Genomic DNA, 55,283 nt, shown 5'->3' on the forward strand with positions numbered 1-55,283 from the left:
CGGAGTCGGCTTCATCTGGCTGGTCGTCGGCATCGCGGACTGAGCGGTGTCCGGCGGATCACGGCCGACGTCGCGGCACGGCGGACCACCCGGGGACGGCCCGGTCCCGCACCGGAAAACCCTTCAGCGCACCTCGCCGCACCGCTCCACGAACCGCCGGGCCGTCCCGGGCGTCGCAGCCCAGTGGGTGTGCAGATAGCTCGCGTGCACCCCGCCCCGGACGAAGCCCTCCACCCGGCGTTCCGGCAGGTGCATCCCCCAGGCCGGCACCGGCCCCGAGCCCGGCTCCAGCACCGTCCGGTGGAACTCGTGGCCACGCACCCGGGTCCCGGCCGCGGCGAGCGAGCTGTCCGCGATCGCCACCGCCTCCCGGTAACCGAGCGTGAGGCGCCCCGACATCCGGGCGCTCGCGTCCAGCACCCCGCACATCGGCCGGCCGTCCAGCTCGCGCGCCAGGTAGAGCAGCCCCGCGCACTCCGCCGCCACCGGCGCCCCGTTCTCCGCGAGGGCGGTGACCGCCCGGCGCAGCGGTTCGTTGGCCGACAGCTCGGGGGCGTACACCTCGGGGAAACCGCCCCCGACGACCAGCCCGGCCGTGCCCTCCGGGAGCTTCTCGTCGTGGAGGGGGTCGAAGGGGACGACCTCGGCGCCCGCGGCCGTGAGCAGCTCGGTGTGTTCGGCGTACGCGAACGTGAACGCGGCCCCGCCCGCCACGGCCACCACCGGCCGCTTCCCGGAGAGCTCGTACCGCTCCGGCTCCCAGGCCCCGACGGACAGCGGGGGAGCGGTCCGGGCCAGTGCCAGCAACGCGTCCATGTCGCAGCCGGCCCGCACGCGTTCGCCCATCGCCGCCACCGCGTCCACGGCGTCCGTGCGTCGTTCGGCCACCGGCACCAGCCCCAGGTGGCGCGACGGGGTCTCCACCTGCGCGGCCCGTCGCAGCACCCCGAGCACCGGCAGCCCGGACTCCTCCAGGGCGTCCCGCAGCAGCATCTCGTGCCGGTCGGAGGCCACCTTGTTCAGGATCACCCCGCCGATCCGCACCCCGGGGTCCCAGGCCGCGAAACCGTGGACCAGGGCCGCCACCGAACGCGACTGCGAGGAGGCGTCGACCACCAGCACCACCGGCGCCCGCAGCAACTTCGCCACCTGCGCCGTCGACGCCAGCTCGCCCTGGCCAGAGGCCCCGTCGAAGAGCCCCATCACGCCCTCGACGACCGCCAGGTCGCACCCCGCCGACCCGTGCGCGAAGAGCGGCGCGATCAGGCCGGTCCCGCACATGTAGGCGTCGAGGTTGCGTCCGGGCCGGCCGGTGGCCAGCGCGTGGTAGCCCGGGTCGATGTAGTCGGGGCCCACCTTGTGCGGGGAGACGGCGAGCCCGCGCGCGGCGAAGGCGGCCATCAGCCCGGTGGCCACGGTGGTCTTGCCGCTGCCGGAGGCCGGGGCGGCGATCACCAGCCGCGGCACGGAGCCCGAGGCGCCGTCGGGAACACTCACCACTCGATGCCTCGCTGGCCCTTCTGACCCGCGTCCATCGGGTGCTTCACCTTCGACATGTCGGTCACCAGGTCCGCGGCGTCCAGCAGCGCCTGCGGGGCGTTGCGGCCGGTGATCACCACGTGCTGGGTGCCGGGACGGTTCCGCAGCGTCTCCACCACGTCCTCGGTGTCGATCCAGCCCCAGTGCAGCGGGTAGGCGAACTCGTCGAGCACGTACAGCTTGTACGTCTCGGCGGCGAGGTCGCGCTTGACCTGCGCCCAGCCCTCCCGGGCCTTCTCCTCGTTCGCCGTGTTGTCCGTCTCGCCGGAGGGCCCGCGCTGGACCCACGACCAGCCCTCGCCCATCTTGTGCCAGGCGACCGTGCCGCCCTCGCCGCTGGCCCCGAGGACCTTCAGCGCGTTCTCCTCGCCGACCTTCCACTTCGCCGACTTGACGAACTGGAACACCCCGATCGGCCACCCCTGGTTCCAGGCGCGCAGCGCCAGCCCGAACGCGGCCGTCGACTTCCCCTTGCCGATCCCGGTGTGGACCAGGAGGAGCGGGCGGTTGCGGCGCTGACGGGTGGTGAGCCCGTCGTCCGGTACCGAAGTCGGCTGTCCCTGCGGCATTACGCGGCCCTCCCGGCTGCTCTGACATCCTTGACCAGCCCGGCGATCGAGTCGGCCCGCAGGTCGTCGAGCGTGACGGCGGTGCCTCCCAGATCGCGGGCGAGCTGTGCGGCGAGCCCGAGGCGTACGATCCCCGACTCGCAGTCCACCACGACGGACGCGGTCCCCTCGGCGGCGTGCAGCCTTCCCGCCCGCGCGGCCAGGGCCACCGGCTCGGGACCGCCCGTCGCCCGTCCGTCCGTCACCACCACGAGCAGCGGACGCCGCGAGGGGTCGCGCATCCGCTCCACCCGCAGCACGTCGTGCGCCTTCAGCAGACCCGCCGCCAGCGGGGTGCGCCCCCCGGTCGGCAGGGTCTCCAGCCGGGCCGCCGCAGCGTCCACCGACGAGGTCGGCGGCAGCACCAGCTCGGCGTCCCGCCCCCGGAACGTCACCAGCCCCACCTTGTCGCGCCGTTGATACGCGTCGAGCAGCAGCGACAGCACCGCGCCCTTCACCGCGCCCATCCGCTGCCGGGCCGCCATCGACCCGGAGGCGTCCACCACGAAGAGCACGAGGTTCCCCTCGCGGCCCTCCCGCGTCGCCTGCCGCAGATCGTCCCGGCGCACCACGAGACCCCGCCCGGACCGGCCGCGCGCCCGCTGGTGCGGGGCGGCGGCCTGGACCGTCGCGGCCAGGTGCAGCTTGGTCAGCGCACCCTCCGGACGCCGCGCGCCGGTCGTCCGGCCGTGCTCGGTACGCGCCCGGGACCGGCGTCCCGCCGCGCCCTCGCCGAGTCCTGGGACGCTCAGCATCTTCGTACGGAACGGCTCCGCCGCCGCGACCGGCCGCTGCTCCCCACCGGCCGGGGCGCCCGGGCCCTGCGCGGAACCCTGGCTCTCGGGGGAACCCTGGCTCTCCGGGGACGGCGAGGCCGAAGGCGCGGGCGCCGACCCGTCCTCGGGGCCGCCCCCCTGCGGCGGCACCCCGCCGCCGGGACCGCCCCCGTCGTCCGGCCCTTCGGGACCGGAGTCCGGGTCCGGATCGGGGTCGGGGTCCGGACCGGGGCCATCGTCGCCGCGCCGCCCCTCGTCCCGGCGGCCTTCCTCCTCGGCGGCCTCCCGGAGCGTGTCGTCGAGCTTCTCCTCGTCGAGCCCCGGGGCGTCGAAGGGGTTGCGGCGCCGCCGGTGCGGGAGGGCCAGCAGGGCGGCCTGCCGCACGTCGTCGGCGGTCACCTCGTCGCGGCCGGCCCAGGCGGCCAGCGCGGTCGCCGTCCGGGCCATCACGATGTCCGCGCGCATCCCGTCGACCTCGAAGGCCGCGCAGGTCGCGGCGATCCGCCGCAGCGCCCCGTCGCCGAGCACGACCCCGGGGAGCAGGGCGCGCGCCGCGGTGATCCGCTCGCGCAGCGCGCTCTCCTCGTCGGCCCACGCCGCCGCGAAGGCCGCCGGATCGTCGTCGTACGCCAGGCGCCGCCGCACGACCTCCACCCGCAGATCGGTGTCCCGGGACGCGGCCACCTCCACGGTCAGCCCGAACCGGTCCAGCAACTGCGGCCGCAGCTCGCCCTCTTCCGGGTTCATCGTGCCGACCAGCAGGAACCGCGCCGCGTGCCGTACGGAGACGCCCTCGCGCTCCACGTACGAAGCACCCATCGCCGCCGCGTCCAGCAGCAGGTCCACCAGGTGGTCGTGGAGGAGGTTGACCTCGTCCACGTAGAGGATTCCGCGGTGCGCGTCGGCCAGCAGGCCCGGCTCGAAGGCCTTCACGCCCTCGGCGAGCGCCCGTTCGATGTCGAGCGCCCCGACCAGCCGGTCCTCGGAAGCGCCGACCGGCAGCTCCACCGTCCGCGCGGGCCGCGACACACCCTGCGCCGCCGCGTGCGGGCCGTCCGGGCACGCCGGGTCGGGGGAGGCCGGATCGCAGGAGAACCGGCAGCCCGGCACCACCGCGACCGGGGGCATCAGCGCGGCGAGCGCCCGGACGGCGGTGGACTTCGCGGTGCCCTTCTCGCCGCGCACGAGCACCCCGCCGACCGCCGGGGACACCGCGTTCAGCAGCAGCCCGAGCCTCAGGTCGTCCTGACCGACGATCGCGGTGAACGGATACGGCGTGCTCACAGGGCCTCCTGGATGGTGTCGGAAACGTTCGTGCCCGTGACCGGTGCCGCTACGGGCGCCGGCACGGCAGGCGGTACGGACCCCACGTCGGCGCCCGCACCGGGCAGCGCCGGCGCGCCCGGGCCGACGAACGGCAGCCCCGCCGGGGCACCTTGCTCGATCAGCCGCCACAGGGCGTCGGTGTCCGCGTGCTCCTCGATCAGGTCGCCCAGCAGATCCAGCTGTTCCTCGCGCAGCGCGGCGAAGCCGGTGTCCGGGGCGGCCGTGAACCGCCGCCCGGCAGCCCGGGCGACTTCCGTCAGGAAGGCCCGCCGGAACGCGTCGCTCTCCAGCGACCCGTGCCAGTGCGTCCCCCACACCCCGCCCACCCGGCAGCCGTCCAGGAACGGTTCGCCGCCCCGCACGTCGGCGACGCCGTGGTGGATCTCGTACCCCTCCACCGGCTCGCCCAGCGCCGTACCGACCGGCCGGGCCAGGGTCTTCTCCCGGGCGAACCGGACGCGTACCGGCAGCAGGCCCAGCCCCTCCACGACACCGGCCCGCGACTCGACCTCGTCCTCGATCCGCTCGCCGAGCACCTGGAAACCGCCGCAGATCCCCAGCACGGGAAGGCCCTCGGCCGCCCGCCGGACCAGGGCGTCCGCGAGCCCCCGGGCGCGCAGCCACTCCAGCGCCCTCACGGTTCCCCGGGTACCGGGCACCACGACCAGGTCCGCGTCGGCCAGCTCCTCCGGCCGGTCCACGAACCGCACGATCACGCCGGGTTCGGCGGCCAGCGCGTCCACATCGGTGAAGTTGGACATCAGCGGCACCGCGCACACCGCGACCCGCAGCACGTCCTCGCCGTGCGGCGGCGCCACCACCGACTCCCGGACGGTCCCGCGCAGCGACACCCGCAGGCCGTCCTCCTCGTCGATGCCGAGACCGTGCGTGAACGGCAGTACCCCGTACGTCCGCCGCCCGGTCAGCCCCAGCAGCATGTCCAGGCCCGGCTCCAGCAACGACACGTCACCGCGGAACTTGTTGACCAGATAGCCCGCGACCAGCTCCTGGTCCTCGGCGCTCAGCAGCGCCGTCGTACCGAAGAACGAGGCGAACACCCCGCCCCGGTCGATGTCGCCGACGACCAGCACCGGGAACCGGGCGGCGCGGGCGACGCCCATGTTCACGATGTCGGTCCGCCGCAGATTGATCTCGGCCGGACTGCCCGCCCCCTCGCAGATCACGGCGTCATACGTGCCCCTCAGCTGCTCCAGGCAGTCCACGACCGTCCCGAACAGGGCCTCCTGGCGGCCCCCGTGGTAGCCGCGCGCGCTCATCTCGCCCACCGGCTTGCCCATCAGCACGACCTGGCTGGACCTGTCGCCGCCGGGCTTCAGCAGCACCGGGTTCATCAGCGCGGACGGCTCGACCCGGGCGGCCTGCGCCTGCATGGCCTGCGCCCGCCCGATCTCGGCGCCCTCCCGGGTCACGAAGGAGTTCAGCGACATGTTCTGCGCCTTGAACGGGGCGACCTTCACCCCCTGCCGCACCAGCCACCGGCAGATCCCGGCCGTGACCACGCTCTTGCCCGCGTCCGAGGTGGTCCCGGCGACGAGCAGCCCGCCACCTCTCGTCGCGTTCCCGCTGCCGCTCATGCCCGTCCCCGATCCGTGATCACGTGTGTCGCCGTCGGCCACCCCGCAGCCCGTCGTCCCGTCACCAGCCGTCCCGCGACGCAGACGGCCAGGGCCAGCACACCCACCCGGCGCGACAGCCGCACCGCGCGCTCGATGTCGCCCGCCTCCACGGCCACCGCCCGCCCCTCGGCGCCGTTCAGCACCGGCCGGTGCTCGACCCGTCCGCCGTACGCGAGGGTCCCGCCCAGCCGCACGCCGAGCGCCCCCGCGAACGCGGCCTCCACCGGGCCCGCGTTCGGGCTCGGATGGCGGCCCGCGTCCGCGCGCCAGGCCCGGACGGCCTGCCCCGGCCGCCCCCCGGCGACGACGGCCAGGGCGGCGGTGAGCCGGGCGCCGGGCCAGCCCACCACGTCGTCCAGGCGGGCCGAGGCCCACCCGAAGCGGCGGTGGCGCGGCGAGCGGTGGCCCACCATCGCGTCCAGGGTGTTCACCGCGCGGAAGCCGACGAGACCGGGGACCCCGCCCAACGCCCCCCACACCAGGGCGCCCACGACGGCGTCCGAGGTGTTCTCGGCGACCGACTCCACGACGGCGCGGGCGATCCCCGGACCGTCGAGCGCCTGCGGGTCACGGCCGCACAGATGAGGCAGCCGCTCCCGGGCCGCCTCGACGTCCCCGGCGTCCAGCGCCGCGCCGATGGTCCTGGCCTCGCGGCCCAGCGACGTCCCGCCGACGACGGACCAGGTGACGGCGGCGGTCAGCGCGACGGCCACGACCGGGCTGCGGCGTACGGCACGGGCGGCGAGCGCGGCGGCCCCCGCGGCGCCTCCGGCGCACACCAGGGTGTGCAGCGCGCCCCGGCCCCGGTGGTCCTGCCACAGGCGCCGTTCCACGGCGGCGGCGGCGCGGCCGAACCCGGCGACCGGATGACCCCGGCGAGGATCGCCCAGCAGCCGGTCGGCGACCAGCCCCGCCGTGGCGCCGTACGCGAAGACGCGGTCGGCACGCACGGCTCAGCCCGCCGCGTGTCGGAGCGGTCCCGGACCGGCTGGAACGGCTGACAGGGGAACGGGCGCACGGCGGCCGGGCATGGCGTATGTCCTCACTCAGGGTCCGCGCCCTGGTTCGACGAGACGGCGACGAGAGTGTCCTGGCTCCCGGATCGGCGGCCACCCCGGCCATCCGTCACACGCACGGCGGGGCGCCGCTCCCCGGTGACAGTGGCGGGACCGCGCCGGATTCGCACCGGCTTCCTCTGCTGTCGCCGTGAATGGCTCCGGCAGTCCACCACGCACCGCGAAGGCCCGTCAACTCGCCGTTGACCTGCGGGGCCGAGGTGTGCCCGGACACACCTCGGGCCGGACACACGCGGTGTGTCCGGCCCGACGGGGCGCGACGAGTCCTGCGGGGGAGCGGTCAGGCGACGATCAGATAGATGCCGTACGCGACCGCCGCCGCGCACAGCGCGAAGCAGGCGTACGCGCCGGTGCGTGCCGGCGCGGTCGACGATCCGGAGCCGCCGCTCAGCGCGGTCCCGGCCTTCCTGGCGAGAGAGACGACGCCGAGGCTGAAGAAGCCGACGAGCGCCACGGTGACCACGAGGCTGACACCGAAGACGGTGGCGAGAGCTGCCCAGTCGATTTTCATGGGGGCGAGTCCTTACACCGCGGCCGGACGGGCCGGGTCGGTGGTCGTCGCCGCGGCCGGTACGGACGCGGCGGGGAGGGGGGACGGGATCGTGGCGGTGAGACCGGTGACCGGGAGGCCGGCGGCCGGGACACCGGGGAGCTGCGACGGGATCGCGGCAAGGGTCGGGGCGGTGACGGCTCCGGGCTCGTCCGTCCCGGCGATGTCGGTGTGGTCGACCGGCTCGCGCCGCGACAGCCGCCAGATGGCGCCGGAGCCCGCGACGAGCAGCGCGGCCACCAGGACGATGCCCCAGGTGCCCTGCCTGGTCAGGAACTCGGCACCCGCGCCGACCAGACCCGCCGCCGGGAGCGTGAGGCCCCAGGCCACGAACATCCGGGTCGCGGTGGACCACTTCACCGTGCCGCCCTTGCGGCCGAGCCCGGCGCCCATCACCGCGCCGGAGCACGACTGCGTGGTGGAGAGCGAGAAGCCGAGGTGCGAGGAGGCCAGGATGACGGTCGCCGCGCTGGTCTGCGCGGCGAAGCCCTGCTGCGGCTGGAGGTCGGTGAGCCCGCTGCCCATGGTGCGGATGATGCGCCAGCCGCCGAAGTACGTGCCCAAGGCGATGGCCAGACCGGCCGAGCAGATCACCCAGACCGGCGGGTTCGAGCCGGGGGAAAGGACGCCCCCGGTGACCAGCGCCAGGGTGATGATGCCCATCGTCTTCTGCGCGTCGTTGGTGCCGTGGGCGAGCGAGACGAGACCGGCCGAAGCGATCTGCCCGGCCCGGTAGCCCTTGGCCGTCGACTTCAGCTGCGCCTCGTCGGTGACGTTCCGGCCGACGCGGTACGACAGCTTCGTCGCCAGCATCGAGGCCGCACCGGCCACCAGCGGAGCGGCGACGGCGGGCAGCAGGATCTTGGTGACGACGGTGCCGCCGTCCACCGAGGACCAGCCCGCGGACATCACGGCGGCACCGATGAGTCCGCCGAACAGGGCGTGGGACGAACTGGATGGCAGGCCGACCAGCCAGGTCACCAGGTTCCACAGGATGGCGCCGACGAGCGCCGCGAAGATGACCTCGGTTCTCAGGCCGTCCTCGTCGACGATCCCGCCGGAGATCGTTTTCGCGACCTCCACCGACAGGAACGCGCCGACCAGATTGAGGGTGGCGGACATCGCCACTGCTGTCTTGGGCTTCAGAGCGCCGGTCGAGATGGTGGTGGCCATCGCATTGGCGGTGTCGTGGAAACCGTTCGTGAAATCGAACACGAGCGCTGTCGCGACGACGATCGCGAGCAGCAGTGTGATGTGTTCCATTTACCCAGGCAATCGTTCGACGTCATTGGCACGTGGAACGTAAGCAACCTGAGTGAACGGAAGATGAACTGGGCGGGGCATTGTGGTGCCCCTGCCGTCAGGCCGGAGACTCCGCTTCCGGGCACGAGACGGCGGCCGAGCCTCGGAGCCGGTGGGGGAACTGCCCTCGACCAGCGTTTCCGGCCGCACGAGGAAGCCGGACAAGCCCGTACAGGCCGGTCAATGTCGTTCCGGTCACGTTCGGGCCGGCCGCCCGGTTCGCTCCCGATTCACAGGAAGGCCGTACCGGCGGTCCTCGGGGCGCGTCTTCGACCCGCTGTCTGCCGGGCGACGCCCGGCACGCACGCTCGCCGCCTTGCTCGCCGCGTTGTCGGGAACGCCCGGCACATCGAGTACCGGCGCGACCCTCCGCCGTGCGATCGCACGCCCCGGACGCCGCCGGGCCCGGCCTCCGGCGGGACGACGGCAGCTCGAAGACGCGCCCCCTAGGATCTCCTCCATGGCTGAGGAGTACGCGGAAAAGCGGCAGGACGCACGACCGGACGCCCTCTCCCGGGCCTGGGACGACCTCGTCCGCACGGCCCGCCGGACCGCGGCGGAAGGGCTCGTCGTCGGCACGTCCGGCAACGTCTCGGTACGCGTCGGCGACACCGTGCTGGTCACCCCGAGCGGCATCCCCTATGACCGGCTGGGTCCCGAGGACCTGCTCGGCGTCGACCTGGCGGGTCACCGCACCCTCGGCACTCTCACCCCCACCAGCGAGCTCCCGCTCCACCTCGCCGTCTACCGCACCACCGGCGCGCACGCCGTGGTCCACACGCACGCCGTTCACGCCACGGCCGTCTCCACGCTCGTCGACGAGATCCCGGCCGTCCACTACGCCGCCGCGATGCTCGGCGGACCGGTCCGGACCGCCGGGTACGCCCGTTACGGCACTCCCGAGCTGGCCGCGCACATGCTCGACGCCCTCCGCGACCGCACCGGCTGCCTGCTCCGCAACCACGGCACGGTCACCCACGGATCGAGCCTGGACGAGGCGTACGACCGCACCGCCCAGCTGGAATGGCTCTGCCGGGTGTGGCTCGCGGCGAGCTCCGTCCCCGGCCGCGCCCCGTCCCTGCTCTCCCGGGACCAGCTCGACGAGGCCGCCGAGGCGCTCCGGGACTACGGCCGCCGCGACTGAGACCCGCCACCGCACGCCCGGCGGCACCCGTGCCCCCACACGAGACCCGCCGCACCCCGCCGGGACACGCCCCACGACACCCCGGGCTCGGGCCCTGCCGCGACACGCCCCACGACACCCCGGGCTCGGGCCCTGCCGCGACACGCCCCGCGACACGCCGGGCCCACCGGACGGCCCATCCCGCTGGCCCCCACCACCGTCCTGCCCCAAGACTGAAGCCGTGCGCCCGGCAACAGCGACGGCAGCGGCCGTCTCCACGATCCTCGGCGCCGGCGCGGCAGCGGTCGCCGTCGGCAGATACGCCGGCGGTACCGCTCTCACGGTCCCCGCCGGTCGCCCCCTCCCGGCCGACCGCGGCCTGACCGTGCACGCGACGGCGCCCGGGCAGGTGATCCTGACCCGCTCCTTCGCCTCGCTGCGCCCCGGACTCTGGGGCCTGACGGGACGTGACGTCCACGCGGTCGTGGGCCCTGTCACCGAGGAGCCCGCGCTCTCCGCCGACACCGTCGTCCGCCGTCTCGAACGCGTCACCCACGGCTCCCTCGAGCCGGGCACCCGCGTCCGCGCCACCCCCGAGGTGCACCGGGGCGACCCCGGCACTGCCCTCGGCCTGGTCCACCACGAGGTGGAGATCCCCGGCGAGCTCGGCGCGCTGCCCGCCTGGTACGTCCCGGCCGACCGGGCCACCTGGGTCATCGCCCTGCACGGCATCGGCACCACGCGCGAGCACACCCTGAACGTGACGGGCTTCCTGAACGACCTCCGCCTCCCGGTGCTCGCCCTCGCCTACCGGAACGACGCCGGAGCCCCGCGCTCCCCGGACGGACTCGACCACCTCGGCGCGTCGGAGTGGCGCGATCTCGACGCAGCGATCCGCTACGCCCTCCGCTACGGCGCCGAGAAGGTCGTCCTGCTCGGCTGGTCCACCGGCGCCACCATGGCCCTGCACGCCTGCGTCGACTCCGCGCTCCGCGACAGCGTCGCCGGCCTGGTGCTGGACTCCCCGGTGATGGACTGGGAGACCACCCTGCGCGCCCTCGCCGCCGCCCGGGGCGTCCCGTCCTCGCTGATGCCGCTCGCCGTCCGCGCCGCCCAGGGGAGGACCGGGCTGCGGGGCACCCCGCTCCTCCAGGGCAGGCTGCCGACCGTGCTCCGCGTGCCGACGCTGATCTTCCACGGCCCCGGCGACACCCTGGCCCCCTGGGGACCCTCGCGGGAACTCGCCGCGCTCCGCCCCGACCTCGTCGCCCTGCACACCGTGCCCGACGCCCCCCACGCGTCGATGTGGAACCTGGGCCCCGCCGCCTACGAGGAAACCCTCCGCCGCTTTCTCACGCCCCTGATGTGAGCGTCCGGACCCGACGGCCCCGTCATGAGAACCGTGATGTGAGAGTTGGGGGCAAACCACCCGGTTGATGACGGCCCGGCGGGGTCGCCCGGATGAGGTGGGGCGGCCTCCGTTTGGGCTTTCGGCCCGTCAGAGGCAAGACTGCTCCCCGTGACGTCCCGTAACCCGCGCGACTCCAGGCTGCGACTTGTCCGCCCGCGATCCCTCGCCACGGCGCGCAAGGCCGTGACCACCCGCCGCACCAGGCCCGCTCCCCGCCCACCCGAGGGCACTCCGCCACGCACCGAACTGGCCCGCCAGGCCAGGGAGGTGCTCGCCGCGGACGTACGGGTCGCCCACTGGGCCGCCGACGGCATCAGCCCCGGCACGGCCTCGCTCGCCGCACCCGAACTGGACCGTGCGGCCGCCGAGCTGGGCCTCACCCCCGACCGGGTGCTGGCCGGCTGGGACCGCGCCCGGCTCGCCGGTCTCGTCGAGCTGCACGGCGACACCGTGCGCCCCGGCTGGCGCCTGCGCGCCTGGGACCGCGACGACTCCGCGGTGCTCCGCGGCTGGGTCGCGCTCTTCGACGCGTGGTCGCTCGTGCACGCCTCGCCCGAGGGCATCGAGGCGACCGCCGTCGCCGAGGCGATCGAGGCGGTGCCCCAGGTCCTGTCGCTGCTCCAGCTCTCGGCCGGGCCCGTCCCCGTGCCCGTGCTCCTCGACCTGCTCGGCCAGCGCGTCGCCGAGCTCCACGAGGAACGCTGCGAGGTGCCGTACGCCCCCGGAGCCGAGGGCGGGCCGGTCGGCACCGGTGCCCCCGCAGCGCCCTCCGACGAACTGAACGCCCTGCTGCTCGACTGGGCCCTGGAGGGCCTCGCCGCCGTCGGCGCGCTCACCCTCGAACCGGGCCACGCGACCCTCACCCCGCTCGGCAACTGGGCGGTCTGGGTCAAGCTGGAGCAGATCTGCGTCGCCGCGCAGAGCCCGGCCGGGAACATCGAGCAGCCCGCTGCCGACATGCTCCTCGGCTGCGCCTCGCTCACCCCGGGCCCGGCTCGCGCCGAGTACCGCGCCTGGCTCGCCGCCCGTACGGTCGGCAGCGCCGTCGCCGAACTGCTCGGCGTCGCCCGCGGCGAGGACGCGCTGCTGCGCGGGCTGGCCTTCGAGGCGCTGCGGGTCGTCGGCGCCCCGGCCGAGCCCGAGGTCCGCGCGGTCGTCACACACCCCTCGCTCCGCCCGTACGCCCTGCTCTGGCTCGCCGAGTACGAGGGCGCCGACCCTGACGACGCCCAGGAGGTGCTGAGCCGCGAGGAAGCCACCTGGCTCTGGGTGGACACCGCGGCGGCCGTCGCCGACCACGGCGAGACCGGACTGCTCGTGCGGCATCTGGACACCGCCGTCCAGGGCACCGTCCCGGCCCTGCTCGAAGAGGTCCGGGCGGTCGGCCACCCGCGCACCGTCCAGGTCCTGGTCGCGCTCGCCGCGGCCCACCCGGACCCCGCGCTCGCCAAGGCGATGCGCCGGGCCGCCTTCCAGGTGCACACCGGCGGCAGCCGCGCCTGACCCGCCGCGCCCCGGGCCCGCCACCCGTCGCTCAGGCGGCGCCCGGGGCGTACGTCCCGAAGCTCCACACGTTGCCCTCGGCGTCCCGCACCATGTAGTCCCGCGAGCCGTAGTCCTGGTCGGTGGGCGGCATCAGGATCTCCATCCCGTGCGCCGCCGCCCGCGCGTGGTGGCCGTCCACGGCCTCCGCCGAGTCGAGGACCACGTAGACCCCGACCGGGCCCCCGCCCGCCATGGCCCGCGCGAAGACGCCCTCGCGACCCCGGGACCCGAGCATCACCCGGCCGTTGCCCAGGGACAGCTCCGCGTGGACCACCGCACCGTCCTCGCCCTCGTACACCGCCTCCTCGGTGAACCCCAGCACCCCGGTCAGCGTCCTGATCGCCGCCCTCGCGTCGTCGTAGAGGACCGTCGGGAAGACCGTGGGTGTGCCGTGCGCCGTCTCCGTCATGGAACGTCACCCTCCGCCACTCTCCGAGCGATGTGATCCCCGTCTCATTCTGGCACCGCCCGGCGGTCCGGGCCCGCGCACGGCGGAGGAGTTGCGCACCGCCCGTAGAATGGGCCCATGGCAATTCTCCTTGTGCATTAGCGGCGTCGAGAGACCTCCGCCCTCGTCCCTCCGCCGTCCATACCGCCCTGGAGTCTTACCGTGATCACCGCTTCCGGCATCGAGCTGCGCGCCGGCGCCCGCGTCCTCATCGAAAACGCGTCCTTCCGCATCGCCAAGGGCGACCGCATCGGCCTCGTCGGCCGCAACGGCGCCGGCAAGACCACCCTCACCAAGTGCCTCGCCGGCGAGGGCACCCCGGCCGGTGGCACGATCACCTCCTCCGGCGAGGTTGGCTACCTCCCGCAGGACCCGCGCACCGGCGACCTCGACGTCCTCGCCCGGGACCGCATTCTCTCTGCCCGCGGCCTGGACGAGATCCTGCGCCGGATGCGCGAGAACGAGGAGCGGATGGCGAACGGCAAGGGCGCCACCCGCGAGAAGGCGATGAAGAAGTACGAGCGCCTGGAGACGGAGTTCCTCACCAAGGGCGGGTACGCCGCCGAGGCCGAGGCCGCCACCATCGCTGCGGCCCTCAGCCTCCCGGACCGGGTGCTCGGCCAGCCGCTGCACACCCTCTCCGGTGGTCAGCGCCGCCGCGTCGAGCTCGCCCGCATCCTCTTCTCGGACGCCGACACCCTGCTCCTCGACGAGCCCACCAACCACCTCGACGCCGACTCCATCGTCTGGCTGCGCGACTACCTCAAGTCCTACCGCGGCGGCTTCATCGTGATCTCCCACGACGTCGACCTGGTGGAGACGGTCGTCAACAAGGTCTTCTACCTGGACGCCAACCGGTCCCAGATCGACGTCTACAACATGGGCTGGAAGCTCTACCAGCAGCAGCGCGAGGCCGACGAGAAGCGCCGCAAGCGCGAGCGCCAGAACGCCGAGAAGAAGGCTGCCGCCCTCAACTCGCAGGCCGACAAGATGCGCGCCAAGGCCACCAAGACCGTCGCGGCCCAGAACATGGCCAAGCGGGCCGACCGGCTGCTCGCCGGGCTGGAAGCGGTCCGGGTCTCCGACAAGGTCGCCAAGCTGCGCTTCCCCGAGCCCTCGCCGTGCGGCAAGACCCCGCTGATGGCGGAGGGGCTCTCCAAGTCGTACGGCTCGCTGGAGATCTTCACCGACGTCGACCTCGCGATCGACAAGGGCTCCCGGGTCGTCATCCTCGGCCTCAACGGTGCCGGCAAGACCACCCTGCTGCGCCTCCTCGGGGGCGCCGAAAAGCCCGACACCGGCGAGATCATCGAGGGCCACGGCCTCAAGCTCGGCTACTACGCCCAGGAGCACGAGACCCTCGACCCGGAGCGCACGGTCCTGGAGAACATGCGCTCCGCGGCCCCGGACCTCGACCTGGTGGAGGTCCGCAAGACCCTCGGTTCGTTCCTCTTCTCCGGCGACGACGTCGACAAGCCCGCAGGGGTCCTGTCCGGTGGCGAGAAGACCCGTCTGGCCCTGGCCACGCTGGTCGTCTCCTCCGCCAACGTCCTGCTGCTCGACGAGCCCACCAACAACCTGGACCCCGCCAGCCGCGAGGAGATCCTCGGCGCGCTGCGCACGTACAAGGGCGCGGTCGTCCTCGTCACGCACGACGAGGGCGCGGTCGAGGCGCTCCAGCCCGAGCGCATCATCCTGCTCCCCGACGGGGTCGAGGACCTCTGGGGCGCCGACTACCGCGACCTGGTCGCCCTGGCCTGACCGGTCGGGCCCGCACGCCCCGGAGCGACCGTTTCGGGAGCGTCCGAGGCCGCCCCGATCGAATGATCCACCCCGAATGGATCATTCGGCCTACGCGTGATCCCTCATCTGTGCGAGACGGTCTCATCCCTCGGCGCGGCGCCCGGCAGATACCTGCCGGGCGCAGCCGTATCCGCGCTTTCCGCCCGTACGGCCCTGACCTGGGCCTTCTCTTTCGTGCTCTCCCCACCTGCCTCTGGAACCCCTCGGAATGCTTCATTCCGCTTCCATGGCGCCCTTCCCTGGTCCGGAATCGGGCTGTACGTACCTTGCCGAATGGGTGGCCAGGGCGCACGGTAGGGGTGATCATGAGAAACCAGAGCGCACTTCCCTGAGGAGGCACGGGTGGCCGAGACTCTGAAGAAGGGCAGCCGGGTTACCGGCGTCGCGCGCGACAAGCTCGCGGCAGACCTGAAGAAGAAGTACGACTCCGGGGCGAGCATCCGGGCGTTGGCCGAGGAAACCGGCCGCTCCTACGGATTCGTCCACCGGATGCTGAGTGAGTCCGGCGTGACCCTGCGGGGACGCGGCGGAGCCACACGCGGCAAGAAGGCCGCATCGGCCTGACGGTCGGCGGCGGGTTCCGGGCGCGGGCGGAAGGCCCACCGGAACCGGGGTGGACCACCCGGTCGGCCAGACGGCCGACCAGGTGGTTACTGTTCAGTCACTTATCAAGTGAAGTGCTGACAGCACCCCGATCCGGAGGCGCACGATGACCTCGCTCGACCCGCTGCTCGACAAGGACGGCGTACGACTCACCGTCGATGACGCGGTCGCCACGGTGACCCTGACCAACCCGGCCAAGCGCAACGCTCAGTCTCCCGCTCTGTGGCGGGCGTTGACGGAGGCCGGGCGGGCCGTCCCCGGACATGTACGGGTCGTGGTGCTCCGCGGCGAGGGCAAGTCCTTCTCCGCGGGCCTCGACCGGCAGGCGTTCGCTCCCGAGGGCTTCGACGGTGAGCCGTCCTTCCTCGACATGGCGCGCGGGCCCGAATCCGGGCTCGACGCGACCATCGCCGAGTACCAGGAGGCGTTCACCTGGTGGCGGCGGAACGACATCGTGTCGATCGCCGCGGTCCAGGGCCACGCCATCGGGGCGGGCTTCCAGCTCGCCCTCGCCTGCGATCTGCGGATCGCCGCCGAGGACGTGCAGTTCGCCATGCGGGAGACCAGCCTCGGGCTCGTCCCCGACCTCACGGGCACCCATCCCCTGGTACACCTCGTGGGATACGCCCGCGCGCTGGAGATATGCGCCACCGGCCGCTTCGTGTCGGCCCCGGAGGCCGAGCGCACGGGCCTCGCCAACCTCGTCGTCCCCGCCGACCAGCTCGACGCCGCGACCAAGGACCTGGCCGCCGCACTGCTGGCCGCCCCGCGCGACGCCGTGATCGAGACCAAGGCGCTGCTGCGCGGCGCCGTTTCACGCACCTACGAGGAGCAGCGCGCCGCCGAGCGCGCCGCGCAGGGCCGGCGGCTGCGCGATCTGGCGGGCCTCACCGACTGACGGCATCAGCCGGTCTCCGGGGCCTCCACCACGGCGGTGACCAGCACCGAGACCGGCGGTCCGTCCTCCAGCGCGTCCGTCACGGCGGTGCGCACCGCACGGGCCACGTCGAGCGCGCGGTGCCCACCGGCCGTCGCCACCTCGACGCGTACGTGATCGGCGGCGGCGGTCACCGGCGCGCCCAGGACCTGGGTCAGTGCGACCACGCCGGGGACCGCGGCGGCGGCCAGTCCCGCGGCCCCGTCGACCCGTCCGGCGCGGACCTCCGGCCGGGGGAAGGCCGCCCCGGCCGCCCTTTCCCCGGCCGGCCGCTCCCCGGCCGCCGAGGTGCCGGCCGGAGTCGGGCCGGCCGATGACGTCCCCTCCGGAGACGTCCCCGCGTCCAGCAGGCCCGTCACCCGCAGGTCCACCTCCGCCACGTCCAGCCCCAGCCGCCGTGACGCGGCCTCCATCAGGGCTTCCCGGAGCAGCGCGGCGGACGTGGGCAGCGGCCGGTCGGCGGTGGCGGTGAACTCCGCCTCGATCCGCAGCGGACCCGGCGGCAGCGCGCTCGGCGGCGCGGGCGGCCCCTGGGCGCGCCCCTCCCGGGCCTCTTCCCGCAGCCCTTCGCCGTACCGCTCTCCCGGCCCGGCTCCAGCCCCTCGCCCCGGGCCTTCCTCCGGACCGCCGGGAGCCGTGCCCGCCGTCGCCGCACCGATGCGCAACCGTCCGAGCACCGCGCCGGGCCCCGCCGCCGAGTCACGCAGCACCGAAGCGGCGGCGCGCTCGGCGATCCACGCTCCGTCCGCCGGACCGCCCAGAGGGAGCAACCGGCCCAGTCCCAGCCGTTCGCGCACCGAGGCCGTCCATCCATCCGCCCGCCGGGGGCCGTCCGCCGTTGTCATCGCCCCAGCGTGCCCCATCCGCAGCGCGGTCCCGGGCTGGCGCACTTAGTGTGGGCAAGGAAGTACTCCCCTGCCCCATCGAAGGGATGAGCGGCCATGAGTGAGACCACCACGCAGCGCCCCGGCCCGGACGCTTCCGGCGAAGGCAGGAGCTTGACCAAGCGCGGCGACGCCGGCGCCCGCGGGCGGACCACGATCGCGGACGGTGTCGTCGAGAAGATCGCCGGCCTGGCGGCCCGCGACGTCGACGGCGTGCACGCCATGGGCGGCGGGCTCTCCCGCAGCTTCGGCGCCATGCGGGACCGGGTGCCCGGCGGGGGTGGCAAGTCGCCCGCCCGCGGGGTGAAGGCCGAGGTCGGAGAGTCCCAGGCCGCGCTCGATCTGGAGATCGTCGTCGACTACGGCGTGGCCATCCACGAGGTGGCCCGCGACGTCCGCGAGAACGTCGTCGCCGCCGTGGAGCGGATGACCGGGCTCGAAGTGGTCGAGGTCAACATCGCGGTCAGCGACGTGAAGCTGCCCGACGAGGAGGACGACGAGGACGACGGGTCCTCCTCCCGGGTCCAGTAGCCGGGCGGCATCGTGCGCCCGGCCGCCCGTCACGCCCCGTGGCCCGGCCCACCGCCGGTCCGCCGGGTCCGTTTACCCCTGTCCGACAAGGGAGTTGAGGAGTCAGCATGAGCATGGCCGTGGTCGGCATGGTGGCCGGCATGGCGCTCGGGTTCGCCGGGTACTTCGGCGGATTCGGTGCCTTTCTGCTGGTCGCCGCACTGGGCGCGGTCGGCTTCGTCGCCGGCCGCTTCCTGGACGGCGACTGGGAACCCGGCGACTTCTTCCGGAGTCGCGAGCGCGGCGACCGGCAACGGTGACCCCGGTGACCGGCCCGGTTCCCGCGGCGGAGCGCGGCGAGACCCGGATCGCCGACCGGGTCGTCGCGAAGATCGCGGCACAGGCCGCCCGGGAGGCGATCGACGAGGTTCCCGACGACGGCTCACCGCCCAACGCCTCGGTCACCGTTCACCGGGACTCCGCGCGGGTACACGTCAGCCTGGAGCTCGGTTACCCCGGCGACATCGGCCGCCAGTGCGGAGCCGTACGCCGGCAGGTGGCCGAGCGGGTCAGGACGCTGGCGGGAATGGAGGTGCCCGAGGTGGCCGTACGAATCGAACGCCTGCACCCCGTGGAGACGGGTTCCTCGGGACAGGGGAGGATCCGGTGAGCGAGCCCTCCTACTCCGACGGCCCGGACGGCCCGGAGCACCGCACCCAGCGGCTCCCCGTCGTCGCACCGGAGCCGCTCGGCCCCGAACGGAACGCCTCCTCGTCCACGCACCGGCCCGTCCCCGCCGCGGACGAGCCGGTCCGCGGACGGGCCGGACGTTTCTGGTCGGGCCGCCGCATCCCCGCCGCCCTCCTCGCGCTCGTGGTGCTCGGCGCCTCGGGACTCTTCCTCTACGACGTGGCGGCCGTCCGCGCCGACCACCCGGCGATGCGGTGGCGGCGCTCGCTGGCGGACGGCCTCGCCGAACGCTCCCTCGACGACGTCTGGGTGCTCACCGGTGCCGGGATCGCCGCCGCGCTCGGACTGTGGCTGCTCCTCCTGGCCCTCACCCCGGGGCTGCGCTCCCTGCTGACGATGAGCCGCAGGCACCACGGGGTGCACGCGGCCCTCGACCGCACCGCGGCGGCCCTCGTCCTGCGCGACCGGGCCCAGGAGGTGTCCGGGGTGCAGTCCGTACGCGTCAGGTCGGGACGCCGCAAGGCGGCCGTCCGGGCCGTCTCGCACTTCCGGGAACTCGGTGAGGTACGGGCCGACCTGGAGTCCGCGCTCACCACCGCCATCGCCGAACTCGGCCTCGCCAAACCGCCGAAGCTCTCCGTGCGTGTCCACCGGGCCGCCAAGAAGGGATGAGCGCCATGCTCCGCACGGTCAACCGGGTCCTGCTCGCCCTCGCCGGACTGATCCTCGTCGCCGTCGGCGGCACCGTGCTCGCCACCGGCCTCGGCGCCGCGGTGCCGTCCTGGTTCCCGTGGAGCGGGAAGTCCGACGTGCTGCTCAGCGACGCCGACCGGGGCCGCTGGCGCGACGAGGGCTGGTGGTGGCCGACCGTCATCGCGATCCTCGCCGTGCTCGTCGTCCTCGCCCTGTGGTGGCTGCTCGCCCAGGTGCGGCGGGCCCGCCTCGCCACGGTGCTGGTCGACAGCGGCGACGGCGAGGGCGCCCTGCTGCGGGGCCGGGCCCTGGAGGGGGCCCTCGCCGCGGAGGCGGGCGGCCTCGACGGAGTCGCCCGCGCCCAGGTGACGCTGACCGGCCGCCGGACCGCCCCGCAGGCCCGCGTCCGCATGCGGCTGGAACCGCACGCCGTCCCGGCGGAGGCGCTCCGCGGCCTCTCCGACGAGGCGCTGGCCCACGCCCGTGCCTCGGCCGGACTGGACGAGCTGCCGGCCGAGGTGCTGCTGAAGGCCGTCAAACACCGTGCGGAACGCGTCACCTGACGGAGCGGTACCCGGCCCGGGCTCAGAACCCGTGCCGGGTACCGCCGTCCACCGGCAGCATGATGCCGGTCAGATAGGAAGCGGCGGGGGAGAGCAGGAAGGCCGCGGTCTTCCCGAACTCCTCGGGCGTGCCGTACCGGCGCAGCGGAATGCCGGCCTCGTTCGCGGCACGGGCCGCGTCCGCGTCGCCCGAGAGCGCGTCGAGTTCGCGCACCCGGTCGGTGTCGATCCGCGAGGGCAGCAGCCCGATCACCCGGATGCCGCGCGGCCCGAGCTCGTTCGCCAGGGACTTCGCGAAACCGGCCAGCCCCGGACGCAGCCCGTTGGAGATGGTCAGGCCGGGGATCGGCTCGTGGACCGATCCGGAGAGCACGAATCCGATGACCCCGCCCTCGCCGAGTTCGGCCGCCGCCGCGCGGGCCAGGCGCACCGCGCCGAGGAAGACCGACTCGAAGGCCGACTGCCACTGCTCGTCGGTGTTGCCGGCGGCGGTGCCGGGCGGCGGTCCGCCGACGCTGATCAGCACCCCGTCGAGCCGCCCGAACCGTTCCTTCGCGGTGTTCAGCATCATCCGGGCGGCCGTCGGGTCGCCGTTGTCGGCCGTGACGCCGAGGGCGTCAGGGCCGAGCCCGGCGGCGGCGGCCGTGACGCTCTTCTCGTCCCGGCCGGTGATGAGTACCTTCGCGCCGTCCGCCGCCAGGGCGGTCGCCGCGGCGTTGCCCAGCCCCCGGCTGGCCCCGGTGACGACGTAGACGCGGTCCTTCAGTCCAAGATCCATGGCCCTATCCTGCCGCCTTCTCCCCGGCCAGGGCCATAGCCGTGTTCACCAGCCCGATGTGGCTGAACGCCTGCGGATAGTTCCCGAGCTGGCGACCGGCCACCGTGTCGTACTCCTCGGCCAGCAGGCCCACGTCGTTGCGGAGTTCCAGCAGCCGCTCGAAGATCTCCTCGGCCTCGGCGGCGCGCCCGGTCCGCAGCAGCGCGTCCGCGAGCCAGAACGTGCAGACGATGAAGGCCCCCTCCTCGCCCGGCAGCCCGTCGACCGACGCCCCCTCGGTGCTGTAGCGGCGGACCAGGCCGTCGCTGCCCAGCTCCGCGCGGATCGCGTCGACCGTGCCGACGATCCGCGGGTCGTCCGGCGGCAGGAAGCCCGTGCGGACCATGAGCAGCGTCGCCGCGTCCAGCGCCTTCGACCCGTACGACTGGGTGAAGGTGTTCCGCACGGGGTCGTACCCCTTCTCGCACACCTCGGCGTGCACCGCGTCGCGCATCGCGCGCCAGCGGTCCGGGTCGCCCGGCAACGACGGGTCGGACTCCAGGGAGGTCACCGCCCGGTCCGCCGCGACCCAGGCCATCACCTTCGAGTGGACGAAGTGCTGCCGCTCGCCCCGGATCTCCCACAGGCCCTCGTCGGGCTCCCGCCAGGTGGATTCCAGGAAGCCGAGAAGGCTGAGCTGGAGGTTCCAGGCGTGCGGCTTGTCGGTCAGACCCGCGTCCCGGGCGAGGCGGAGGGAGTCGATGACCTCGCCGTACACGTCGAGCTGGAGCTGGCGGACCGCCGCGTTGCCGGTGCGGACCGGCCGGGAGCCCTCGTACCCGGCCAGCCAGGGCAGCTCCGTCTCGGGCAGCCGGCGCTCACCGGCCAGCCCGTACATGATCTGGAGGTCGGCCGGGTCGCCGGCGACGGCGCGCAGCAGCCAGTCCCGCCAGGCCGCCGCCTCCTCCAGATAGCCGGCCGCGAGCAGCGCGCCGAGGGTCAGCGTGGCGTCCCGCAGCCAGCAGTAGCGGTAGTCCCAGTTCCGTACGCCGCCGATCTCCTCGGGCAGCGAGGTGGTCGGGGCGGCCACGATCCCGCCGGTCGGCCGGTACGTCAGCGCCTTCAGCGTGATCAGCGACCGGAGCACCGCGTCCCGGTGCTTCCCCTGGTACGTGCAGGTCTCCGCCCACTTCGCCCAGTCCTTCAGGGTGTGCTTGAGCGCCTTGTACGGGTCGATCAGCTTCGGGCGCGGCGAGTGCGAGGGGTGCCACGTCAGGACGAAGGCCACCTGCTCGCCCTCGGCGACCGTGAAGGAGGAGCACGTACTGAACTGCTCCCCCCACGTCTTGACCGGCGGATCGCTGCGCAGCCAGACCGAGTCCGGCCCCGCGACGGCCACCCGGTGGCCGTGCGAGCGGCGCATCCACGGCACGATGGAGCCGAAGTCGAAGCGGAGCCGCAGCACCGAGCTCATCCCGACGCTCCCGCTGACCCCCTCGACGATCCGCATCACGTCGGGCGACTTGTCACGCATCGGCATGAAGTCGATGACCTTGACGGTGCCGGTGGGGGTCTCCCAGTACGTCTCCAGGACGAGCGAGTCACCGGCGTAGCCGCGGCGGGTGCAGGTGTCCGACGCGGCGGTGCCTTCGGGCGCGATCCGCCAGTGCCCGTTGTCCTCGTCGCCGAGCAGTGCCGCGAAGCAGGCGCCGGAGTCGAAGCGTGGCAGACAGAGCCAGTCGACGGAACCGTTTCTGCCGACCAGTGCGGCCGTCTGGAGATCGCCGATGAGGGCGTAGTCCTCGATACGTTGAGTCACGCAGTTGCGTTTTCCCGAACGGGGCTGTTGCTAAGCAGGCCGGGCCGACCGGGTGTGCACGGCCCCGGCCCCGGCGCCCGCCCGCCGCGTGCCCTACGCGTGCGCGGGCTCCGGCTCCCCGGCGCCGCCCGCGGCCCCGGCGGCCGCCTTCGCCGCCGCCTCCGCCCGGTCGGCCTTCTCGCGGCGCACCAGGACCGTCCAGCCCACCGGGACGGCGGCGGCGAACAGCCACCACTGCACGGCGTACGCCATGTGCGGGCCGATGGAGTCGTGGTCGGGCGTGGCGATCTGTTCGGGGGAGTTCCCCGCGGCCCCGGGCGCGGTCATCTCGATGTAGCCGCCGAGGACCGGGCGGGAGAGCAGCGCGGACTGCTGCGCGCTGTTGATCAGCATCACCTGGCGGTCGGGCAGCCCCTTGAGGTCCTTGATGCCGCTGGTGCCCGTCGTCTCGTCCGCCATCAGGCGCCCGGTGACGGTGAGATCGCCCTTCGGGGCGGCCGGCACGTCGGGGAAGGCCGCCTGGTCGGCCGCGGACTCGACCCAGCCGCGGTTCACCATGACGGTGCCGCCGCCGTCGAGGTTCAGCGGGGTGAGGACGTGCACCCCGATCCGGCCGTCGTCGGAGGTGCGGCGGCGCACCACGACCTCGTGGGCGGTGTCGAAGGTGCCGCGGGCGCTGACCGTGCGCCAGTAGTCCGCGCGGGGCACGGTGTGCCCGGGCGAGGTGAGCCGCTGGACCGGTTCCGGAGCAGCCGCGAGGTTCCGCGCGATCAGAGCGTTCTGCGCGACCTTGTGCTGGTGGCGGTGCAGCTGCCAGAAGCCCAGCTCGACCATGGTCGGGATCAGGACGAGGACGAGGAGGGTGACGAGCACCCACTGCCGGGTCAACAGGAAGCGGTACACCCCATGACCGTACAACCGGGGTCATGGGGTGTGTCACGGTGGGGTGGTCCGTCGGGCCCGTCACACTTTGTCCACGATGCCCGCCTTCCCCTCGGCGCGGGCGCAGTGGCCGCCGCAGAACCAGTGCCCGTCCACCTCGACGCCCTGCCCGATCACCTGCACACGGCAGTGCTCACAGATCGGCGCCATGCGGTGGATGGCGCAGGCGAAGCAGTCGAAGACGTGCACCGCGCCCTGCGCGTGCACCTCGAAGGACATCCCGTAGTCGTTTCCGCAGACCTCACAACGTGCCATGCGCCACAGGGTGGGACGCGGGCGCGCGGTGGGCGAGCGGCCGGCGGGCGAGTCGCCGCCGGTTCACTCCGATGCCGGTGCCACGTCCCGCAGCAGATGGGTGAAGGCCGCCTCGTCCACCACCGGCGTACCGAACGACTGCGCCTTGACCGTCTTCGAGGTCGCGGAGTCCGGGTCGTTGGTCACCAGCAGGCTGGTGAGCCGCGACACACTCGTCGCCACGTGGAGTCCGGCCTCCACCGCACGGTCCTCCAGCAGTTCGCGGTCGACCGAGGTGTCCCCGGAGAACGCCACCCGCATGCCCTGCTTCAACGGCCGGTCCGGGCTGTACCGCCCCGGGTTGGGGTACGGGCAGGCCGGCCGCTTCCGCGCCGGGCGCCAGCTGTTCTGCCCGTACGACGGCTGGTGACCGACCTTCGGGCGCACCGGCGAGTCCGACCACTCGGTCAGCGGCCGGCACTCCAGCAGCGGCAGTCGCACCCCGTCCCGCGCCGCCGCCCGCAGGCTCGGCCGGAACGCCTCGGCCAGCACCCGGGCGTCGTCCAGCGCGTGGTGCGCGTGCTCCTGCACCACCCCGAAGTGCGAAGCCAGCGAGGAGAGCTTGTGGTTGGGCAGCGGCAGCCTCAGCTCCTTGGCGAGCGCGATGGTGCAGAGCCGCTGCTCGACCGGGGCGACCACGGAGGCGCGGGCGTACTCCCGGGCGATCATCGACCAGTCGAACGCGGCGTTGTGGGCGACCAGCACCCGGCCGGCGAGGTACTCCGAGAACCGTGCGGCGATCTCCGTGAAGAGCGGGGCGCCTTCGAGCACCTCGGAGGTCAGGCCGTGGATCCACACCGGCCCCGGGTCGCGCTCCGGGTTGACCAGCGTGTACCAGTGGTCCTCGATCTCGCCCCGGGCGTCCAGGCGGTAGACGGCGGCGGAGATTATCCGGTCGTCGCGGGCGAGGCCGGTGGTCTCCACGTCGACGACCGCGTACCCCTGGGGATACGCGGCCGGCCACGGCGCTGCGGTCTGACGGTCGTCGAGCATGGTCACAGAGAATACGGGCCCCGACCGACAGTCCCTATTCGGCCGCTCCCCGGGCCCCGATGCGGTACGGGTCCTCCCGCCCGCCCCGCATGCGGTGGGACGACCCCCGGGTGACGGAGACCCAGGCCCGCGACGAGCACCACGAGTCCCACGAAGGGGGCCCTCTCCACCGGGTCGAACCGGCTGCGGGCCGCCGTTCCCGGAGCCGACGACGGGGTGGTCTCCACCGCCGGACCCGTCGTCGGTGTGGCGGGCGCCATGGGCGACCGGCGGCCGTGTTGGAGGAACTCGCCAAACATCAGGGGCGGTTGATCCCGCTTACTTGGTGGTAACAACATCTGTTCCGCCACCCTCCGGCGGCCCTACGGTTCATCGCATGGAGCCGAACCTGCCCGATGTCGTGCTGTGGTCCCTGCCGGCCTTCGTCCTGCTCACCGTCGTCGAGATGATCAGCTACCGCTTCCACCCCGACGAGGACGCCGCCGGGTACGACGCCAAGGACGCGGCGACCAGCGTGACCATGGGGCTCGGCTCCCTCGGCTTCGACCTGCTGTGGAAGATACCGATCGTCGCGCTCTACACGGCGCTGTACGAGCTCACCCCGCTGCGGGTCCCCGTCCTGTGGTGGACGGTCCTGCCGATGCTGCTCGCCCAGGACTTCCTCTACTACTGGTCCCACCGGGGCCACCACGTCGTCCGCCTGCTGTGGGCCTGCCACGTGGTCCACCACTCAAGCCGGAACTTCAACCTCACCACGGCACTGCGCCAGCCCTGGACCTCCGCGACCGTCTGGCCCTTCTACCTGCCGCTGGTCGCCTGCGGGGTGCATCCGGCCGCGCTCGCCTTCTGCCAGTCGGCCAACCTCGTCTACCAGTTCTGGGTGCACACCGAACGCGTCGGGAAACTCCCCCGGCCCTTCGAGTACGCCCTCAACACGCCCTCCCACCACCGCGTGCACCACGCCTCCCAGGGCGGCTACCTGGACCGGAACTTCGGCGGCATCCTGATCCTCTGGGACCGGGCCTTCGGATCGTTCACCGAGGAGAGCGAACGGCCCGTCTACGGCCTCACCAAGAACATCGCCACCCACAACCCGCTGCGCGTCGCCACCCACGAGTACGCGGCGATCGCCCGGGACGTCCGCGCGGCGACGGGCTGGAGCGAGCGCGCCGGGCGGGTCTTCCGCGGCCCCGGCTGGCAGCCCGCCGGAACCACGGTGACCGCCCCCACTGCAGCCCCGGCCCCGCAGCACCCGCCGGTCGCCGGGACCACCGGATGACCGGCCGCGCCACAGCCGGCTCCGGGGGTGGGACGCGTCACGCGCGGGCCGGCCGCGTCGCGCCCCTGCTGCTCGCCGGGTACCTCCTGGTGTCGGCCACCGACCTGGGCGGGCTGCTGGCCGGGGCGGACACCGTCCACCTTCTCGCCAAGCCGCTGCTGATGCCGCTGCTCGCCGCGTACGCCGCCGTCCGGGGCGGGCCCCGGTGGCTGATCGCCGCACTGCTCCTCGGCTGGGGCGGCGACGTGGCCCTGATGGTGGACGACGACACCGTCTTCCTCCTCGGCATGGGCTCCTTCGCCGCCGGACACCTCTGCTACCTCCGGCTCTTCGGCCGGGCGCCCGCCTCGCGGGCGGCGGGCGGCATCTACGCGGCCCTGCTCGCCGTCGTCCTGGCGGCGATGTGGGGCGACCTGCCCGCCGGGATGCGCCTGCCGATGACCGGGTACAGCCTGCTGCTCGCCACCATGGCCTGGCGTTCCGGTGCCCTCGGCCGGTGCGCCGCCGCGGGCGGGGCGCTCTTCCTGCTCTCCGACTCGCTGATCGCCACCGGGGTCGCCGACTGGCCGCAGCCGCCCGGCCACGACGTCCTCGTCATGCTCACCTACCTCGCCGCCCAGCTCCTGCTGACCGCAGGAGCGCTCGGGGGTATCCGGAGGCCCCCGCCCGCCAGGGCGTACCGTGGAAAGGTTGAAACCGCCTGAAACCAGCGAGGACCCCACATGCGCGCCACCGTCATCCACGCCCCGCACGACATCCGGGTGGAGGAAGTGCCGGACCCGGTCGTCCAGCAGCCCACCGACGCGGTGGTCCGGGTGGTGCGCGCCTGCATCTGCGGCAGCGACCTGTGGGCCTACCGGGGCGAGTCCGCCCGCAAGCCCGGCCAGCGCATCGGCCACGAGTTCCTCGGCATCGTGGAGCAGGCCGGCTCCGAGGTCACCGGCTTCGCCGCCGGTGACCTCGTCGTCGCCCCCTTCGTCTGGTCGGACGGCACCTGCGCCTACTGCGCCGACGGCCTCCACACCTCCTGCCCGCAGGGCGGGTTCTGGGGCTCCGAGGGCTCCGACGGTGGCCAGGGCGAGGCCGTCCGGGTCCCCTTCGCCGATGGCACCCTCGTCAAGCTCCCCGCCGAGGCCGCGTCCGACGAACGGCTGCTCACCGCGCTGCTGGCCCTCTCCGACGTGCTCGGCACCGGCCACCACGCCGCCGTGGGCGCCGGGGTGAAGCCCGGTTCCACCGTCGCGGTCGTCGGTGACGGCGCTGTCGGCCTCTGCGGTGTCATGGCCGCCAAGCGCCTCGGCGCCGACCGGATCATCGCGCTGGGCCGCCACACCGCCCGCACCGACATAGCCCGCGCCTTCGGCGCCACCGACGTCGTCGCGGCGCGGGGCGAGGAGGCGGTGGCGGCCGTGCGCGAGCTGACCGGCGGAGCCGGCGCGCACAGCGTCATCGAGGCGGTCGGCACCGAGCAGTCCATGCGGACCGCGTTCGGGATCGCCCGCGACGGTGGCGCGGTCGGCTACGTCGGCGTCCCGCACGGCAGCGGCACCGGCCTGGACCTCGGCGACATGTTCAGCCGCAACGTCGCCCTGCGCGGCGGGGTCGCCCCGGTGCGCGCGTACATCCCCGAGCTGCTCCCGGACGTGCTGGACGGCACCATCGACCCGTCGCCCGTCTTCGACCTGGCGGTCGGGCTGGACGAGGTGCCCGCCGGATACAAGGCGATGGACGAGCGCACCGCGCTGAAGGTCCTCGTCAAGCCGTAGGGAACGGACGCCGGAGGGGCCCGGAGCGCAGCAGTCGCGCTCCGGGCCCCTCCGTTCGGGCGTTGTCAGTAGCGGACCGCGTCCAGCGCGTCCACGTTGCCGGCTCCGTAGAAGCCGTTGTACGCCTTGCCGCCCTTGCAGACCGCGTCGACGGTGCCGTCGCTGTCGATGTCGTACGGGGCTCCGCACGCGGTGGCGTCGGCCTCCAGGGCCAGCAGCGCCTTCACCGCGGCGGGTGAGGCGTGCGGGTGCTTCGACTCGATCAGGGCCACGACACCCACGACGTGCGGGGTCGCCATCGACGTACCGGCCTTGTAGCCGTACTGGCCGCCGGGCAGCGTCGAGAGGATGAGGCCGCTGGTCGCGGGGGCCTCGGGCTTCTGGTAGATCGTCGAGTCACCGCCCGGGGCGGCCACGTCGACCACGCCGTAACCGTAGTTCGAGTAGGACGACTTGAGGCCCTTCGCCCCCGTGGCGGAGACGGTCACCACGCCCGGCAGCATCGACGGGATGTCGAGGCAGGTGCGCGGGTCGATGACCCGGTCCTCGGTGACGGTGTCGTTGGGGCTCGTCGAGTCCTCGATCGACGTCGCCGCCAGGTCCTCGGCGGAGTTGCCGGCCGCCGCGACGTTCACGACGCCCTTGCCCTCGGCATAACGGGTGGCCCGGCCGAGCGCCTCGACCAGGGCGCCCTGGTCGGGGTCGTTCTTGCAGTTGTAGAGCCACGGGTCGGTGTAGTAGCTGTTGTTCGTCACGTCGACGCCGTGCTCGGCGGCCCAGACGAAGCCACAGACGACGGCCTCCGTGTAGAAGAACCCGTCCGAGGTGGCGACCTTGATCCCGGCGACCTTCACGCCCGGGGCGACGCCCGTGACGCCGATCCCGTTCTTCGCCGCGGCGATGGTGCCGGCCACGTGGGTGCCGTGGTCGCTCTCACCCGCGGCGGGGCGCCAGGACCCCGGCGTGGTGTCGGGGGCGCCGGAGACGCAGTTGGCGGAGGCCGCCGCGTCGAAGTTGGGCGCCAGGTCCGGGTGGGTGTCGTCGACGCCCGTGTCGATCACGGCTGCCGTGACGTTCCGGCTGCCGAGGGTGATCTCGTGGGCCTTGTCCGCCTTCATGGCGGGCAGGTCCCACTGCAAGGGCTCCAGCGGGTCCTGCGACGCGGTCGCGCCCTCGGCGGCGCCGGCCGCCTCCGCCGCGGTGAGCGGCTGCGCCGCCGCGCCCACGTCGGTGGTCGCCTGCGGGACGATCGGGTTGGTGCGGGTGGCGCCGGCCGACTCGACACCGCGCACCTTGCGGATGGTCTCCGCGAACGCCGGGTTCTGCGAGTGGACGACGAGGACGCCGATCTGGTCGTACGCGACGACGATCGTGCCGCCGGCCTTCGCGATGGCCTTCTCGACCTGCTCGACGGTCTTGTGACTGCCTTCGGTGTTCACGACGTAACTGAGCTTCGGGCCGTCCTGCGACACGGCCGGGGCCGACGCGGCGGAGGCGGTGGTGGCCGGAAGGAAGCCGAGGGAAGCGGTGAGCGCGATTCCTGCGGGCAGCGCGAGTGCACGGACGCGCCTGGATGCCAGATGAGCCATGGGTTCTCCACATCATCCGTATCAGCCGGCCGGACACCCTGCGTGTCTGGTCGGGTACATGACCAGTGAAGTTAGCGTCGATCATCACCGCGCATCAATGAATTGAGGCAAATGAGTTCGAAGGGTGATCTACGCGGGCCGTTCGGGGTGCTTTCACGTCATCCGCGACGGCCGAAAGCGGGAATGAACCGCTTCGTCGCGCCGCACGTGCCGTTGTCAGGGGAGTCGCACGACCGATTCCAGCGGAGGCTCCCCATGCAACCGATCACGTCGCCCATCACCGCACCCGCGTCGCGAGGAGAATCCGTGGCTACCGATGCCCCGCCGCCCGAACACAGTACGGACACCATGCGGGACCAGCCCACCACCGAGGCCTACCTGGAAGCCCAGAAGAGCGCGGAATTCGCCGAACTGCGCCGCTCGCACCGGTCGTTCGCCTTCCCGCTGACCGTCGCCTTCGTCACCTGGTACCTGGTCTACGTCCTGCTCTGCAACTACGCGGGCGACTTCATGGGCACCAAGATCGCCGGCAACATCAACGTCGCGCTCGTCCTCGGGCTCGCCCAGTTCGCCACGACCTTCCTCATCGCGTGGTTCTACTCCCGCCACGCCGCCACCAAGCTCGACCCGAAGGCGGCGGCCATCAAGTCCCGTATGGAGGCCGACGCATGAGCGCCGCCCAGGTCGCGCACCCCGTCGTCCAGCTCGCCGCCGCCGAAGGCGCGAGCGACCACCGGACGCTGATCATCACCCTCTTCGCGGTCTTCGTGGTCGCGACCCTCTTCATCACCGTGTGGGCCGGCCGCCAGACCAAGAGCGCCGCCGACTTCTACGCGGGCGGACGCCAGTTCACCGGCTTCCAGAACGGACTCGCCGTCTCCGGCGACTACATGTCCGCGGCGTCCTTCCTCGGCATCGCCGGAGCCATCGCGCTCTTCGGCTACGACGGCTTCCTCTACTCCATCGGCTTCCTCGTCGCCTGGCTCGTCGCCCTGCTCCTGGTCGCCGAACCCCTGCGCAACTCCGGCCGCTACACGATGGGCGACGTCCTCGCCTACCGCATGCGCCAGCGCCCCGTACGCACCGCCGCGGGCGTCTCCACCATCGTCGTCTCGATCTTCTACCTGCTGGCCCAGATGGCCGGTGCCGGTGTCCTCGTCTCGCTGCTCCTCGGCATCACCAGCGACGGCGGAAAGATCGCCATCGTGGCCCTGGTCGGCCTGCTCATGATCGTCTACGTCACCATCGGCGGCATGAAGGGCACCACCTGGGTGCAGATGGTCAAGGCCGTCCTGCTCATCGCGGGCACCCTGCTCATCACCTTCCTGATCCTGCTGAAGTTCCACTTCAACATCTCGGACCTGCTGGGCACCGCCGCCACCAACAGCGGCAAGGGCTCCGCCTTCCTGGAGCCCGGCCTCAAGTACGGCGCCACCGGCACCTCGAAGCTGGACTTCCTCTCCCTCGGCATCGCCCTGGTCCTCGGCACCGCCGGACTGCCGCACATCCTGATCCGCTTCTACACCGTGCCCACCGCCAAGGCCGCCCGTAAGTCGGTCAACTGGGCCATCGGCATCATCGGCGCCTTCTACCTGATGACGATCGTGCTCGGCTTCGGCGCCGCCGCGCTGCTCAAGCCGGACGACATCATCGCCTCCAACAAGGCGGGCAACACCGCGGCCCCGCTGGCCGCCCTGGAGATCGGCGGCGGTTCCGGTTCCACCGGCGGTGCCGTACTGCTCGCGGTGATCTCCGCCGTCGCCTTCGCCACCATCCTCGCCGTGGTCGCCGGACTCACCCTGGCGTCCTCCTCGTCCTTCGCCCACGACATCTACGCCAACGTCATCCGCAAGGGGAAGGCGACCGAGAAGGAGGAGGTCCGCGCCGCCAAGTGGGCCACCGTCGCCATCGGCATCGTCTCCATCGGGCTCGGCGCCATGGCCCGCGACCTCAACGTGGCCGGACTGGTCGCCCTGGCCTTCGCCGTCGCCGCCTCCGCCAACCTGCCGACGATCCTCTACAGCCTCTTCTGGAAGCGGTTCACCACCCAGGGCGCCCTCTGGTCCATCTACGGCGGGCTCGCCTCCTCCGTCCTGCTGGTGCTCTTCTCGCCGGTCGTCACCTCCAAGCCGACCTCCATGTTCCCGGACGCCGACTTCGCCTGGTTCCCGCTGGAGAACCCCGGCCTCATCTCCATCCCGCTGGGCTTCCTGCTCGGCCTGGTCGGCACTCTGCTCTCCAAGGAGGAGCCCGACAAGGGCAAGTACGCCGAGCTGGAGGTCAAGTCCCTCACCGGCGTCGCCGCGCACTGAGCGCGTCCGGGCTCCCGCGCGCCACTCGGCACGCCCAGAAGTTCACACAAGCGTACGGATCGAGCACGTCCCACCGCGCCGGTCACGCCGTAGAGTCCTCACGGCGTGACCGGCGCCGGTGGTGGCACCACGGCGGCGCCACCACCGCGGGAGGGGGCCCGCCGCCCGGCTCGCGTAGTCTCGGAGGAGACGAGTCAGGACCGAACCACGGACACGCCGTGAAAGCCATCGGGGGAGGGGCGCACATGCTCATCGACACCTTTGACCGGGTCGCCACCGACCTGCGGGTCTCCCTGACCGACAAATGCAACCTCCGCTGCACGTACTGCATGCCCGAAGAGGGCCTCCAGTGGCTCGGCAGGAGCGAACTGCTCAGCGACGAGGAGATCGTCCGGCTCGTCCGGATCGCCGTCGAACAGCTCGGCATCACCGAGGTGCGCTTCACCGGCGGCGAGCCCCTGCTCCGCCCGGGACTGGTGGGCATCGTCGAGCAGTGCGCCGCGCTCACCCCCCGCCCCCGGATGTCCCTCACCACCAACGGCATCGGGCTCAAGCGCACCGCCGCCGCCCTCAAGGCCGCCGGCCTCGACCGGGTCAACGTCTCCCTGGACACCCTGCGGCCCGACGTCTTCAAGACCCTGACCCGCCGCGACCGGCACGGGGACGTGCTCGACGGACTCACCGCCGCGCACGAGGCGGGCCTCACCCCCGTCAAGGTCAACTCCGTGCTCATGCCCGGACTCAACGACGACGAGGCCCCCGACCTGCTCGCCTGGGCGGTCGCCCACGGTTACGAGCTGCGCTTCATCGAGCAGATGCCCCTGGACGCCCAGCACGGCTGGAAGCGCGACGGAATGATCACCGCCGGTGACATCCTCGCCTCGCTGCGCACTCGCTTCACGCTCACCGCCGAGGACGACGGCGCACGCGGCTCCGCCCCCGCCGAACGCTGGACCGTGGACGGCGGCCCCCACCGCGTCGGGGTCATCGCCTCGGTGACCCGACCGTTCTGCCGGGCCTGCGACCGTACCCGGCTCACCGCCGACGGGCAGGTCCGCACCTGCCTCTTCGCCCGCGAGGAGACCGACCTGCGGACCGCACTGCGCTCCGGCGCGCCGGACGAGGAGATCGCCAGGCTCTGGCGGGTCGCGATGTGGGGGAAGAAGGCGGGGTCGGGCCTGGACGACCCGTCCTTCCTCCAGCCCGACCGGCCGATGTCCGCGATCGGCGGCTGAGACCCGCACGTGGCGCTCCGCAGGCCGCAGTCCGCGCGCGGGGGATCAGTCCTGGGCCGTGTCCGAGGCCGGGGGCTCCCAGTCGGCCAGCGCCACGACGTCCTTCAGGAATCCCCGTACCCCCAGGAACTGCGACAGGTGCTCGCGGTGCTCCTCGCAGGCCAGCCAGGTCTTGCGGCGCTCCGGGGTGTGCAGCTTGGGGTTGTTCCAGGCGAGCACCCACACCGCGTCCGCGCGGCAGCCCTTGGCGGAGCAGACGGGGGCACCGGTGTCGCTCTCTGCGGAAGTCAGGGGGAAGTTCACGGCGTCCACCCTAGAACAGCCGGTGGGGCAGCCTTCCCGCGAGTCCGGTGGGCGAGAAAAAACGACGCCGAGCAGCCACGGGGGGAGCTGCTCGGCGTCGGTCTCTCGCTCCGACGGGGGATGCGGAGCGCATAAAGGAGTATGTCACGCACGCCCAGTCGGGGTGCACCTGAACTCCACGATTGAGTTGAGGTTTTCTTGAGCTTCGCCCGATGGCGGAACTCATCCGTGTCCGTGCGGATACCGGGTGCGACCGTCCGTCCCGGCGGCCGTGTCCGTACCGGTTCCGGCGCGTTCCCCGAAGGCCTGCCCCGCGCCCGTTCCGTCGCCCGTTCCCGCTCCGAGGCCCGACTCCAGGGCCGGCAGCACGGGTGCGGGCACGAAGGTGGACGGCAGCGAAGGGGTGTTCTCCCGGCCCGCGTTGGCGATGACCACAGCCACGTACGGCAGCAGCAGGCCCAGGGCCAGCGCCACGATCGAGATGTGCCGCTCGACGTTCCAGAGCACCGCGGCGAGGACCACCGACACCGTCCGCACGGACATCGAGATCACGTACCGGCGCTGCCGGCCGCGCACGTCGTCGGCCAGCCCCTGCCGGGCCCCGGTGATCCGGAAGACCTCCGCGTCGTTGCGCTTGCCCATCATGTCTCCACCGCCTGCTCGCTGTGCCGGACGCCCCGGACCGGACCGCTATCACGGTACGCCCGGCCCGCTGCGCGATCGAGACCGGGTGGCCCGGTCGCGCCTTCCCGGTACCCGTACGGCGCCGCCCGACATGCGCAAGAAGCACCCACACGTGAAACTTGAGCCGATATGCGCATGAAGCGCAGTTCGAGGAGGCGATATGAGCTGGTTGTGGGCGATCATCGTGGGCCTGGTGCTGGGTCTGATCGCGAAGGCGATCCTTCCGGGCAAGCAGGACATCCCACTCTGGCTGACGACCGTGTTCGGCATCATCGGCAGCATCCTCGGAAACGCCGTCGCGGCCTGGATCGGCGTCGAGGACACCAAGGGCATCGACTGGATCCGGCACGTGCTCCAGTTGATCGGCGCGGTGGCGGTGGTCGGTGTCGGCGACGTGGTCTGGCAGTCGATCCGGGGACACGGCAAGCAGAGAACCTGATGCCGGACAGCACGACGGCGGAGGCCGGACACGCATGACGCGTGTCCGGCCTCCGCCGTGTCCTACGGGGTTCAGCCCGCGGCGATCTCGACCACCGCGAGGTTCTTCTTGCCCCGGCGCAGCACCAGCCACCGGCCGTACAGCAGGTCCTCGGCGGCGGGCAGGGCGTCGCCGTCGGTGATCTTGACGTTGTTCAGGTAGGCGCCGCCCTCGTTCACCGTGCGGCGGGCACCCGACTTGCTCGGCGCGAGACCGGCCTCGACCAGCAGGTCCACCAGCGGCGCCGGCCCGGCGACCTTCGCGTGCGGCAGCTCGGAGAGCGCGGCACCCAGCGTCGCCTCGTCCAGGTCACCCAGCTCGCCCTGGCCGAACAGCGCCTTCGACGCGGCGATGACGGCCGCGCACTGGTCGGCGCCGTGCACCAGGGTCGTCAGCTCCTCGGCCAGCGCGCGCTGCGCCGTACGGGCCTGCGGGCGCTCCTCGGTGACCTTCTCCAGCTCCTCCAGCTCGGCCTGGGACTTGAAGCTGAGGATGCGCATGTACGGGGAGATGTCACGGTCGTCGACGTTCAGCCAGAACTGGTAGAACGCGTACGGGGTCGTCATCTCCGGGTCCAGCCAGACGGCGCCGCCCTCGGTCTTGCCGAACTTCGTTCCGTCCGCCTTGACCATCAGCGGGGTCGCCAGCGCGTGCACCGTCGCCGCGGGCTCCAGGCGGTGGATCAGGTCGATGCCCGCGGTGAGGTTGCCCCACTGGTCGCTGCCTCCCTGCTGGAGGATGCAGCCGTGGCGCCGGTACAGCTCCAGGAAGTCCATGGACTGGAGCAGCTGGTAGCTGAACTCCGTGTAGCTGATGCCCTCCTGCGACTCCAGGCGGCGGGCCACGGAGTCCTTGGTCAGCATCTTGTTGACCCGGAAGTGCTTGCCGATGTCCCGCAGGAACTGGATCGCGGACATGCCGGCGGTCCAGTCCAGGTTGTTCACCATGACCGCGGCGTTCTCGCCCTCGAAGGAGAGGAACGGCTCGATCTGCGAGCGCAGCCGGGTCACCCAGGCGGCGATGGTCCCGGGGTCGTTCAGCGTGCGCTCGGCGGTCGGCCGCGGGTCGCCGATCTGACCGGTCGCCCCGCCCACCAGCGCCAGCGGACGGTGGCCCGCCCGCTGGAGCCGGCGCATGGTGAGGACCTGGACCAGGTGGCCGACGTGCAGGCTCGACGCGGTCGGGTCGTAGCCGCAATAGAAGGTGACCGGACCGTCGCCAAGAGCCTTGCGCAGGGCGTCCTCGTCAGTGGACTGGGCGAACAGCCCGCGCCACTTGAGCTCGTCGACGATGTCCGTCACGGTTCCGTGTCTCCTTCAGCGAGTGAACAGCGGGCCTCCGTGCCTGGTCGGCCCGATCCCGGCCAGTCTAAGCGGTGGCCTGGGCCGACTCCGATCCGATGACGGGCGGGAGCGGCTCACACTCCCCGGCTGACCGAACTCATGTTGAAGTCCGGGACGCGCAGCGCGGGCATCGCGGCGCGGGTGAACCAGTCGCCCCACTCGCGCGGCAGCGTCCGCTCCGTACGACCCGCCTCACAGGCGCGGGAGAGCAGGTCGACCGGCGATTCGTTGAACCGGAAGTTGTTCACCTCGCCGACCACCTCGCCGTCCTCCACCAGATAGACGCCGTCCCGGGTCAGCCCGGTCAGCAGCAGCGTCGCCGGGTCGACCTCCCGGATGTACCAGAGGCAGGTCAGCAGCAGCGCCCGGCCGGTGGTCGCCGCCACCATCTCGTCCAGCGACCGCTCGCCGCCGCCCTCCAGCAGCAGGTTGTCGATGGCCGGGGCCGGCGGCAGGCCGGTCGACGCCGCCGTGTGCCGGGTGGTGGTCAGCCGCTCCAGCCGGCCGCCGGCGATCCAGTCGGTCGGCTCCAGCGGCAACCCGTTGTCGAAGACCGACGCCTCGTCCCCCGAGGAGTGCGCGATCACGAACGGCGCCGACTCCAGCCCCGGCGCGTGCGGGTCGCTGCGCAGGGTCAGCGGCAACGGCGAGAGCGTCTCGCCCAGCCGGGTCCCGCCACCCGGCAGGGAGAACACCGTCCGGCCCTCGGTGGCGTCCCGGGCGGTCGACGACCAGAACTGGTAGATCAGCAGGTCCGCCACGGCGGTCGGCGGCAGCAGCGTCTGGTACCGGCCGGCCGGCAGCTCGATCCGCCGCTCCGCCCAGCCGAGGCGGCGGGCCAGCTCCGCGTCTAGGGCCGCCGGGTCGACGTCCTTGAAGTCCCGGGTGGCCCGCCCGGCCCACGCGGACCGGGAGCGGTCCGGCGACTTGGCGTTCAGTTCGAGGGTGCCGGTCGGCTGGTCGTGGCGGAGCCGCAGCCCGGCCGAGGTGCCCAGGTAGGTGGAGACCATCTGGTGGTGCGCGAAGCCGTACAGCTCGCGGCCGCCCGCGCGGGCCCGGGCGAAAGCCTCGCCGAGGGCCGGCGCGAAGTCGGCGAAGACGTCCGACCCGGTCTCGGCGGGCGCGTCGGTGAAGTCCGGGGAGACCGGTACACCGGTGACCGGCGGCTGCGCGTCCTCGGCGGGTCCGGCCGCGCGGGCCGCCGCCTCCGCCGCCCGCACCAGCGGTTCCAGGTCGTCCGCCGTGACGGCGGAGCGCGAGACGACCCCGGAGGCCGTCCCCTCGGAGCCGTCCACGGTGGCGACGACGGTCACCGTCCTGCCCCGGGTCACGCCGTTGGTGGTCAGGGCGTTGCCCGCCCAGCGCAGGTTCGCCGAGGACGCCTCGTCGGCGATGACCATGCAGCCGTCGGCGGTGGACAGGCCGAGGGCGCGCTCGACGATCTCGTAGGGCTTGCTCACGCGGCTCATCGGCCCGCCTCCTGCGTCGTGTTGAGGATGTTCACACCCCGGAAGAGGGCGGACGGGCAGCCGTGCGAGACCGCCGCGACCTGGCCCGGCTGGGCCTTGCCGCAGTTGAAGGCGCCACCCAGCACGTACGTCTGCGGGCCGCCGACCTTCTCCATCGAGCCCCAGAAGTCCGTGGTCGTCGCCTGGTACGCGACGTCCCGCAGCTGACCGGTCAGCTCACCGTTCTCGATCCGGAAGAACCGCTGCCCGGTGAACTGGAAGTTGTAGCGCTGCATGTCGATCGACCAGGAGCGGTCGCCGACCACGTAGATACCGCGCTCCACCCCGCCGATCAGATCCTCGGTGGAGAGCCCGCCCGGGTCGGGCTTCAGCGAGACGTTGGCCATCCGCTGCACCGGCACATGGCCCGGCGAATCGGCGTACGCGCACCCGTTGGACCGGCCGAGGCCGGTCAACTTCGCGATCCTCCGGTCGAGTTGGTAACCGGCGAGGGTGCCGTCCCTGACCAGGTCCCAGGACTGCGCCTCGACGCCCTCGTCGTCGTAACCGATCGTCGCCAGCCCGTGCTCGGTCGTCCGGTCGCCCGTCACGTTCATCACCGGGGAGCCGTACGCCAGCTTCCCCAGCTGGTCGAAGGTGGCGAACGAGGTCCCCGCGTAGGCCGCTTCGTACCCCAGCGCCCGGTCCAGCTCGGTCGCGTGGCCGATGGACTCGTGGATGGTCAGCCAGAGGTTCGACGGGTCGACGACCAGGTCGTACCTCCCCGCCTCCACGCTCGGCGCCCGCATCTTCTCGGCGAGCAGCCCCGGGACGCGCTCCAGCTCGTCGTTCCAGTCCCAGCCGGTGCCGGTCAGGTACTCCCAGCCGCGGCCGGCCGGCGGGGCGATCGTCCGCATCGAGTCGAACTCGCCCGTCGTGCCGTCCACCGCCACCGCCGTCAGCTGCGGATGCACCCGCACCCGCTGCTGGGTGGTGACCGTGCCCGCGGTGTCCGCGTAGAACTTGTTCTCGTGGACCGCCATCAGCGAGGCGTCCACGTGCGCGACCCCGTCCGCCCCGAGCAGCCGCCCGCTCCACTCGGCCAGCAGCCCGGTCTTCTCCTCGTCCGGTACGGAGAACGGGTCGATGTCGTACGAGGAGACCCAGGTCCGCTCACCGTGCACCGGCTCGTCCGCCAGCTCCACCCGCTCCTCGGAGCCCGCCGCCGCGATCACCTTCGCCGACAGCTTCGCCATGGCGACGGCCTGCGAGGCCACCTTCGCCGCCGCGTCCATCGTCAGGTCCACGCCGGACGCGAACCCCCACGCCCCGCCGTGCACGACCCGCACCGCGTACCCGAGGTCGGTGGAGTCCGAGGCGCCGGAGAGGCGGGCGTCGCGCAGCCTCAGGGAGGCGCTGCGCACCCGCTCGAAGCGGAAATCCGCGTGCGTGGAGCCGAGCGCGCGGGCCCGCGCGAGGGCGGCGTCGGCGAGGGCCCGCAGGGGCAGGGCGAGAAACGACGGGTCGATGTCATGGGCCACGGACGGCCTCCCTTGCGCTGTGGAATCGTGCCCGGGCGTGAAGTCAATCACGCGGCGCCCGGGGCGTGATGGATGGTCGGGCGCATCGCCTCCCCCGCGGAAGGCGCCCCGCGCGGCCCGCCCGGAGTGCCACCGGCAGCGGCGCCGACTGTCGGAACCCCACAGCACCTCGCACGAGCCACTGTCAGGGCCCGATTCTCCGTACACCGCACCGTACCGATAGGTTTTCGATGTACCAGACCGTCAAGGAAAGGGTGATCCGTTGAGCCGCTCGGTTCTCGTCACCGGAGGAAACCGGGGCATCGGCCTCGCCATCGCCCGCGCCTTCGTCGACAACGGCGACAAGGTGGCGATCACTTACCGCTCCGGCGAGCCGCCGCGGGAACTCGCCGAGGCAGGTGTCCTCGCGGTCCGCTGCGACATCACCGACGCCGAGCAGGTGGAGCAGGCCTACAAGGAGATCGAGGAGAAGCACGGCTCCGTCGAGGTGCTGGTGGCCAACGCCGGCATCACCAAGGACCAGCTCCTCATGCGGATGTCGGAGGAGGAGTTCACCTCCGTCATCGACACCAACCTCACCGGCACCTTCCGTGTGGTCAAGCGCGCCAACCGCGCCATGCTGCGCGCGAGGAAGGGCCGCGTGGTCCTCATCTCCTCCGTCGTGGGCCTCCTCGGCTCGGCCGGGCAGGCCAACTACGCCGCTTCCAAGGCCGGACTGGTCGGGTTCGCCCGGTCGTTGGCCCGCGAGCTCGGCTCGCGGAACGTCACTTTCAACGTCGTCGCGCCCGGTTTTGTCGACACCGACATGACGCAGGTGCTCACCGAGGACCAGCGCAAGGGCATCGTCGCCCAGGTCCCGCTCGGCCGCTACGCGCAGCCTGCGGAGGTCGCCGCGGCGGTCCGCTTCCTCGCCTCCGACGACGCGTCGTACATCACTGGAGCCGTCATCCCCGTTGACGGCGGATTGGGCATGGGTCACTGATCACCATGAGCGGAATTCTCGACGGCAAGCGCATCCTCATCACCGGGGTGCTGATGGAGTCCTCCATCGCGTTCCACGCCGCCAAGGTGGCCCAGGAGCAGGGCGCGGAGATCATCCTCACCGCCTTCCCCCGCCCCACCCTGACCGAGCGCATCGCCAAGAAGCTCCCCAAGCCCGCGAAGGTCCTCGAACTCGACGTCACCAACGCCGAGCACCTCGACCGGCTCGCCGGTCTGGTCCGCGACGAGCTCGGCTCGCTGGACGGCGTCGTCCACTCCATCGGCTTCGCGCCGCAGGACGCCCTCGGCGGCAACTTCCTGAACACCCCGTTCGAGTCGGTCGCCACCGCGATGCACGTGTCGGCGTTCTCGCTGAAGTCGCTCGCGATGGCCTGCAAGCCGCTGATGGCCGAGGGCGGCTCGATCGTCGGCCTCACCTTCGACGCGCAGTTCGCGTGGCCGCAGTACGACTGGATGGGCCCGGCGAAGGCCGCGCTGGAGGCCACCTCCCGTTACCTCGCCCGTGACCTGGGCGCGGACAACATCCGCTGCAACCTGATCTCCGCGGGCCCCCTCGGCTCCATGGCCGCGAAGTCCATCCCGGGCTTCGGCGACCTCGCGAAGGTCTGGGACACCCGGTCGCCGCTGGCCTGGAACATGGCCGACCCGGAGCCCGCCGGCCGGGGCATCGTCGCCCTGCTGTCGGACTTCTTCCCGAAGACGACGGGCGAGATCATCCACGTCGACGGTGGCGTGCACATGATCGGCGCCTGACCCGTACGGACCCCTGTCGGCCGCGTACCCGCATCCGGATCCCCTCCGGAGGGTGCGCGGCCGACGCGCGTTCCGGTCCGTGTCCTCCCCGGCGGACAGGGTCGGGCGGACCGGGCCGGGGAGTCCCGTAAGGGGCACAACCGGTGCCCGCCGTGCACGGTCCGTGACGCCCCGGGTCGAAAAGACCGCCGATCCGCCGCAGACTGTGGAGGAACCGGACTCTGGTCAGGCTGCGGGGAGGAGAACGCCGTGCGTCCCACGCATCGCCGCACCTGCGTCCTGCTCGGCTCCGCGGCAGCCCTCGCGGCCCTCGCGGTCCCGGTCGGGATTCACGCCGCCGGATCGGGTGGAGCCGCCGGATCCGAGGGCTCGGGCACCCGCGCAGCGTCCCCGCAGCCCTCCGGATCGGAGTGCCGCACCACGGTCGAGGGCTCCCTGGTGGTCTCCTACTGCCACAACCCGTACCCCTCCCTCGACCACGTCCGGCTGCACACGGAGTGCGCCCGGTGGTGGGACGTGGACGGCGACGGCGCGGCGGTCGTCGTGGAGCCGGGGCGCACCGTCCGGCTCCAGGACCGCTGCTGGAAAGAGGTGGCCACCGCCTGGGTCACCCACAGCGCGACGCCGCCGGACGCCGCCTGAACGCTGCCCGGGGCCCTTCGGCCAGGGCGCTCCGGTCAGGAGCCTTCGGGCAGGGCCTCTTCGGTCGGAGCCGCTCCGGCCGGGACCTCGTCGGGCAGCGCCTCTTCGGTCTGAGCCTCTTCGGGTGGCGCCTCTTCCGGTCAGGGCCTCTCGGGCGGGCAGTGCAACGCGTGGCCCCCGGCCTCCTCGGCCGCCGTCCGCGCGTCGCCCTCGCGGATCGCCTCGACCAGCCGCCCGTGGTCCATGAGGTCCTCCGGCCGCAGCTCCGGGCCCACGTCACCGCGCAGGTAGTCGCGGAGCACGTCGCCCAGGTCGGCGTAGATCCCGGTCAGCACGTCGTTGTGCGCGGCGGCCACGATCGCCAGGTGCAAGGTGGCGTCCGCCTCGACGAACCCCTCCGCGTCCCCCGCCGCCCAGGTCTCCTCGCGCCGCGCCATCAGGGCGTCCATCTGCTTGAGGTCGCGGTCGGTGCGCCGCCCGGCCGCCAGCCGCGCCGCCGCCGACTCCAGTACCGACCGGAGCTCGGACACATGCCGCGGATCGGCGGTCGCGAAGCGCCGCTGCATCACCCCGGCCAGCTCGCTGGTGGCCACGACGTACGTTCCCGAGCCCTGGCGGATGTCCAGCAGACCGTTGTGGGCGAGGGCGCGCACCGCCTCACGGACCGTGTTGCGGGCCACACCGAGCTGTTCGACCAGCTCCGGTTCGGTGGGGATGCGCGAGCCGACGGGCCACTCGCCCGAGGTGATCTGGTTCCTCAGCTGGGCAATCACCTGGTCGGCGAGTGCCGAGCGCCGGGGGGACGTCAGCGCCATGAGACTCCTTGCTTCGCAGTGCTCCGCAACGCTCCGAGCCCTCGGTGGCCCGGAAACCTCCCGGCTTCCGGGGTGCGGCGAGGCGTGGTCCGGATTCTGTCAGGCGCTCCCGGGGTGTCCGCGCCCCGGGAGCGCCGTCCCCGGTGGCGTCCGCGCCCCGGGAGCGCCGTCCCCGGTGGTGTCCGCGTCCCGGGAGCGCTCCGCCGGTGGCGTACGTACCCCCGGAGCGCCGTCGCGCCGGGGTGGACAACCAATCATCCCATGATTCTATGATGGCGCCATGCTGGAAGACGTCACCGAGACACCCGACCCGGCCGCCGCGACCCCGGCACGGAGGCCCGAACCGACCATCCCGAAGTCCGCGCCCCCCACCGGGGACGCCCCCGCGGTGGCCTCCCCGTGGCTGCCGCGCCTGCTCGCCGTCGGCCTCGTCCTGGCCGCGCTCAACCTCCGCCCGGCCATCACCAGCCTGGGCTCACTCCTCGAAGAGGTGCGCGACGGGCTCCACATGAGCGGTGGCGTCGCCGGCGCCCTCACTTCGGTGCCGCAGCTCTGCTTCGCGGTGTTCGGGATCACCGCCCCCCGTCTCGCCCGCCGGTTCGGCCCCGCCGCCGTCGTCCTCGCGGGCATGGTGGCGATCACCGCCGGCCTGCTGATCCGCCCCTTCACCGGCTCCACCGTCGGGTTCCTGCTCGCCAGCACCCTCGCGCTGATGGGTATCGCGGTGGGCAACGTCCTGATGCCGGTGATCGTCAAGCGCTGGTTCCCCGACCGCGTCGGATCGATGACCGGCCTCTACTCGATGGCCCTCGCCTTCGGCACCTCCCTGGCGGCCGCGGCCACCGTGCCGGTGACCGACGCGCTGGGCGGCAACTGGCGGACCGGCCTCGCGGTCTGGGCCTCGCTCGGCGTCCTCGCCGTACTGGTCTGGATCCCGCTGGTGGTACGCAGCCGCGCGGGCACCCCGGGGGAGGCGGCCGCGGCCGTCCCGCAGCAGGCGGCCGTCGACTTCAGGATCACCAGGATTCCGACCGCCTGGGCCCTCGCCTGTTACTTCGGGCTCCAGTCCACCGCCGCGTACATCACCATGGGGTGGATGCCGCAGATCTTCCGGGACGCGGGAATCTCCGCGAGCACGGCGGGCGTGCTGCTCGCCATCACCATGGTCATGGGCGTGCCGCTCGCCTTCGTCATCCCCCGGGTCGCCGCCGGGATGCGCACCCAGGGCCCGATCGTCCTCGTCCTCGGGATCTGCGGCCTCGCCGGGTACGCGGGCCTCTACCTCGCACCGGCGGGCGGCGCCTGGTTCTGGGCGGTGCTGCTCGGCATCTCCAACTGCTCCTTCCCGCTCGCCCTCACCATGATCGGCATGCGCACCCGCACCGGCGCGGGCGTGGCGCGGCTCTCGGTGTTCGCCCAGTCCACCGGCTATCTGATCTCGATCCCCGGCCCGCTCCTCGTCGGCGTGCTCAACGAGCACAGCGGCGGCTGGGGCCTGCCCATCGCCTTCATGGCGGCACTGATGGTTCCGCAGATCGTCGTGGGTGTGTTCGCCGGACGGGACCGGACGATCGACGGCCATGGGTGAGATGCGAGACTTGCCTCATGCCAGTGCTCGATCCGCATCCCCAGAACGGCCAGAAGAAGCTTCTCCTCGTGCTCGGGGCCATGCTTCTCATCACTGTGATCATCGGAGTCATCGCCTCGGTCTTCGCCCCGTGACGCCCGCGGCCTGACGCCCTGCGCCCCGTGACGTCCGCGGCCCGCGGCCGGCGCGGGCGCAGGTCCTGCCGGGGCGGGTGCTTCCGGTGGAGGGTGGGGACAGCCCCACCCTCCCCTAGGGGGCCAGGTTCAGGGTCGAGTGGGTGGGTCACCGGATGGGCGGCCCGTGCGCCCTTCCGTAGGTTCTGAGTAAACGAACCCACGACCCTCGGAGGCGGCCATGCCGGCCCGTACGAACCCCCGGTCCGCGAGCCGACCGGCAGCCGGGGCTCCGGTGCGGCTGCCCTGGTGGGCGCTGGCACTGCCGGTGCTCGCGTTCGCCGTGCTGCTGCTCATGATCACCGACCCCGAGCAGGCGCACGCCGCCTCCGCCGACCCTGGTTTCGGCCGGTTCGTCGAGCGCGCGCTCGATCAATTGTCCTACTGAACGCCCCTCGCGGGCCTCCTCGTCACCCCTGGCGGTCGAGCGCGTCAACACCCTGCGCCCGGGGCGCCGATTCGTGCGAAGCTGAACGACATGAGCGTCGACACACCTCGCAGGATCGTTCTTCTCCGGCACGCGAAGGCGGAATGGTCGCAAGCCTCCGATCACGAGCGGCCGCTCGCGGAGCGCGGACGCAAGGACGCGCCCGTGGCCGGGCGGAAGCTCGCCGATTCCGGCATCGACTTCGACCTTGCCCTGTGCTCGACCGCCGCCAGAACGCGGGAGACCTGGAAGCTGGCGGTCCACGAGTTCGAGCAGCGCCCCAGGACCGTGTACGAGGAGCGGTTGTACGACGCCTCTCTCGGCGAACTCGTCGCCCTCTTCAACGAAACCCCCGACGAGGTGCGCAACCTGCTCGTCATCGGCCACAACCCGGGGATGCACGGCGCGGCCGACGCCCTCGCGGGCTCGGCCGAGGGCGATGTACTGGCCCGGATGACCAGGGACGGCTTCGCGACCGCCGCCTACGCGGTCCTGGAGTTCCCCGGCACGTGGAAGAGCGTCGAACTCGGCGCCGGCAGGCTCACCGGCTACTGGACGCCCATCGACTGACCGACCGGTTCCACCGTACGGAAGGGTCCCGGCGCGCCGCGTGCGGGCCGGGGCCCTTCCCTGCGTACGGGGAACCGGAGCGTCCTCAGACGCCCGGGGCGTCCGCAGCCTCGACCTCTTCGCGGGTGATGCCCAGCAGATAGAGCACGGTGTCCAGGAACGGCACGTTCACCGCCGTGTGCGCCGCCTGCCGGACGACCGGCTTGGCGTTGAACGCCACCCCGAGACCCGCGGTGTTCAGCATGTCCAGGTCGTTGGCGCCGTCCCCGATCGCCACCGTCTGCGCCAGCGGAACGCCCGCCTGCTCGGCGAAGCTGCGCAGCAGCCGGGCCTTGCCCGCCCGGTCCACGATGTCGCCCACGACCCGCCCGGTGAGCTTCCCGCCGACGATCTCCAGGGTGTTGGCCGAGGCGAAGTCCAGCCCCAGCCGCTCCTTGAGGTCGTCCGTGACCTGGGTGAACCCGCCCGACACGACGCCGACCTGATAGCCGAGCCGCTTCAGCGTACGGATGAGGGTACGCGCCCCGGGGGTCAGCCGGACCTCCGCGCGCACCTTCTCCACGACGGACTCGTCGAGTCCGGCCAGCAGGGCGACCCGGGCGTGCAGGGACTGCTCGAAGTCCAGCTCCCCGCGCATCGCCTGCTCGGTCACCGCGGCGACCTCCTTCTCGCAGCCCGCGTGCGCGGCGAAGAGCTCGATCACCTCGTCCTGGATCAGCGTCGAGTCCACGTCCATCACCACCAGGCGCTGGGCCCGGCGGCTCAGACCGGCCGACATCACCGCCACGTCCACACCGATCTGCGCCGCCCCGACCGCCAGCGCGGTCCGCAGCTCCTCGGTGCCCGCTCCGGAGACCGCGAACTCGACGGCCGTCACCGGGTACTTCGCGAGCCGGAAGATCCGGTCGATGTTGGCACCGGTCGAAGTGATCCTGGCCGCTATGGCGGCGGTCGACTCAGCGGTCAGCGGGTTGCCCAGCACGGTCACGTGGGAACGGCCGTCGCCGCGCGGACGGTTGTCACCCGTCCCCGAGATGATCTCTGCCTGCAGCTTCAGGGACTCGGCCCAGCTGTGCACGGTCGCCCGCAGATCGCCCTCGGTGGTGCCTCCGGCGGTCGGGGTGGTCACCAGCGCGCACAGCACGATCCGGCCACGGGTGACCACCTGCTCGATGTCCACGACGTCCACCGCGTAGGCGGCGAGCGTGTCGAAAAGCCCGGCGGTGATACCGGGACGGTCCTTCCCGAAGATCTTCACGAGAAGAGTGGGGGAGTCGCTGTCCGGACGGGACCCGGGGAGCTCGGAGGACGAGGGAGACTGAGATGGCTGAGATGCGCTCATGGTGGTTCCACCGTATCGGTCGCCCCAGGAGCCCCGGCAGGCCGTCCCGAGTGGCGGACACCCGGGCCCCGCGACCTGCGGGACCGCCTGGGGCCACCCTTGCGGCACCGCCCGGCGCACCTGCCGGAACACCTGCGCGGGGCCCGCCGTCCCGCCGCCGGACCGGCTCCCGCCAACGCGCCCCCAACGCCCGGCTTTCGGATCGGGGAGTCTCCCTGGAATAGTGCCCCCCGATGTTCAGCATCCCTGGGCTTCCGCACAGCGGGGGAAAAACGGGGGACGACAAGTGGGGCGCGGAGTGCCAGAACTCGTACTGGAACTGAATGGCAGAACCTGGACGCTCGATCCGTCCAGGTCGTACACGCTCGGACGTGACCCGCAGGGGGACCTGACGTTCGAGGACGCCCGGGTGTCGTGGCGGCACGCCACGATCGGCTGGGGAGGCCACGGCTGGTTCATAGAGGACCACGGCAGCACCAACGGCACCTATGTGCGGGGCGACCGGGTGCAGCGGGCGGAGATCGGCCCCGGCACCGAAGTGCGCCTCGGCAACGCCAACGACGGGCCCAGGGTCGCCGTGACCGCTCCCGCCGCCGCGCCGCCGCAGGCGCAGGCCGGACCGGCCCAGCAGGCCCCGTACCAGCAGGCTCCGGCCCAGCAGGCCCCGTACCAGCAGGCTCCGGCCCAGCAGACTCCGTACCAGCCGCCGGTGGCGCAGGCCCAGCCGCCGGTGGCGCAGGCCCAGCAGGCGGCGCCGTACCAGCCGCAGGCCGCCCCGTACCAGCCTCCCGCCGCGCCCGCGCCCCAGCAGCAGTCCGCGCCCCAGCAGCCCTGGCAGCAGCCGCAGGACCCGGCCGCACAGGACTGGGGAGCGCAGGCGCAGGACCGGGTGGCCCAGGTCCCGCACCAGCAGGGGCCCTTCCCGGGGGCCGGAGGACCGGTGCACAGCGACCGCAGCCCGACCACCTTCCACCAGCTGTCGCTCGGCCGGGTCATGCGCATCGGCCGTGCCCTGGAGAACGAGCTGGTCGTCTCGGACCTCCAGGTCTCGCGCCTCCACGCCGAGTTCCACGCGACCCCCGACGGCCGCTTCGAGATCCGCGACCTCGGCTCGCACAACGGCACGTACGTCAACGGCCAGCAGCTCCAGAAGTCCGGGTCCGCGTTCCTGGGGCCCAACGACATCGTCGGCGTCGGCCACTCCACCTTCCGGCTGGTCGGGGACCGGCTGGAGGAGTTCGTCGACACCGGCGAAGTCTCCTTCTCCGCCCGCCACCTCACGGTGACGGTCGACGGCGGCAAGCAGATCCTCAAGGACGTCTCCTTCGGGGTCCCCGAGAAGTCGCTGGTCGCGGTGATCGGGCCGTCCGGCTCCGGCAAGTCCACCCTGCTCAAGGCGCTCACCGGCTACCGGCCCGCCGACCAGGGCGACGTCCTCTACGACAACCGTGACCTCTACAAGCAGTTCGCCGAGCTGCGCCAGCGCATCGGGCTCGTCCCGCAGGACGACATCCTGCACAAGGAGCTCTCGGTCACCAAGGCCCTGAAGTACGCGGCCAAACTCCGCTTCCCTGCCGACACCACCGAGGCCGAGCGCCAGGTCCGCATCCACGAGGTCCTCGTCGAGCTGAAGCTCGACATCCACAAGGACAAGTTGGTCACCTCCCTCTCCGGCGGTCAGCGCAAGCGCGTCTCGGTCGCCCTGGAGCTGCTGACCAAGCCGTCGCTGCTCTTCCTGGACGAGCCGACCTCGGGCCTCGACCCGGGCATGGACCGCGACGTGATGCAGCTGCTGCGCGGCCTCGCCGACGACGGCCGTACGGTCCTCGTCGTCACCCACTCCGTCGCCGAGCTGGCGATCTGCGACAAGTTGATCGTCATGGCACCCGGCGGTGCGGTGGCGTACTTCGGGCCGCCGGAGGAAGCGCTCAACTTCTTCGGCTACGACACCTGGGCCGACGTCTTCTCCGCCTTCGAGAACTACCGCGACTACGACTGGGCGGGCCGCTGGCGGGGTTCGCAGCACTACCAGATGTACGCCGCCGACATCGACGCCGTCGCCGCGCAGCCCGTGAACACGGCACCCCCGCAGCAGCTGCGCCCGCCCAAGCCTCAGGGCTGGGCGACACAGCTGTGGACCCTGATCCGCCGGTACGTCTCGGTCCTGGCGTCCGACAAGTTCTTTCTGTGCCTGATGGTCATGATGCCCGTAGTCCTGGGCGCCCTCGCCATGGTCATCCCGGCCAAGCTCGGCCTGGTCGCCCCCGCCGGCCCCCAGAAGTACAACGGCAAGGCCGGTTCGATCGTGCTGGTCCTCGCGGTCGGCATAAGCCTCGCCGGTGCGGCGAACTCCGTACGAGAACTGATCAAGGAACGCATCATCTACGAACGGGAACGGGCCACCGGCCTCTCCCGGTCCGCGTACCTGATGTCCAAGGTCATCGTCCTCGGCGTGATCACGATGCTGCAAGGCGTCATCATCTGCGCCATCGGTCTCCACGGCCGGCAGCTGCCGGAGGAAGGGCTCGTCATGCCGCCGGCCGTCGAGATCTGTGTCTCGATCATGGCGCTCGGCTTCGCCTCGGTGATGGTGGGCCTGGTCATCTCCTCGCTGGTGAAGACCGCCGAGAAGACCATGCCGCTGCTCGTCATGTTCGCGATCGTGCAGGTCGTCTTCGCCGGGGTGCTCTTCCAGATCTTCGACTCTCCCGGCCTGGAGCAGCTCGCCTGGCTGGCGCCGTCGCGCTGGGGCGTGTCCGCGGCGGGTGCCACGCTCGACCTCTCCCGTCTCATGCCACCGTGGGACGCCGAGAACCCCAGCGATCTGGACCCGCTCTGGGAGCACTCGGCGGGCGTGTGGGCCACCGACCTCGCGGTGCTGGTGGCGTTCGGTGTCGTCTGCGGCTTCGTGGTCGCCCGGCTGCTGCGCCGCCACGAGCCCGAGGTCATGCGTAAGTAGGGGACACCCCCGCGCTCCCGGGTCGCGACCCGGTACGCGAACGCGCCGGAGGGCGGCACCCCACTCGGGGTGCCGCCCTCCGGCGTTTCAGCCGTGCTCAGGCCCTGGGCCCGCGGTCCTGCCGCGAGGAGCCGGTCAGTACGCGCTGTCGACGTTGTCGATCGAGCCGTACTTGTCGGCCGCGTAGTTGGCCGAGGCGGTGATGTTGGCGACCGGGTCGTACTGGCTGTGGACCGTGCCCGGGACGTGGTAGTAGTCGAAGGTCGGCTTGATGATCTGGAGCAGACCGATCGACGGGACGCCGTTCCGGGCGTTGATGTCCCAGTCGTTGATGGCGCGCGGGTTACCGCTGGACTCGCGGATGATGTTGCGGTGCAGCCCCTCGTACGTACCGGGGATGCCCTTCTCCTTCATGATCGCGAGGGACTCGCGGATCCAGCCGTCCAGGTTTTCGGCGTAGACCGGCTTCCGCTCGGCGGAGCGGCTGGCGGACTCGTTGGACGAGCGCTGCGCGGCGTCGGACCTCGCCTTGGCCTTCGCCTCGTCGGCGGCCTTCACCTTCGCCTCGGCCTCGGCACGCTGTGCCGCCTTGGCGTCGGTCAGCGCCTTCGCGTCGGCGACGGCCTTGGCGCGGGCGGCCTCGTCCTTCGCCTTGGCGGCGTCGGCGGCCTTCACCAGCTTGGCGGCGGTCGAGTTCTGCTCGATCACACTGTCCTGCACAGCCTTGGCCCGAGCCGAGTCGGCTGCCGACGCGAAGACGACCGGGGACGACGCCACGGAGGCGTTGGTGCTCTCGGCCTGGGCGCTGCTGGGAACCAGCGAGAACGTCAGGGCGGCAACACCCAGCGCGGAGACGCCGGCGACGGAAAGCTTCTGCGTCTTGTTCAGACGACGGGTTCGGTCACATATGCGGGACACGGACATGCAGACGTACCTCTTCGAATCGTTGGAACCCCTCGCGGGGTGCCAGGACGGAGAGTGGCGGTGCGCCTCTCTGTCAGGTGGAGATGCAATTCTTAGCGACCGCAAAATGCCCTGGCAAAGGTGTGACGTACGAAGCTGTTTAGTGGACCAGGGCCTTATGTCCGTTTCGTCGAGGCCCGTCATGACCGGGTAAATCACCCTTATTCATGCACTAACGGGCTTCGTACGTGACGTGAGTCCTATGCGTGGGCTCACATGGCCGGGTTGCCGGTCTCACTGCGCGTTGCAGGAGCAACGCGCAGTGTCAACGGGTTTCCCGGCGGTGGGGAACAAGCTCCCGGAGCCGGACGGCCGCGGGCGCACGCCCCCGGCGGGCCGGACCGTCCGCGCCGCGGGACCTACGCCGGAAGGCCCGGCCACCGCCGTCCACAGCCCGATACGGGCCCTGCGCGCCGCCGGTACGGTGAGGCGTATGAGCCACCTCCGACCGTCGGGTCTCGCCGCCGTGAGCGCCGCGCTGCTCGCGATGAGCCGGCAGCTGGACATGCGCGACGTCCTCAAGACGATCGTCGCCTCCGCCCGCGAGCTGCTGGATGCCGAGTACGCGGCGCTGGGCGTCCCCGACGACCACGGGGGCTTCGCCCAGTTCGTCGTCGACGGCGTCAGCGACGAGCAGTGGAAGGCGATCGGCCCGCTGCCCCGGCAGCACGGCATCCTCGCCGCGATGCTCCACGAGGCGAAGCCCGAGCGGCTCGGCGACGTCCGCAAGGACCCCCGCTTCGGCGGCTGGCCGGACGCCCACCCCGACATGTCGGACTTCCTCGGCCTGCCCATCCAGGACGGCGACGAGACCATCGGCGCGCTCTACCTGGCCAACAAGAGGTGCCCCAAAACCGAAGGGAGCTGCGGCTTCACGGCCGAGGACGAGGAACTCCTCTCGATCCTCGCCCAGCACGCCGCCATCGCCCTCACCAACGCCCGCCTCTACGAGCGCAGCCGCGAGCTCACCATCGCCGAGGAACGCTCCCGCCTCGCCCACGAGCTGCACGACGCCGTCAGCCAGAAGCTCTTCTCCCTGCGGCTGACCGCCCAGGCCGCCGCCGCGCTGGTCGACCGCGACCCCGCACGCGCCAAGGGCGAGCTCCAGCAGGTCGCCGCCCTCGCCGCCGAGGCCGTGGACGAGCTCCGCGCCGCCGTCGTCGAGCTCCGCCCCGCCGCACTCGACGAGGACGGCCTCGTCGCCACCCTCCGCACGCAGGTCCAGGTCCTCGACCGGGCGCAGAGCGCGCGGGTCACCTTCGAGAGCCACGGCGTACGGGCGCTGCCCGCCGCCCGGGAGGAGGCGCTGCTGCGCGTCGCGCAGGAGGCCCTGCACAACGCGCTGCGCCACTCCGGCGGCGCCCGCGTCTCCGTCGCCCTGACCCGGCGCGGCGCGGGCACCGTGCTGCGGATCACCGATGACGGCCAGGGATTCGACCCCACGGCGGTCCGCCAGGCGGGCCGGCACCTCGGCCTCGTCTCGATGAGCCACCGCGCGCACAGCGTCGGCGGCACCCTCAGCGTGGAATCGGCGCCCGGAAAGGGCGCCACGATCGAGATGGAGGTCCCCGGTGGCTGACAAGACCATCCGCGTCCTGCTGGTCGACGATCATCAGGTCGTCCGGCGCGGGCTGCGCACCTTCCTGGAGGTGCAGGACGACATAGAGGTCGTCGGAGAGGCATCCGACGGCGCGGAGGGCGTCGCCCAGGCCGAGGCGCTCCGTCCCGACGTGGTGCTGATGGACATCAAGATGCCCGGCACGGACGGCATCGAGGCGCTGCGCAAGCTCCGCGAGCTGGCCAACCCCGCACGAGTGCTCGTCGTCACCAGCTTCACCGAGCAGCGGACCGTCGTCCCCGCCCTGCGCGCCGGAGCCTCCGGGTACGTCTACAAGGACGTCGACCCGGACGCCCTGGCCGGCGCCATCCGCTCCATCCACGCGGGCCACGTCCTGCTCCAGCCCGAGGTGGCCGGAGCGCTCCTCGCCCAGGAGGACGGCGGCGGCGGCACGGGCCGGGGCACCACCCTCACCGAGCGCGAGCGCGAAGTGCTCGGGCTCATCGCGGACGGCCGGTCCAACCGCGAGATCGCCCGGGCGCTGGTCCTGTCCGAGAAGACCGTCAAGACCCACGTCTCGAACATCCTGATGAAGCTCGACCTGGCCGACCGCACCCAGGCCGCCCTCTGGGCCGTACGCCACGGAATGGCCGGCTGACCGGGGGCGCCGGCTGACCGGGGCGGCGGGGGCGCCTACCGCCGCCCCCGCTCGCCCTCCTCCACGTACGCGTTGTACGCGGCCACCTGCGCCCTGCGCGCCACCCGCTCCACCGGACGCAGCGCCTCGCCCCGGGCCGCGATCTCCGAGGCGCTCACCGCGCCGCCGTGCCCGTTCTCATACGCCAGTGCGATCAGCAGCCCCACCCGCTGGGCGAGCTCCAGCACGCGTACCGCCCGGGGCGGGTACCCCGGGGCCAGCACCTCGCGCCCGCGCTCCGCCCGTGCCCGGTAGGCGTCCACCGCTGCCTCGGCCACCGGCCCGGAGCCCGCCACGTCCAGCCGCGACAGCAGCGCCGTCGCGTCCCGCAGCGCCTCCGCGAGCTCCCGCTCCGCCTCGCCCAGCGACGGCACGTCCGCCGGCGGCGCCTCCCGTACGGGTGTGACCCGCCACACCACCTCCACGTGCAGATCGCCGGGCGGCCCGGCCTCGGTCACCTCCGGCACCAGGCCGTACGCCGCCCCGGAAGCGATCACCGCCTCCCCGGTCTCCAGCGCCCGGGCGTTGAACTCCGGTGGACCGCTCAGCCCCAGCGGATGCCCCGGGGCCGGCAGCGCCACCCGGTAACCCGTCACCCCCAGCCCCCGCAGCCGCCCCAGCGCCAGCGTGAGCCCCACGGGCCCCGCCTCCCCGGGCAGTCCCTCGACGCGGTGCACCGCGTCCTCTCCGACGATTGCGTCCGCCGCGTCGTCCGGAGACACCAGTCCGGCGAGCAGCGCGTTTCCCCAGGCGGCCAGCAGCCCTGAGCGTGGTTCCGAAAGCATGGGAACAGCCTAAGAGCTGCCGCACGCTCCCCCGCTGGAACGGACCTCGCGGCCGGAGCGCTCCCCGGGTGGCGTAAGTTTTGCGTGGGAGCTGTGCCCTCCGGCACGCGACGATCTCGACACTGCATGGGGAGACAACGCGCTCATGAGCGATGTACTGGAGCTGGTGGACGTATCCGTGGTCCGCGACGGACGCGCTCTGGTGGAAGACGTCTCCTGGTCGGTCAAGGAGGGGGAGCGCTGGGTCATCCTCGGCCCGAACGGCGCCGGCAAGACGACGCTGCTCAACATCGCCTCCAGCTACCTCTTCCCGTCCACGGGAACCGCCAGGGTCCTCGGTGAGCAGCTCGGCGGCGTCGGCACCGACGTCTTCGAACTCCGCCCGCGCATCGGCATCGCCGGCGTCGCCATGGCGGAGAAGCTCCCCAAGCGCCTCACCGTCCTGCAGGCGGTGCTCACCGCCGCGTACGGCATGACGGCGACCTGGCACGAGGACTACGAGGACGTCGACGAGCAGCGCGCCCGCGCCTTCCTCGACCGGCTCGGCATGAACGACTACCTCGACCGCAAGTTCGGGACCCTCTCCGAGGGCGAGCGCAAGCGCACCCTGATCGCCCGCGCGATGATGACCGACCCCGAGCTGCTCCTGCTCGACGAGCCCGCCGCCGGACTCGACCTCGGCGGACGCGAGGACCTGGTGCGCCGCCTGGGCCGTCTGGCCCGTGACCCGTACGCCCCCTCCATGATCATGGTGACCCACCACGTCGAGGAGATCGCACCGGGATTCACCCACGTCCTGATGATCCGGCAGGGCAAGGTGCTCGCCGCCGGCCCCATGGAGACCGAGCTCACCTCGCGCAACCTCTCCCGCTGCTTCGGCCTGCCGCTCGTCGTCGAGCACCAGGGCGACCGCTACACCGCGCGCGGACTGCCGCTGTCCTAGGCCGTAGGCCGTAGGCCGTGTCCGACCATTCGCGTCGGATCAGCGGCCAAGGGCGTTCCGGAGCGTCCTCCGGCCCCGGATCCGGCCGGCACCCCCGGGCGGACAGCCTCCCGTCCCGGGCGGTCCCGGCGTCGGTCCGCCGGACACCACCTGGCCGGATCCCGCCCCACGGGGCCCTGTCCCCGGGGCACATGCGGTCCTACCATGACGACATGGACGCGTGGGTGTGGTGGCTGATCGCGGCGGTGGGGCTGGGCATTCCCCTGGTCCTGACCGCCATGCCGGAGTTCGGGATGTTCGCGGTCGGCGCGGTCGCGGGGGCGATCGTCGCCGCACTCGGCGGTGGCATCGTGGCCCAGGTGCTGGTGTTCGTCGTCGTCTCCGTCGCGCTGGTCGCCGTGGTGCGCGCGGTCGCCGCACGCCACCGGGGCGACGGCCCCCAATTCTCCTCCGGGATCGACGCGTTGAAGGGCCGCCAGGCCGTCGTGCTCGAACGCGTCGACGGCGGCGACGGCGGGCGCATCAAGCTGGCGGGCGAGATCTGGTCGGCCCGCGCACTCGACGACACCCAGAGCTTCGAGCCGGGCCGACAGGTCGACGTCGTCGACATCGACGGGGCCACCGCCATCGTCATGTGAGCGAACCGGCCACGCGGCAGGGCGAGTTCTGCGACACTCGAAGTCGATCATGTCGGCTCGCCCGGTCCGTCACAGTGAGAGCGCGACCCGATCACCAGGATCCGTCGGCTATCGAAGGGCTTGAGGCACACGATGCAACCGGTCATCATCGTCCTGATCATTTTGGTGGTGCTCGTCTTCATCGCCCTGATCAAGACGATCCAGATCATTCCGCAGGCCAGCGCCGCCATCGTCGAGCGCTTCGGGCGTTACACCCGCACGCTCAACGCGGGGCTGAACATCGTCGTCCCGTTCATCGACTCCATCCGCAACCGCATCGATCTCCGCGAGCAGGTCGTGCCCTTCCCGCCGCAGCCGGTGATCACCCAGGACAACCTGGTCGTCAACATCGACACGGTCATCTACTACCAGGTGACGGACGCCCGCGCCGCGACGTACGAAGTTGCCAGCTACATCCAGGCGATCGAGCAGCTCACCGTCACCACCCTCCGCAACATCATCGGCGGAATGGACCTGGAGCGGACCCTGACCTCCCGCGAGGAGATCAACGCGGCCCTGCGCGGTGTCCTGGACGAGGCCACCGGCAAGTGGGGCATCCGCGTCAACCGCGTGGAGCTCAAG

The 55,283-nt window shown here is 72.5% G+C and carries 56 protein-coding genes, 1 pseudogene and 1 riboswitch (2 of these 58 running past the window's edge); of the genes and pseudogenes, 33 read left to right on the plus strand and 24 right to left on the minus strand.

What is annotated here, in order from left to right; translation table 11 throughout:
• Positions 1-43 carry the final stretch of a ZIP family metal transporter gene (locus tag ACFZAX_RS24960; protein WP_390964310.1) on the plus strand. Its footprint begins 680 nt before the window's first position, so only the last 43 of its 723 coding nucleotides appear in the window; its start codon lies beyond the left edge, outside the window; it ends in the stop codon at positions 41-43.
• A gap of 80 nt (positions 44-123) precedes the next feature.
• Here the strand turns inward: ACFZAX_RS24960 and ACFZAX_RS24965 are convergent, their stop codons facing one another.
• The 7 genes from ACFZAX_RS24965 to ACFZAX_RS24995 all read right to left on the minus strand — a co-directional run bounded on the left by ACFZAX_RS24965 (position 124) and on the right by ACFZAX_RS24995 (position 8,775).
• Entirely contained in the window at positions 124-1,497 is a 1,374-nt protein-coding gene (locus ACFZAX_RS24965; protein ID WP_390964312.1) for a cobyrinate a,c-diamide synthase, read from the minus strand.
• The gene (gene cobO / locus ACFZAX_RS24970; protein ID WP_327175046.1) at positions 1,494-2,108 is read right to left on the minus strand and encodes a cob(I)yrinic acid a,c-diamide adenosyltransferase; all 615 of its coding nucleotides are present in this window, start codon (positions 2,106-2,108) and stop codon (positions 1,494-1,496) included. Before cobO ends, ACFZAX_RS24965 begins: the two co-directional genes overlap by 4 nt.
• Positions 2,108-4,207 carry a putative cobaltochelatase gene (locus tag ACFZAX_RS24975; RefSeq protein ID WP_390964314.1) on the minus strand — a complete coding sequence of 700 codons (2,100 nt, stop codon included), beginning with the start codon at positions 4,205-4,207 and terminating at the stop codon, positions 2,108-2,110. Before ACFZAX_RS24975 ends, cobO begins: the two co-directional genes overlap by 1 nt.
• Positions 4,204-5,844: a cobyric acid synthase gene (locus ACFZAX_RS24980; RefSeq protein ID WP_390964316.1), complete on the minus strand. Its 1,641-nt coding sequence runs from the start codon at positions 5,842-5,844 to the stop codon at positions 4,204-4,206. The genes ACFZAX_RS24975 and ACFZAX_RS24980 overlap by 4 nt, the downstream gene beginning before the upstream one ends.
• Positions 5,841-6,836 (minus strand): cobalamin biosynthesis protein, encoded by a 996-nt coding sequence (locus ACFZAX_RS24985; RefSeq protein ID WP_390964318.1) that lies wholly within the window; start codon positions 6,834-6,836, stop codon positions 5,841-5,843. The genes ACFZAX_RS24980 and ACFZAX_RS24985 overlap by 4 nt, the downstream gene beginning before the upstream one ends.
• A 133-nt stretch (positions 6,837-6,969) precedes the next feature.
• Positions 6,970-7,083, minus strand: a riboswitch (cobalamin riboswitch).
• A 159-nt stretch (positions 7,084-7,242) separates the two neighbouring features.
• Positions 7,243-7,473, minus strand: coding sequence for a hypothetical protein (locus ACFZAX_RS24990; protein WP_390964320.1), 231 nt, complete (start codon positions 7,471-7,473; stop codon positions 7,243-7,245).
• Positions 7,474-7,485: 12 nt separating this feature from the next.
• Positions 7,486-8,775 (minus strand): inorganic phosphate transporter, encoded by a 1,290-nt coding sequence (locus ACFZAX_RS24995; RefSeq protein WP_390964322.1) that lies wholly within the window; start codon positions 8,773-8,775, stop codon positions 7,486-7,488.
• Positions 8,776-9,274: 499 nt separating this feature from the next.
• Between ACFZAX_RS24995 and ACFZAX_RS25000 the strand changes: the two genes are divergently transcribed.
• The 3 genes from ACFZAX_RS25000 to ACFZAX_RS25010 all read left to right on the plus strand — a co-directional run bounded on the left by ACFZAX_RS25000 (position 9,275) and on the right by ACFZAX_RS25010 (position 12,851).
• Positions 9,275-9,958 (plus strand): class II aldolase/adducin family protein, encoded by a 684-nt coding sequence (locus tag ACFZAX_RS25000; protein ID WP_390964324.1) that lies wholly within the window; start codon positions 9,275-9,277, stop codon positions 9,956-9,958.
• A gap of 220 nt (positions 9,959-10,178) precedes the next feature.
• On the plus strand, positions 10,179-11,306 hold the full coding sequence (locus ACFZAX_RS25005; RefSeq protein WP_390964326.1) for an alpha/beta hydrolase: 1,128 nt from the start codon (positions 10,179-10,181) through the stop codon (positions 11,304-11,306).
• 225 nt (positions 11,307-11,531) lie between these two features.
• On the plus strand, positions 11,532-12,851 hold the full coding sequence (locus tag ACFZAX_RS25010) for a hypothetical protein (protein WP_390964409.1): 1,320 nt from the start codon (positions 11,532-11,534) through the stop codon (positions 12,849-12,851).
• 31 nt (positions 12,852-12,882) lie between these two features.
• Here ACFZAX_RS25010 and ACFZAX_RS25015 read toward each other — a convergent pair whose 3' ends face one another.
• Positions 12,883-13,302, minus strand: a complete 420-nt coding sequence (locus ACFZAX_RS25015) for a VOC family protein (RefSeq protein WP_390964328.1) — start codon at positions 13,300-13,302, stop codon at positions 12,883-12,885.
• A gap of 201 nt (positions 13,303-13,503) precedes the next feature.
• Here ACFZAX_RS25015 and ACFZAX_RS25020 point away from each other — a divergent pair, with 201 nt between their 5' ends.
• From ACFZAX_RS25020 to ACFZAX_RS25030, 3 genes are all read left to right on the plus strand, one after another.
• The gene (locus ACFZAX_RS25020) at positions 13,504-15,102 is read left to right on the plus strand and encodes an ATP-binding cassette domain-containing protein (protein ID WP_390964330.1); all 1,599 of its coding nucleotides are present in this window, start codon (positions 13,504-13,506) and stop codon (positions 15,100-15,102) included.
• A gap of 384 nt (positions 15,103-15,486) precedes the next feature.
• Positions 15,487-15,708: a helix-turn-helix domain-containing protein gene (locus ACFZAX_RS25025; RefSeq protein ID WP_266702971.1), complete on the plus strand. Its 222-nt coding sequence runs from the start codon at positions 15,487-15,489 to the stop codon at positions 15,706-15,708.
• Between the two features lie 145 nt (positions 15,709-15,853).
• A complete protein-coding gene (locus ACFZAX_RS25030) occupies positions 15,854-16,645 on the plus strand; it encodes an enoyl-CoA hydratase-related protein (protein ID WP_390964332.1) in 792 nt (263 codons plus the stop codon).
• A 5-nt stretch (positions 16,646-16,650) separates the two neighbouring features.
• Here the strand turns inward: ACFZAX_RS25030 and ACFZAX_RS25035 are convergent, their stop codons facing one another.
• Positions 16,651-17,529, minus strand: a complete 879-nt coding sequence (locus ACFZAX_RS25035; protein WP_390964333.1) for a hypothetical protein — start codon at positions 17,527-17,529, stop codon at positions 16,651-16,653.
• Positions 17,530-17,625: 96 nt separating this feature from the next.
• On the opposite strand from ACFZAX_RS25035, the gene ACFZAX_RS25040 reads away from it, so the two are divergent.
• From ACFZAX_RS25040 to amaP, 5 genes are all read left to right on the plus strand, one after another.
• Positions 17,626-18,099, plus strand: a complete 474-nt coding sequence (locus ACFZAX_RS25040; RefSeq protein WP_390964335.1) for an Asp23/Gls24 family envelope stress response protein — start codon at positions 17,626-17,628, stop codon at positions 18,097-18,099.
• A gap of 107 nt (positions 18,100-18,206) precedes the next feature.
• The gene (locus ACFZAX_RS25045) at positions 18,207-18,398 is read left to right on the plus strand and encodes a hypothetical protein (RefSeq protein ID WP_387368677.1); all 192 of its coding nucleotides are present in this window, start codon (positions 18,207-18,209) and stop codon (positions 18,396-18,398) included.
• Positions 18,395-18,748, plus strand: a complete 354-nt coding sequence (locus ACFZAX_RS25050; protein ID WP_390964337.1) for a hypothetical protein — start codon at positions 18,395-18,397, stop codon at positions 18,746-18,748. Before ACFZAX_RS25045 ends, ACFZAX_RS25050 begins: the two co-directional genes overlap by 4 nt.
• A complete protein-coding gene (locus tag ACFZAX_RS25055; RefSeq protein WP_390964338.1) occupies positions 18,745-19,440 on the plus strand; it encodes a DUF6286 domain-containing protein in 696 nt (231 codons plus the stop codon). The genes ACFZAX_RS25050 and ACFZAX_RS25055 overlap by 4 nt, the downstream gene beginning before the upstream one ends.
• Positions 19,437-20,024 (plus strand): alkaline shock response membrane anchor protein AmaP, encoded by a 588-nt coding sequence (gene amaP, locus ACFZAX_RS25060; protein WP_390964340.1) that lies wholly within the window; start codon positions 19,437-19,439, stop codon positions 20,022-20,024. The genes ACFZAX_RS25055 and amaP overlap by 4 nt, the downstream gene beginning before the upstream one ends.
• A 22-nt stretch (positions 20,025-20,046) precedes the next feature.
• Here the strand turns inward: amaP and ACFZAX_RS25065 are convergent, their stop codons facing one another.
• The 5 genes from ACFZAX_RS25065 to ACFZAX_RS25085 form a co-directional block, all read right to left on the minus strand.
• Positions 20,047-20,802, minus strand: coding sequence for an SDR family oxidoreductase (locus ACFZAX_RS25065; RefSeq protein ID WP_390964342.1), 756 nt, complete (start codon positions 20,800-20,802; stop codon positions 20,047-20,049).
• 4 nt (positions 20,803-20,806) lie between these two features.
• Entirely contained in the window at positions 20,807-22,600 is a 1,794-nt protein-coding gene (locus ACFZAX_RS25070; protein WP_390964344.1) for a glycoside hydrolase family 15 protein, read from the minus strand.
• A 93-nt stretch (positions 22,601-22,693) separates the two neighbouring features.
• Positions 22,694-23,503: an SURF1 family cytochrome oxidase biogenesis protein gene (locus ACFZAX_RS25075; protein WP_390964345.1), complete on the minus strand. Its 810-nt coding sequence runs from the start codon at positions 23,501-23,503 to the stop codon at positions 22,694-22,696.
• Positions 23,504-23,563: 60 nt separating this feature from the next.
• Complete coding sequence (locus tag ACFZAX_RS25080) at positions 23,564-23,797, minus strand: hypothetical protein (RefSeq protein ID WP_136320436.1); 234 nt, start codon at positions 23,795-23,797, stop codon at positions 23,564-23,566.
• A gap of 63 nt (positions 23,798-23,860) precedes the next feature.
• Complete coding sequence (locus ACFZAX_RS25085) at positions 23,861-24,835, minus strand: DEDDh family exonuclease (RefSeq protein WP_390964347.1); 975 nt, start codon at positions 24,833-24,835, stop codon at positions 23,861-23,863.
• 177 nt (positions 24,836-25,012) lie between these two features.
• On the opposite strand from ACFZAX_RS25085, the pseudogene ACFZAX_RS25090 reads away from it, so the two are divergent.
• The 4 genes and pseudogenes from ACFZAX_RS25090 to ACFZAX_RS25105 form a co-directional block, all read left to right on the plus strand.
• Positions 25,013-25,099, plus strand: a pseudogene (locus tag ACFZAX_RS25090) (VIT family protein); the annotation flags it as partial.
• A gap of 106 nt (positions 25,100-25,205) precedes the next feature.
• Positions 25,206-26,108: a sterol desaturase family protein gene (locus ACFZAX_RS25095; protein ID WP_390964348.1), complete on the plus strand. Its 903-nt coding sequence runs from the start codon at positions 25,206-25,208 to the stop codon at positions 26,106-26,108.
• Positions 26,105-26,812 (plus strand): lysoplasmalogenase family protein, encoded by a 708-nt coding sequence (locus tag ACFZAX_RS25100; protein ID WP_390964350.1) that lies wholly within the window; start codon positions 26,105-26,107, stop codon positions 26,810-26,812. Before ACFZAX_RS25095 ends, ACFZAX_RS25100 begins: the two co-directional genes overlap by 4 nt.
• 18 nt (positions 26,813-26,830) lie before the next feature.
• A complete protein-coding gene (locus ACFZAX_RS25105; protein WP_390964352.1) occupies positions 26,831-27,874 on the plus strand; it encodes a zinc-binding dehydrogenase in 1,044 nt (347 codons plus the stop codon).
• 65 nt (positions 27,875-27,939) lie between these two features.
• Here ACFZAX_RS25105 and ACFZAX_RS25110 read toward each other — a convergent pair whose 3' ends face one another.
• Positions 27,940-29,463 carry a S8 family serine peptidase gene (locus tag ACFZAX_RS25110; RefSeq protein WP_390964354.1) on the minus strand — a complete coding sequence of 508 codons (1,524 nt, stop codon included), beginning with the start codon at positions 29,461-29,463 and terminating at the stop codon, positions 27,940-27,942.
• Positions 29,464-29,769: 306 nt separating this feature from the next.
• On the opposite strand from ACFZAX_RS25110, the gene ACFZAX_RS25115 reads away from it, so the two are divergent.
• The 3 genes from ACFZAX_RS25115 (at position 29,770) to moaA (ending at position 33,010) form a co-directional block, all read left to right on the plus strand.
• Positions 29,770-30,135: a DUF485 domain-containing protein gene (locus tag ACFZAX_RS25115; protein WP_390964356.1), complete on the plus strand. Its 366-nt coding sequence runs from the start codon at positions 29,770-29,772 to the stop codon at positions 30,133-30,135.
• Positions 30,132-31,775: a sodium/solute symporter gene (locus tag ACFZAX_RS25120; RefSeq protein WP_390964358.1), complete on the plus strand. Its 1,644-nt coding sequence runs from the start codon at positions 30,132-30,134 to the stop codon at positions 31,773-31,775. Before ACFZAX_RS25115 ends, ACFZAX_RS25120 begins: the two co-directional genes overlap by 4 nt.
• Before the next feature lie 245 nt (positions 31,776-32,020).
• Positions 32,021-33,010 (plus strand): GTP 3',8-cyclase MoaA, encoded by a 990-nt coding sequence (gene moaA, locus ACFZAX_RS25125; RefSeq protein ID WP_390964360.1) that lies wholly within the window; start codon positions 32,021-32,023, stop codon positions 33,008-33,010.
• A 45-nt stretch (positions 33,011-33,055) separates the two neighbouring features.
• On the opposite strand, the gene ACFZAX_RS25130 is transcribed toward moaA, so the two are convergent.
• Together ACFZAX_RS25130 and ACFZAX_RS25135 are read right to left on the minus strand one after the other, a co-directional pair.
• Positions 33,056-33,313 carry a hypothetical protein gene (locus ACFZAX_RS25130; protein ID WP_390964362.1) on the minus strand — a complete coding sequence of 86 codons (258 nt, stop codon included), beginning with the start codon at positions 33,311-33,313 and terminating at the stop codon, positions 33,056-33,058.
• Between the two features lie 222 nt (positions 33,314-33,535).
• A complete protein-coding gene (locus ACFZAX_RS25135) occupies positions 33,536-33,958 on the minus strand; it encodes a DUF3099 domain-containing protein (RefSeq protein WP_390964364.1) in 423 nt (140 codons plus the stop codon).
• A gap of 199 nt (positions 33,959-34,157) precedes the next feature.
• Between ACFZAX_RS25135 and ACFZAX_RS25140 the strand changes: the two genes are divergently transcribed.
• Positions 34,158-34,436: a GlsB/YeaQ/YmgE family stress response membrane protein gene (locus tag ACFZAX_RS25140; RefSeq protein ID WP_266702929.1), complete on the plus strand. Its 279-nt coding sequence runs from the start codon at positions 34,158-34,160 to the stop codon at positions 34,434-34,436.
• Positions 34,437-34,507: 71 nt separating this feature from the next.
• On the opposite strand, the gene tyrS is transcribed toward ACFZAX_RS25140, so the two are convergent.
• From tyrS to ACFZAX_RS25155, 3 genes are all read right to left on the minus strand, one after another.
• A complete protein-coding gene (tyrS, locus tag ACFZAX_RS25145; protein WP_390964366.1) occupies positions 34,508-35,776 on the minus strand; it encodes a tyrosine--tRNA ligase in 1,269 nt (422 codons plus the stop codon).
• A gap of 116 nt (positions 35,777-35,892) precedes the next feature.
• The gene (locus tag ACFZAX_RS25150) at positions 35,893-37,287 is read right to left on the minus strand and encodes a metallopeptidase TldD-related protein (protein ID WP_390964368.1); all 1,395 of its coding nucleotides are present in this window, start codon (positions 37,285-37,287) and stop codon (positions 35,893-35,895) included.
• A complete protein-coding gene (locus ACFZAX_RS25155) occupies positions 37,284-38,807 on the minus strand; it encodes a metallopeptidase TldD-related protein (RefSeq protein WP_390964369.1) in 1,524 nt (507 codons plus the stop codon). The genes ACFZAX_RS25150 and ACFZAX_RS25155 overlap by 4 nt, the downstream gene beginning before the upstream one ends.
• Positions 38,808-39,069: 262 nt before the next feature.
• On the opposite strand from ACFZAX_RS25155, the gene fabG reads away from it, so the two are divergent.
• The 3 genes from fabG to ACFZAX_RS25170 all read left to right on the plus strand — a co-directional run bounded on the left by fabG (position 39,070) and on the right by ACFZAX_RS25170 (position 41,204).
• Positions 39,070-39,789 carry a 3-oxoacyl-[acyl-carrier-protein] reductase gene (gene fabG / locus ACFZAX_RS25160; RefSeq protein WP_390964370.1) on the plus strand — a complete coding sequence of 240 codons (720 nt, stop codon included), beginning with the start codon at positions 39,070-39,072 and terminating at the stop codon, positions 39,787-39,789.
• 5 nt (positions 39,790-39,794) lie between these two features.
• The gene (gene fabI / locus ACFZAX_RS25165; RefSeq protein WP_390964372.1) at positions 39,795-40,562 is read left to right on the plus strand and encodes an enoyl-ACP reductase FabI; all 768 of its coding nucleotides are present in this window, start codon (positions 39,795-39,797) and stop codon (positions 40,560-40,562) included.
• Positions 40,563-40,811: 249 nt separating this feature from the next.
• The gene (locus ACFZAX_RS25170) at positions 40,812-41,204 is read left to right on the plus strand and encodes a hypothetical protein (RefSeq protein WP_390964373.1); all 393 of its coding nucleotides are present in this window, start codon (positions 40,812-40,814) and stop codon (positions 41,202-41,204) included.
• Positions 41,205-41,344: 140 nt separating this feature from the next.
• Here the strand turns inward: ACFZAX_RS25170 and ACFZAX_RS25175 are convergent, their stop codons facing one another.
• A complete protein-coding gene (locus ACFZAX_RS25175) occupies positions 41,345-42,019 on the minus strand; it encodes an FCD domain-containing protein (RefSeq protein WP_390964374.1) in 675 nt (224 codons plus the stop codon).
• 280 nt (positions 42,020-42,299) lie between these two features.
• On the opposite strand from ACFZAX_RS25175, the gene ACFZAX_RS25180 reads away from it, so the two are divergent.
• The 4 genes from ACFZAX_RS25180 to ACFZAX_RS25195 all read left to right on the plus strand — a co-directional run bounded on the left by ACFZAX_RS25180 (position 42,300) and on the right by ACFZAX_RS25195 (position 44,777).
• Complete coding sequence (locus tag ACFZAX_RS25180; protein WP_390964375.1) at positions 42,300-43,607, plus strand: CynX/NimT family MFS transporter; 1,308 nt, start codon at positions 42,300-42,302, stop codon at positions 43,605-43,607.
• A gap of 17 nt (positions 43,608-43,624) precedes the next feature.
• Entirely contained in the window at positions 43,625-43,741 is a 117-nt protein-coding gene (locus ACFZAX_RS25185) for an SGM_5486 family transporter-associated protein (protein ID WP_327175008.1), read from the plus strand.
• Positions 43,742-43,961: 220 nt separating this feature from the next.
• A complete protein-coding gene (locus ACFZAX_RS25190) occupies positions 43,962-44,168 on the plus strand; it encodes a hypothetical protein (protein ID WP_390964376.1) in 207 nt (68 codons plus the stop codon).
• A 90-nt stretch (positions 44,169-44,258) separates the two neighbouring features.
• The gene (locus ACFZAX_RS25195) at positions 44,259-44,777 is read left to right on the plus strand and encodes a histidine phosphatase family protein (RefSeq protein WP_390964378.1); all 519 of its coding nucleotides are present in this window, start codon (positions 44,259-44,261) and stop codon (positions 44,775-44,777) included.
• A gap of 85 nt (positions 44,778-44,862) precedes the next feature.
• Here the strand turns inward: ACFZAX_RS25195 and serB are convergent, their stop codons facing one another.
• Positions 44,863-46,119, minus strand: a complete 1,257-nt coding sequence (gene serB / locus ACFZAX_RS25200) for a phosphoserine phosphatase SerB (protein ID WP_390964379.1) — start codon at positions 46,117-46,119, stop codon at positions 44,863-44,865.
• Between the two features lie 286 nt (positions 46,120-46,405).
• Here serB and ACFZAX_RS25205 point away from each other — a divergent pair, with 286 nt between their 5' ends.
• A complete protein-coding gene (locus ACFZAX_RS25205; RefSeq protein ID WP_390964381.1) occupies positions 46,406-49,078 on the plus strand; it encodes an FHA domain-containing protein in 2,673 nt (890 codons plus the stop codon).
• Between the two features lie 135 nt (positions 49,079-49,213).
• On the opposite strand, the gene ACFZAX_RS25210 is transcribed toward ACFZAX_RS25205, so the two are convergent.
• Positions 49,214-50,002 carry a transglycosylase SLT domain-containing protein gene (locus ACFZAX_RS25210; protein WP_390964383.1) on the minus strand — a complete coding sequence of 263 codons (789 nt, stop codon included), beginning with the start codon at positions 50,000-50,002 and terminating at the stop codon, positions 49,214-49,216.
• 472 nt (positions 50,003-50,474) lie between these two features.
• Between ACFZAX_RS25210 and ACFZAX_RS25215 the strand changes: the two genes are divergently transcribed.
• Positions 50,475-51,620, plus strand: a complete 1,146-nt coding sequence (locus ACFZAX_RS25215) for a GAF domain-containing protein (protein ID WP_390964385.1) — start codon at positions 50,475-50,477, stop codon at positions 51,618-51,620.
• The gene (locus ACFZAX_RS25220) at positions 51,613-52,257 is read left to right on the plus strand and encodes a response regulator (protein WP_390964386.1); all 645 of its coding nucleotides are present in this window, start codon (positions 51,613-51,615) and stop codon (positions 52,255-52,257) included. The genes ACFZAX_RS25215 and ACFZAX_RS25220 overlap by 8 nt, the downstream gene beginning before the upstream one ends.
• 35 nt (positions 52,258-52,292) lie before the next feature.
• Here ACFZAX_RS25220 and ACFZAX_RS25225 read toward each other — a convergent pair whose 3' ends face one another.
• Entirely contained in the window at positions 52,293-53,081 is a 789-nt protein-coding gene (locus ACFZAX_RS25225) for a hypothetical protein (RefSeq protein ID WP_390964388.1), read from the minus strand.
• Between the two features lie 145 nt (positions 53,082-53,226).
• On the opposite strand from ACFZAX_RS25225, the gene ACFZAX_RS25230 reads away from it, so the two are divergent.
• From ACFZAX_RS25230 to ACFZAX_RS25240, 3 genes are all read left to right on the plus strand, one after another.
• Positions 53,227-54,024 (plus strand): ATP-binding cassette domain-containing protein, encoded by a 798-nt coding sequence (locus ACFZAX_RS25230; protein ID WP_390964389.1) that lies wholly within the window; start codon positions 53,227-53,229, stop codon positions 54,022-54,024.
• 212 nt (positions 54,025-54,236) lie between these two features.
• Entirely contained in the window at positions 54,237-54,662 is a 426-nt protein-coding gene (locus ACFZAX_RS25235; RefSeq protein ID WP_390964390.1) for an NfeD family protein, read from the plus strand.
• Between the two features lie 132 nt (positions 54,663-54,794).
• Positions 54,795-55,283 carry the 5' portion of an SPFH domain-containing protein gene (locus ACFZAX_RS25240; RefSeq protein ID WP_327174997.1) on the plus strand. Its footprint extends 456 nt past the window's final position, so the window shows 489 of its 945 coding nt (coding positions 1-489); it begins with the start codon at positions 54,795-54,797; its stop codon lies off the right edge, out of view.

Origin of the sequence: Streptomyces sp. NPDC008125 (genome assembly GCF_042957125.1) — a bacterium.
Taxonomy (GTDB): Bacteria; Actinomycetota; Actinomycetes; order Streptomycetales; family Streptomycetaceae; genus Streptomyces.

Bases quoted from the DNA above. Each gene is read 5' to 3' on its own strand.
- cobO (WP_327175046.1), bottom strand. From the start codon at position 2,108: ATGCCGCAGGGACAGCCGACTTCGGTACCGGACGACGGGCTCACCACC.
- ACFZAX_RS24980 (WP_390964316.1), bottom strand. From the start codon at position 5,844: ATGAGCGGCAGCGGGAACGCGACGAGAGGTGGCGGGCTGCTCGTCGCC.
- ACFZAX_RS24990 (WP_390964320.1), bottom strand. From the start codon at position 7,473: ATGAAAATCGACTGGGCAGCTCTCGCCACCGTCTTCGGTGTCAGCCTC.
- ACFZAX_RS24995 (WP_390964322.1), bottom strand. From the start codon at position 8,775: ATGGAACACATCACACTGCTGCTCGCGATCGTCGTCGCGACAGCGCTC.
- ACFZAX_RS25000 (WP_390964324.1), top strand. From the start codon at position 9,275: ATGGCTGAGGAGTACGCGGAAAAGCGGCAGGACGCACGACCGGACGCC.
- ACFZAX_RS25015 (WP_390964328.1), bottom strand. From the start codon at position 13,302: ATGACGGAGACGGCGCACGGCACACCCACGGTCTTCCCGACGGTCCTC.
- ACFZAX_RS25030 (WP_390964332.1), top strand. From the start codon at position 15,854: ATGACCTCGCTCGACCCGCTGCTCGACAAGGACGGCGTACGACTCACC.
- ACFZAX_RS25035 (WP_390964333.1), bottom strand. From the start codon at position 17,529: ATGACAACGGCGGACGGCCCCCGGCGGGCGGATGGATGGACGGCCTCG.
- ACFZAX_RS25040 (WP_390964335.1), top strand. From the start codon at position 17,626: ATGAGTGAGACCACCACGCAGCGCCCCGGCCCGGACGCTTCCGGCGAA.
- ACFZAX_RS25045 (WP_387368677.1), top strand. From the start codon at position 18,207: ATGAGCATGGCCGTGGTCGGCATGGTGGCCGGCATGGCGCTCGGGTTC.
- amaP (WP_390964340.1), top strand. From the start codon at position 19,437: ATGAGCGCCATGCTCCGCACGGTCAACCGGGTCCTGCTCGCCCTCGCC.
- ACFZAX_RS25065 (WP_390964342.1), bottom strand. From the start codon at position 20,802: ATGGATCTTGGACTGAAGGACCGCGTCTACGTCGTCACCGGGGCCAGC.
- ACFZAX_RS25080 (WP_136320436.1), bottom strand. From the start codon at position 23,797: ATGGCACGTTGTGAGGTCTGCGGAAACGACTACGGGATGTCCTTCGAG.
- ACFZAX_RS25095 (WP_390964348.1), top strand. From the start codon at position 25,206: ATGGAGCCGAACCTGCCCGATGTCGTGCTGTGGTCCCTGCCGGCCTTC.
- ACFZAX_RS25100 (WP_390964350.1), top strand. From the start codon at position 26,105: ATGACCGGCCGCGCCACAGCCGGCTCCGGGGGTGGGACGCGTCACGCG.
- ACFZAX_RS25105 (WP_390964352.1), top strand. From the start codon at position 26,831: ATGCGCGCCACCGTCATCCACGCCCCGCACGACATCCGGGTGGAGGAA.
- ACFZAX_RS25110 (WP_390964354.1), bottom strand. From the start codon at position 29,463: ATGGCTCATCTGGCATCCAGGCGCGTCCGTGCACTCGCGCTGCCCGCA.
- ACFZAX_RS25120 (WP_390964358.1), top strand. From the start codon at position 30,132: ATGAGCGCCGCCCAGGTCGCGCACCCCGTCGTCCAGCTCGCCGCCGCC.
- moaA (WP_390964360.1), top strand. From the start codon at position 32,021: ATGCTCATCGACACCTTTGACCGGGTCGCCACCGACCTGCGGGTCTCC.
- ACFZAX_RS25135 (WP_390964364.1), bottom strand. From the start codon at position 33,958: ATGATGGGCAAGCGCAACGACGCGGAGGTCTTCCGGATCACCGGGGCC.
- ACFZAX_RS25140 (WP_266702929.1), top strand. From the start codon at position 34,158: ATGAGCTGGTTGTGGGCGATCATCGTGGGCCTGGTGCTGGGTCTGATC.
- ACFZAX_RS25150 (WP_390964368.1), bottom strand. From the start codon at position 37,287: ATGAGCCGCGTGAGCAAGCCCTACGAGATCGTCGAGCGCGCCCTCGGC.
- fabI (WP_390964372.1), top strand. From the start codon at position 39,795: ATGAGCGGAATTCTCGACGGCAAGCGCATCCTCATCACCGGGGTGCTG.
- ACFZAX_RS25175 (WP_390964374.1), bottom strand. From the start codon at position 42,019: ATGGCGCTGACGTCCCCCCGGCGCTCGGCACTCGCCGACCAGGTGATT.
- ACFZAX_RS25180 (WP_390964375.1), top strand. From the start codon at position 42,300: ATGCTGGAAGACGTCACCGAGACACCCGACCCGGCCGCCGCGACCCCG.
- ACFZAX_RS25185 (WP_327175008.1), top strand. From the start codon at position 43,625: ATGCCAGTGCTCGATCCGCATCCCCAGAACGGCCAGAAGAAGCTTCTC.
- ACFZAX_RS25190 (WP_390964376.1), top strand. From the start codon at position 43,962: ATGCCGGCCCGTACGAACCCCCGGTCCGCGAGCCGACCGGCAGCCGGG.
- ACFZAX_RS25195 (WP_390964378.1), top strand. From the start codon at position 44,259: ATGAGCGTCGACACACCTCGCAGGATCGTTCTTCTCCGGCACGCGAAG.
- serB (WP_390964379.1), bottom strand. From the start codon at position 46,119: ATGAGCGCATCTCAGCCATCTCAGTCTCCCTCGTCCTCCGAGCTCCCC.
- ACFZAX_RS25210 (WP_390964383.1), bottom strand. From the start codon at position 50,002: ATGTCCGTGTCCCGCATATGTGACCGAACCCGTCGTCTGAACAAGACG.
- ACFZAX_RS25215 (WP_390964385.1), top strand. From the start codon at position 50,475: ATGAGCCACCTCCGACCGTCGGGTCTCGCCGCCGTGAGCGCCGCGCTG.
- ACFZAX_RS25225 (WP_390964388.1), bottom strand. From the start codon at position 53,081: ATGCTTTCGGAACCACGCTCAGGGCTGCTGGCCGCCTGGGGAAACGCG.
- ACFZAX_RS25230 (WP_390964389.1), top strand. From the start codon at position 53,227: ATGAGCGATGTACTGGAGCTGGTGGACGTATCCGTGGTCCGCGACGGA.
- ACFZAX_RS25235 (WP_390964390.1), top strand. From the start codon at position 54,237: ATGGACGCGTGGGTGTGGTGGCTGATCGCGGCGGTGGGGCTGGGCATT.